This window comes from Micromonospora sp. NPDC049529 (assembly GCF_055586685.1).
In genome coordinates this window covers 1-49,699 of record NZ_JBVJHT010000033.1, presented here as the reverse complement: position 1 = coordinate 49,699, position 49,699 = coordinate 1, and the positions used below count along the sequence as shown (strand labels likewise).

Annotated in this window: 46 protein-coding genes; 21 read left to right on the top strand and 25 right to left on the bottom strand. The window is 71.0% G+C overall.

All coding sequences use genetic code 11. The annotated features are described in order from the left end of the window. Window positions 1-134 precede the first annotated feature (134 nt). The 3 genes from ACZ6QQ_RS35755 to ACZ6QQ_RS35745 all read right to left on the bottom strand — a co-directional run bounded on the left by ACZ6QQ_RS35755 (window position 135) and on the right by ACZ6QQ_RS35745 (window position 2,950). Complete coding sequence (locus tag ACZ6QQ_RS35755; RefSeq protein WP_465882386.1) at window positions 135-725, bottom strand: GNAT family N-acetyltransferase; 591 nt, start codon at window positions 723-725, stop codon at window positions 135-137. Continuing rightward, entirely contained in the window at window positions 722-2,251 is a 1,530-nt protein-coding gene (locus ACZ6QQ_RS35750) for an APC family permease (protein WP_465882384.1), read from the bottom strand. Before ACZ6QQ_RS35750 ends, ACZ6QQ_RS35755 begins: the two co-directional genes overlap by 4 nt. A gap of 72 nt (window positions 2,252-2,323) precedes the next feature. Continuing rightward, window positions 2,324-2,950: a GOLPH3/VPS74 family protein gene (locus ACZ6QQ_RS35745; RefSeq protein ID WP_465882383.1), complete on the bottom strand. Its 627-nt coding sequence runs from the start codon at window positions 2,948-2,950 to the stop codon at window positions 2,324-2,326. Window positions 2,951-3,120: 170 nt separating this feature from the next. Here ACZ6QQ_RS35745 and ACZ6QQ_RS35740 point away from each other — a divergent pair, with 170 nt between their 5' ends. The 3 genes from ACZ6QQ_RS35740 (at window position 3,121) to hrpB (ending at window position 6,923) form a co-directional block, all read left to right on the top strand. Further along, window positions 3,121-3,963, top strand: coding sequence for a helix-turn-helix domain-containing protein (locus ACZ6QQ_RS35740; RefSeq protein WP_465882388.1), 843 nt, complete (start codon window positions 3,121-3,123; stop codon window positions 3,961-3,963). Between the two features lie 39 nt (window positions 3,964-4,002). Beyond that, a complete protein-coding gene (locus tag ACZ6QQ_RS35735; protein WP_465882382.1) occupies window positions 4,003-4,212 on the top strand; it encodes a DUF397 domain-containing protein in 210 nt (69 codons plus the stop codon). Between the two features lie 89 nt (window positions 4,213-4,301). Continuing rightward, window positions 4,302-6,923 (top strand): ATP-dependent helicase HrpB, encoded by a 2,622-nt coding sequence (hrpB, locus tag ACZ6QQ_RS35730; protein ID WP_465882381.1) that lies wholly within the window; start codon window positions 4,302-4,304, stop codon window positions 6,921-6,923. Window positions 6,924-6,951: 28 nt separating this feature from the next. Here the strand turns inward: hrpB and ACZ6QQ_RS35725 are convergent, their stop codons facing one another. Next, the gene (locus ACZ6QQ_RS35725; protein WP_465882379.1) at window positions 6,952-7,686 is read right to left on the bottom strand and encodes a PP2C family protein-serine/threonine phosphatase; all 735 of its coding nucleotides are present in this window, start codon (window positions 7,684-7,686) and stop codon (window positions 6,952-6,954) included. A gap of 96 nt (window positions 7,687-7,782) precedes the next feature. Beyond that, complete coding sequence (locus tag ACZ6QQ_RS35720) at window positions 7,783-8,775, bottom strand: transporter substrate-binding domain-containing protein (RefSeq protein WP_465882378.1); 993 nt, start codon at window positions 8,773-8,775, stop codon at window positions 7,783-7,785. A 373-nt stretch (window positions 8,776-9,148) separates the two neighbouring features. Between ACZ6QQ_RS35720 and ACZ6QQ_RS35715 the strand changes: the two genes are divergently transcribed. The 3 genes from ACZ6QQ_RS35715 to ACZ6QQ_RS35705 all read left to right on the top strand — a co-directional run bounded on the left by ACZ6QQ_RS35715 (window position 9,149) and on the right by ACZ6QQ_RS35705 (window position 13,641). After that, window positions 9,149-12,208: a glycoside hydrolase family 9 protein gene (locus ACZ6QQ_RS35715; RefSeq protein WP_465882377.1), complete on the top strand. Its 3,060-nt coding sequence runs from the start codon at window positions 9,149-9,151 to the stop codon at window positions 12,206-12,208. Window positions 12,209-12,355: 147 nt separating this feature from the next. Then, window positions 12,356-13,294, top strand: a complete 939-nt coding sequence (locus tag ACZ6QQ_RS35710) for a zinc metalloprotease (protein ID WP_465882375.1) — start codon at window positions 12,356-12,358, stop codon at window positions 13,292-13,294. After that, window positions 13,291-13,641 carry a hypothetical protein gene (locus ACZ6QQ_RS35705; RefSeq protein WP_465882374.1) on the top strand — a complete coding sequence of 117 codons (351 nt, stop codon included), beginning with the start codon at window positions 13,291-13,293 and terminating at the stop codon, window positions 13,639-13,641. Before ACZ6QQ_RS35710 ends, ACZ6QQ_RS35705 begins: the two co-directional genes overlap by 4 nt. A 4-nt stretch (window positions 13,642-13,645) precedes the next feature. On the opposite strand, the gene ACZ6QQ_RS35700 is transcribed toward ACZ6QQ_RS35705, so the two are convergent. From ACZ6QQ_RS35700 to ACZ6QQ_RS35685, 4 genes are read right to left on the bottom strand one after another with little or no spacing between them, the layout of a single operon-like run. Further along, on the bottom strand, window positions 13,646-13,903 hold the full coding sequence (locus ACZ6QQ_RS35700) for a UBP-type zinc finger domain-containing protein (protein ID WP_465882373.1): 258 nt from the start codon (window positions 13,901-13,903) through the stop codon (window positions 13,646-13,648). Next, entirely contained in the window at window positions 13,900-15,471 is a 1,572-nt protein-coding gene (locus ACZ6QQ_RS35695) for a Na+/H+ antiporter (RefSeq protein ID WP_465882371.1), read from the bottom strand. Before ACZ6QQ_RS35695 ends, ACZ6QQ_RS35700 begins: the two co-directional genes overlap by 4 nt. Before the next feature lie 19 nt (window positions 15,472-15,490). Further along, window positions 15,491-16,903 carry an NADP-dependent succinic semialdehyde dehydrogenase gene (locus ACZ6QQ_RS35690; protein ID WP_465882369.1) on the bottom strand — a complete coding sequence of 471 codons (1,413 nt, stop codon included), beginning with the start codon at window positions 16,901-16,903 and terminating at the stop codon, window positions 15,491-15,493. 13 nt (window positions 16,904-16,916) lie between these two features. Beyond that, a complete protein-coding gene (locus ACZ6QQ_RS35685) occupies window positions 16,917-17,186 on the bottom strand; it encodes a DUF6343 family protein (protein ID WP_465882367.1) in 270 nt (89 codons plus the stop codon). Window positions 17,187-17,287: 101 nt separating this feature from the next. Between ACZ6QQ_RS35685 and ACZ6QQ_RS35680 the strand changes: the two genes are divergently transcribed. Both ACZ6QQ_RS35680 and ACZ6QQ_RS35675 read left to right on the top strand, forming a co-directional pair. Further along, complete coding sequence (locus tag ACZ6QQ_RS35680) at window positions 17,288-17,710, top strand: PPOX class F420-dependent oxidoreductase (protein ID WP_465882365.1); 423 nt, start codon at window positions 17,288-17,290, stop codon at window positions 17,708-17,710. An 82-nt stretch (window positions 17,711-17,792) separates the two neighbouring features. Further along, entirely contained in the window at window positions 17,793-18,662 is an 870-nt protein-coding gene (locus ACZ6QQ_RS35675; protein WP_465882364.1) for a GDSL-type esterase/lipase family protein, read from the top strand. 13 nt (window positions 18,663-18,675) lie between these two features. Here the strand turns inward: ACZ6QQ_RS35675 and ACZ6QQ_RS35670 are convergent, their stop codons facing one another. Both ACZ6QQ_RS35670 and ACZ6QQ_RS35665 read right to left on the bottom strand, forming a co-directional pair. Next, window positions 18,676-19,431, bottom strand: coding sequence for an EcsC family protein (locus ACZ6QQ_RS35670; RefSeq protein ID WP_465882362.1), 756 nt, complete (start codon window positions 19,429-19,431; stop codon window positions 18,676-18,678). Between the two features lie 82 nt (window positions 19,432-19,513). Further along, on the bottom strand, window positions 19,514-19,663 hold the full coding sequence (locus tag ACZ6QQ_RS35665) for a hypothetical protein (RefSeq protein WP_465882361.1): 150 nt from the start codon (window positions 19,661-19,663) through the stop codon (window positions 19,514-19,516). Window positions 19,664-19,866: 203 nt separating this feature from the next. Here ACZ6QQ_RS35665 and ACZ6QQ_RS35660 point away from each other — a divergent pair, with 203 nt between their 5' ends. After that, a complete protein-coding gene (locus ACZ6QQ_RS35660; protein WP_465882360.1) occupies window positions 19,867-20,847 on the top strand; it encodes a delta endotoxin C-terminal domain-containing protein in 981 nt (326 codons plus the stop codon). Here the strand turns inward: ACZ6QQ_RS35660 and ACZ6QQ_RS35655 are convergent. Next, complete coding sequence (locus tag ACZ6QQ_RS35655; RefSeq protein ID WP_465882359.1) at window positions 20,828-21,856, bottom strand: peptidase M23; 1,029 nt, start codon at window positions 21,854-21,856, stop codon at window positions 20,828-20,830. The genes ACZ6QQ_RS35660 and ACZ6QQ_RS35655 overlap by 20 nt on opposite strands. Before the next feature lie 506 nt (window positions 21,857-22,362). Here ACZ6QQ_RS35655 and ACZ6QQ_RS35650 point away from each other — a divergent pair. From ACZ6QQ_RS35650 to ACZ6QQ_RS35640, 3 genes are all read left to right on the top strand, one after another. Continuing rightward, on the top strand, window positions 22,363-23,289 hold the full coding sequence (locus ACZ6QQ_RS35650) for a proteasome assembly chaperone family protein (RefSeq protein WP_465882357.1): 927 nt from the start codon (window positions 22,363-22,365) through the stop codon (window positions 23,287-23,289). A gap of 112 nt (window positions 23,290-23,401) precedes the next feature. Continuing rightward, on the top strand, window positions 23,402-24,184 hold the full coding sequence (locus tag ACZ6QQ_RS35645) for an exodeoxyribonuclease III (RefSeq protein ID WP_465882356.1): 783 nt from the start codon (window positions 23,402-23,404) through the stop codon (window positions 24,182-24,184). A gap of 9 nt (window positions 24,185-24,193) precedes the next feature. After that, the gene (locus tag ACZ6QQ_RS35640) at window positions 24,194-24,523 is read left to right on the top strand and encodes an antibiotic biosynthesis monooxygenase family protein (RefSeq protein ID WP_465882355.1); all 330 of its coding nucleotides are present in this window, start codon (window positions 24,194-24,196) and stop codon (window positions 24,521-24,523) included. Between the two features lie 68 nt (window positions 24,524-24,591). Here the strand turns inward: ACZ6QQ_RS35640 and ACZ6QQ_RS35635 are convergent, their stop codons facing one another. The 3 genes from ACZ6QQ_RS35635 to ACZ6QQ_RS35625 form a co-directional block, all read right to left on the bottom strand. Further along, a complete protein-coding gene (locus ACZ6QQ_RS35635) occupies window positions 24,592-25,434 on the bottom strand; it encodes an alpha/beta fold hydrolase (protein WP_465882353.1) in 843 nt (280 codons plus the stop codon). 65 nt (window positions 25,435-25,499) lie between these two features. Continuing rightward, on the bottom strand, window positions 25,500-25,691 hold the full coding sequence (locus ACZ6QQ_RS35630) for a DUF397 domain-containing protein (protein WP_465882352.1): 192 nt from the start codon (window positions 25,689-25,691) through the stop codon (window positions 25,500-25,502). Then, entirely contained in the window at window positions 25,682-26,416 is a 735-nt protein-coding gene (locus ACZ6QQ_RS35625; RefSeq protein ID WP_465882350.1) for a helix-turn-helix domain-containing protein, read from the bottom strand. The genes ACZ6QQ_RS35630 and ACZ6QQ_RS35625 overlap by 10 nt, the downstream gene beginning before the upstream one ends. A 462-nt stretch (window positions 26,417-26,878) precedes the next feature. Here ACZ6QQ_RS35625 and ACZ6QQ_RS35620 point away from each other — a divergent pair, with 462 nt between their 5' ends. Continuing rightward, a complete protein-coding gene (locus ACZ6QQ_RS35620) occupies window positions 26,879-27,175 on the top strand; it encodes a hypothetical protein (protein WP_465882349.1) in 297 nt (98 codons plus the stop codon). 342 nt (window positions 27,176-27,517) lie between these two features. Next, complete coding sequence (locus ACZ6QQ_RS35615) at window positions 27,518-28,108, top strand: DinB family protein (RefSeq protein ID WP_465882347.1); 591 nt, start codon at window positions 27,518-27,520, stop codon at window positions 28,106-28,108. A 33-nt stretch (window positions 28,109-28,141) separates the two neighbouring features. Here ACZ6QQ_RS35615 and ACZ6QQ_RS35610 read toward each other — a convergent pair whose 3' ends face one another. Together ACZ6QQ_RS35610 and ACZ6QQ_RS35605 are read right to left on the bottom strand one after the other, a co-directional pair. After that, on the bottom strand, window positions 28,142-29,029 hold the full coding sequence (locus ACZ6QQ_RS35610; RefSeq protein ID WP_465882346.1) for a class F sortase: 888 nt from the start codon (window positions 29,027-29,029) through the stop codon (window positions 28,142-28,144). An 11-nt stretch (window positions 29,030-29,040) separates the two neighbouring features. Beyond that, window positions 29,041-29,571 (bottom strand): hypothetical protein, encoded by a 531-nt coding sequence (locus ACZ6QQ_RS35605; RefSeq protein ID WP_465882345.1) that lies wholly within the window; start codon window positions 29,569-29,571, stop codon window positions 29,041-29,043. A gap of 129 nt (window positions 29,572-29,700) precedes the next feature. Here ACZ6QQ_RS35605 and trmB point away from each other — a divergent pair, with 129 nt between their 5' ends. The 3 genes from trmB (at window position 29,701) to ACZ6QQ_RS35590 (ending at window position 33,818) form a co-directional block, all read left to right on the top strand. Continuing rightward, the gene (gene trmB / locus ACZ6QQ_RS35600) at window positions 29,701-30,420 is read left to right on the top strand and encodes a tRNA (guanosine(46)-N7)-methyltransferase TrmB (protein ID WP_465882344.1); all 720 of its coding nucleotides are present in this window, start codon (window positions 29,701-29,703) and stop codon (window positions 30,418-30,420) included. Window positions 30,421-30,487: 67 nt separating this feature from the next. After that, on the top strand, window positions 30,488-32,989 hold the full coding sequence (locus tag ACZ6QQ_RS35595) for a DEAD/DEAH box helicase (protein WP_465882343.1): 2,502 nt from the start codon (window positions 30,488-30,490) through the stop codon (window positions 32,987-32,989). Window positions 32,990-33,125: 136 nt separating this feature from the next. Beyond that, window positions 33,126-33,818 (top strand): hypothetical protein, encoded by a 693-nt coding sequence (locus ACZ6QQ_RS35590; RefSeq protein WP_465882341.1) that lies wholly within the window; start codon window positions 33,126-33,128, stop codon window positions 33,816-33,818. A gap of 82 nt (window positions 33,819-33,900) precedes the next feature. On the opposite strand, the gene ACZ6QQ_RS35585 is transcribed toward ACZ6QQ_RS35590, so the two are convergent. From ACZ6QQ_RS35585 to ACZ6QQ_RS35565, 5 genes are all read right to left on the bottom strand, one after another. Next, window positions 33,901-34,722 (bottom strand): endonuclease domain-containing protein, encoded by an 822-nt coding sequence (locus ACZ6QQ_RS35585; protein ID WP_465882339.1) that lies wholly within the window; start codon window positions 34,720-34,722, stop codon window positions 33,901-33,903. A gap of 256 nt (window positions 34,723-34,978) precedes the next feature. Further along, window positions 34,979-35,926, bottom strand: coding sequence for an ABC transporter substrate-binding protein (locus ACZ6QQ_RS35580; protein WP_465882338.1), 948 nt, complete (start codon window positions 35,924-35,926; stop codon window positions 34,979-34,981). A gap of 85 nt (window positions 35,927-36,011) precedes the next feature. Then, complete coding sequence (locus ACZ6QQ_RS35575) at window positions 36,012-36,824, bottom strand: ABC transporter ATP-binding protein (protein ID WP_465882336.1); 813 nt, start codon at window positions 36,822-36,824, stop codon at window positions 36,012-36,014. Further along, the gene (locus tag ACZ6QQ_RS35570; RefSeq protein WP_465882335.1) at window positions 36,824-37,912 is read right to left on the bottom strand and encodes a FecCD family ABC transporter permease; all 1,089 of its coding nucleotides are present in this window, start codon (window positions 37,910-37,912) and stop codon (window positions 36,824-36,826) included. The genes ACZ6QQ_RS35575 and ACZ6QQ_RS35570 overlap by 1 nt, the downstream gene beginning before the upstream one ends. Next, on the bottom strand, window positions 37,909-38,955 hold the full coding sequence (locus tag ACZ6QQ_RS35565) for a FecCD family ABC transporter permease (RefSeq protein WP_465882333.1): 1,047 nt from the start codon (window positions 38,953-38,955) through the stop codon (window positions 37,909-37,911). The genes ACZ6QQ_RS35570 and ACZ6QQ_RS35565 overlap by 4 nt, the downstream gene beginning before the upstream one ends. A gap of 116 nt (window positions 38,956-39,071) precedes the next feature. Here ACZ6QQ_RS35565 and ACZ6QQ_RS35560 point away from each other — a divergent pair, with 116 nt between their 5' ends. The 4 genes from ACZ6QQ_RS35560 to ACZ6QQ_RS35545 all read left to right on the top strand — a co-directional run bounded on the left by ACZ6QQ_RS35560 (window position 39,072) and on the right by ACZ6QQ_RS35545 (window position 44,895). Further along, entirely contained in the window at window positions 39,072-39,431 is a 360-nt protein-coding gene (locus ACZ6QQ_RS35560) for a YciI family protein (protein ID WP_465882332.1), read from the top strand. Between the two features lie 16 nt (window positions 39,432-39,447). After that, window positions 39,448-40,020 carry a histidine phosphatase family protein gene (locus tag ACZ6QQ_RS35555; protein ID WP_465882330.1) on the top strand — a complete coding sequence of 191 codons (573 nt, stop codon included), beginning with the start codon at window positions 39,448-39,450 and terminating at the stop codon, window positions 40,018-40,020. Window positions 40,021-40,063: 43 nt separating this feature from the next. Next, a complete protein-coding gene (hrpA, locus tag ACZ6QQ_RS35550) occupies window positions 40,064-44,203 on the top strand; it encodes an ATP-dependent RNA helicase HrpA (protein ID WP_465882328.1) in 4,140 nt (1,379 codons plus the stop codon). Between the two features lie 95 nt (window positions 44,204-44,298). Beyond that, window positions 44,299-44,895, top strand: a complete 597-nt coding sequence (locus ACZ6QQ_RS35545) for a hypothetical protein (RefSeq protein ID WP_465882326.1) — start codon at window positions 44,299-44,301, stop codon at window positions 44,893-44,895. Here the strand turns inward: ACZ6QQ_RS35545 and ACZ6QQ_RS35540 are convergent. From ACZ6QQ_RS35540 to ACZ6QQ_RS35530, 3 genes are all read right to left on the bottom strand, one after another. Beyond that, the gene (locus tag ACZ6QQ_RS35540; protein WP_465882324.1) at window positions 44,882-45,172 is read right to left on the bottom strand and encodes a DUF1540 domain-containing protein; all 291 of its coding nucleotides are present in this window, start codon (window positions 45,170-45,172) and stop codon (window positions 44,882-44,884) included. The two genes, ACZ6QQ_RS35545 and ACZ6QQ_RS35540, sit on opposite strands and share 14 nt — an antisense overlap. A gap of 118 nt (window positions 45,173-45,290) precedes the next feature. Then, window positions 45,291-49,319, bottom strand: a complete 4,029-nt coding sequence (locus ACZ6QQ_RS35535; protein WP_465882322.1) for an NACHT domain-containing protein — start codon at window positions 49,317-49,319, stop codon at window positions 45,291-45,293. A gap of 85 nt (window positions 49,320-49,404) precedes the next feature. Further along, window positions 49,405-49,699, bottom strand: a 295-nt coding sequence (locus ACZ6QQ_RS35530; RefSeq protein WP_465882321.1) for a substrate-binding domain-containing protein, incomplete at its 5' end; no start/stop codon positions are given.

Sequence of the window (49,699 nt, the reverse complement as noted above, 5' to 3'; positions counted from 1 at the left end):
CTCAGCGAGACGTACTAACCAGAACTTGGGGGAGGTACCGGCGATACGCCGGAACGTCAGGGGCCGGGCCACATGTGGCCCGGCCCCTGACGCGTCACCGATCGGTCAATCCGCCGATGTGACCGTTCGGGCGTTCACCCTCCCGCCGGCCGCCACATCGGCCAGAACGGGGTGCCGTCGGGCAACCGGAACGGGTCCGCGGCCCGGTAGCCGTGCCGGGCGTAGAGATCCCGGCTCGCGGCGCTGCTCGCGTCGAGGTACGCCGGCAGCCCCCGCTCGTCCAGCCGGGCGTGCCGGTGCCGCAGCAGTGCCGAGCCGATCCCGGTGCGCTGCCGGTCCGGTGCGACGGCGAGGAAGGCCAGGTGGTGGTGGGGCTCGTGCGGGTGGTTCGCTTCGAACAGGTCGTCGAGCAGCCGAAACCGGTCGGCGAACTCGCCACAGGCGGCGGCGACCCGGTTGTCGTAGTCGACCGGCGGGGGTAGCGGCTCACCGACCGCCGGCAGCCAGACCGCGACCGCGCTGCGGTCATCGGGCGTCTCCACCAGCCCCCACTCGATCGCGTGCTCGACGAAGATGTGGAAGTTGTCGGTCAGGATCTTCTGACGGATCGCCGAATCCGGCACCAGCCAGGCGGTCGCGGCCAACGGGACGAACGCCTCGGCGATCAGTTCGGTCAGCGCGCGGGCCTCGGCCGGTTCGGCCCGCTCGATCTTCGGCCCGGTCACGGCCGGGCCGCCGAGCCGACCGGCTGCCGGGCGGTGCCGCCGGACGGGACCGACCCGCCGGTGGCGCTCTCCGCGCCGAGGCCGATGGTGGCGTACACCTCCGGGCGGCGGGACCGCAGCACCAGCGCCCAGACCACGCCCAGCAGCGCGGCGACCGGGTAGACCGCCGGCAGCGCCCAGCGCAGCGACGAGTCGGGCGCCACGCCGAGCAGGATGGCGAAGTTGTCCAGCGCGATGAAGACGACGACCGCCAGCGCCACGGTGGCCAGGCCCGGGGCGACGATCCGGTGCCAACCGCTCTCCCCGGACGGGTGGCGGGCGAAGAAGGCGATGACCGCGATCGAGGTGGCCGTGATCAGGAGCAGGACACCGAAGCCGCCGCCGGTGCCGCCCCAGTAGAAGAGCTGCACCAGCGGGTCCCAGCCGGCGATCGCGTAGAGGACGATGACCACGAACCCGAGCACGCTCTGCGCGATCGACGCGGCCCGGGGTGCGCCCGTACGCGGGGCGGTGCGGCCGAAGAGCGCCGGCAGAACCCGTTCCCGGCCGAGCGCGAAGGTGTACCGGGCGGTGGTGTTGTGGAACGAGATCATCGCGGCCAGCAGCGAGGTCAGGAAGAGCACCTGCCCGATGCTGACGAAGGTGCCGCCCAGGTTGCCGTCGGCGAGCACGAAGATCAGCCCGACCCCCTCGGCACGGGAGGACTCCACGATGTTGCCCGGCCCGGCCGCGACCGTCATCGCCCAGGCGCTGAGGGCGTACAGGCCGGCGATGATCGCGACGGAGACGTACGTGGCGATCGGGACGGTCCGCTTCGGGTCCTTGCTCTCCTCGCTGAACACGACGGCCGACTCGAAACCGGTGAACCCGGTGGCCGCCAGCACCAGGATCGCCCCGACGCCGGGCACGAACAGGTTCGACGGGTCGAGGGTCTCGAAGCTGAGCGAACCGCCGGCCGGGCTGAGCACGTTGGCCAGGTCGAAGGCGACGATGATGGCGATCTCGCTGAGCAGGAGTACGGCCAGCACCAAGCCGTTGACGTCCACCCGCAGCACACCGAGCCCGGCCACCACCGCCCAGGCGATCAGGGCGATCACCCACCACCTCGGGTCCTCGATCCCGAACAGCTGCTCCAGTACGGGCGCCGCCGCCGCGCCGACCGCGCCGTAGAGCCCCACCTGCAACGCGTTGTACGCGATCAGGGCCACCCAGGCCGCGCCCACCCCGGCCGGCCGACCCAGCCCACGGGCGACGTACGCGTAGAACGCCCCGGCGTTGGCGGTGTGCCGTGCCATCGCGACGTAACCGACGGAGAAGATCGCCAGCACCGCACCGATCAGCAGGAAGGCGAACGGGATGCCGGTCACGCCGGTCACCGCGAACCCGGTGGTGACCACGCCGGCCACCACCGTCAGCGGGGCAGCCGCCGACAGTACGAAGAAGACCACCGACGGGATGCCGAGCCGGCCGCTGGCGAGCGCCGAGCTGACGTTGCTCGGTCGGGAGGGGGTTGAGGGAGGGGCCATCGAATCTGCTCCGGGGGTGAGGAGGGAGGCAGTGGCCGGACCGGGATTGCCCGGGCGGTCGGGTTCGACCGGTCAGAGACGACCGGACATGACGGCGGCCCCCACAGCCGCCTCGGTGTGCCGGGCCAGTTCGCCCAGGGGTGGCGGCAGGCCGTCGATCAGCTGGTTGAGCCGGTGCTGCACCGTGGGTTCGGTTCCCCACAGCACCTCGCGCAGCAGGTTGGTCGCGGCGAGCAGGGCGAGCAGCAGTACGTCCGCCACCGGCAGCGGTTCGCTCCGGCTCAGCGACGCCCGTAGTCGGGTCACCGGCCAGGCGGCGGCGTTCATGTCGGCGGGTTGGTAGATGATCGTGGTACGCAGCAGTCGCCGGCTCTCCACCCGCCGTACGGTGCCGGCGCGGGCCAACCGCTCGCCGACCGACTCGGCCGCGCTGTTGCTCAGGAACCCCAGCCAGGTACGCACCAACCGGTGCTCCGGCTCGCCGACGAGCTGGTCGAGCACGGTGTGTGCCAGGGCGTCGTCCGGTGGTCGCCGGTCGAGGATGGTGAGCTCGCCCGAGGCGATGACGATCCGCCGGGCGAGCATGAGTTCTCCGAGCAGTCCGGCGGCGAGCCCCAGTCCGGTGGCGGACGGGTGCAGCCGGGGTTTGCCCTTGGCGTCGTCATGGGCGATAAGGAAGAACTCGTCCGCGAGAAGCACGACTCTCCCCTTCGTCCGCCGGGTGTGGACTGTCCACACAGGAATGACATGTTGTTGATCGACGCCGGAGAAAAGGATGCACCGGCGGGTGGATGCAATGCAACTCCCGGATTCAAGTCGTTTCAAGACCGTCGTCGGGCGTACCGGGCGGTCATGGGAAACTCGGCGCCGTGACAGCCAGCCCAACCGTCCGCCGCCGCCGCATCGCCCGTGAACTCCGCCAGTTGCGCGAGCGGGGCGGGATGACACTCGACCAGGCCGCCCGCCAACTGGACATGTCCAAGAGCAACCTGTCCCGGATCGAGAACGCGCAGATCGGTATCAAGCCCCGGGACGTCCGTGCCGCACTGGCGCTCTACCAGGTGACCGGGGCGGACGCCGAAGCACTGATCGAGATTGCCCGAGGGGCGCAGGAGCGCGGCTGGTGGCAGAACTACAGCGACGTACTGCCCGACTGGTTCGAATTTTATGTCGGCCTGGAGGCCGAGGCCGCCGCTCTGCGGACGTACGAAGCCGAATCGGTACCGGGTCTCTTACAGACGGAGGAATACGCGCGGGCGATCTACCTACTGACCGCGGGCGACAGCGGTGTCGAGCGGAAGGTCGCCGCCCGGCTGCAACGCCAGGCAGTCCTGCACCGGGAGCCGTCGGTGCAGCTGTCGGTCGTCCTCAACGAGGCGGTCCTCCTCCGGGCGGTCGGCGGGGCGACCGTGATGGCCCGTCAGCTGGAGCACATGATCCAGGTAGCGAAGTTACCCAACGTTACAATTCAGGTACTTCCCTTCACAGCTGGCGGCCACCCGGCGATGACCACGCCGTACGTCATCCTCAGCTTCGCCGAGGCCGCCGACGCGTCTGTGGTTTACCTGGAAAACCTCACGATGGGACTGGCTCTGGAAGAAGCCGATCACGTGCTCGGGTATACCCTGCTGCACGAGAAGCTGTGCCGGATGGCGCTGACTCCGGCGGAGTCGATGACCCGAATTCGGGAGGCTTCTCTTAACTATCTGTGATCACTCCGGTGGCTCATCGGCGGAAGACAAGAGGTACCCATGACGGGGATCGACCTGACTCGGGCGAGCTGGCGTACGAGCCGCCGCAGCAGTGGCAACGGCAACTGCGTCGAGGTGGCCTTCCTCGACGGCGCGGTGGCGATCCGGGACAGCAAGGACCGGCCGGGTCCCGTACTGCTGTTCGGGCCGGCCGGGTGGGCGGCCTTCGTCGACGGTGCCGGCGACGGCTCGTTCGGCACCATCGACTGACCGGTCCACCTCGCCCGACCGACCGGTCCGGACCGCCGACAACGCCGGCGAGCCGACGTCGGTAACCGCGCCGGTGCGAGACTGGCCCGGTGCTACCCGAGACGATCACCGAAGACCTGCCCGTCCGCCACGTCCTGCCGGAGCTGCTGACCGCGCTCCGGACCGGCGGCGCGGCGGTGCTGGTCGCGCCGCCCGGCACCGGCAAGACCACGCTGGTGCCGCTGGCGCTGACCGACGAGGTGCAGGGCCGGATCATCGTCGCCCAGCCGCGCCGGATCGCCGCCCGAGCGGCCGCCCGCCGGATGTCCGCGCTCCTCGGCGAGCAGGTCGGCGGCACGGTCGGCTACGCCGTACGGGGTGAGCGGCGAGTCGGCGCGGCCACCCGGATCGAGGTGGTCACCACCGGGCTGCTGGTGCAACGCCTGCAACACGACCCCGAACTGGCCGGTGTCGGCGCGGTGCTGCTCGACGAGGCACACGAACGGCACCTCGACTCCGATCTCGCGCTCGCCTTCTCGGTCGAGGTACGCGCCGCGCTCCGCCCCGAGCTGCGGCTGCTGGCGATGTCGGCGACCCTCGAAGCGGAGCGGCTGGCCGGCGTACTCGGCAGCGGCGGTTCGTCGGACGCGCCGACCGCCCCGGTGCCGGTGATCGAGACCCCGGCCGCACTGCACCCGGTCGAGGTGGTGTGGGCACCGCCGCTGCGCCCGGTGGACCCGCCGCACGGTCTGCGGGTGGACCCGCGTCTGCTCGACCACGTGGCGGCCACGGTCCGCCGGGCCCTGCACGAGGCCGACGGCGACCTGCTGGTCTTCCTGCCCGGTGCGGGCGAGATCTCCGGGGTCACCAACCGGCTCTCCGGCGTACGCGGCGAGGTCGACGTGGTGCCGCTGCACGGCCGGCAGTCGGGGCGGGACCAGGACGCCGCGTTGCGCCCCGGCACCCGGCGCCGGGTGGTGCTGGCCACCACCGTGGCCGAGACCAGCCTGACCGTGCCCGGCGTACGGGTGGTCGTCGACGCAGGGCTGAGCCGGGTGGCCCGTACCGACCTGGCGAGAGGGCTCGGTGCCCTGGTCACCGTGGCGGTGTCCCGGTCGGCGGCCACCCAGCGGGCCGGGCGGGCCGGTCGCGAGGGTCCCGGACGGGTGTACCGGTGCTGGTCGGAGGCGATCCACGACCGGCTGCCGGCGCAACCGGAACCGGAGATCGCCACCGCCGACCTGACCGCGTTCGCGCTGCAACTGGCGTGCTGGGGCCGGCCCGACGGGACCGGTCTGGCCCTGCCCGACCCACCGCCGGGCGCGGCCATGCAGGTCGCCCGGACCACGCTCGAAGCACTGGGCGCCGTCGGGCACGAGGGACGGGTGACCGCGCGCGGGCGGTCGATCGCGGCGGTCGGTGCCCACCCGCGCCTGGCCCGCGCGCTGCTCGACGGCACCGACACGCTCGGCGCCCAGCGGGCCGCCGAGGTGGTGGCGCTGCTCTCCGAGGACTCGGTCGCCGGCCGGGACGACGATCTCGCGGTGGTGTGGCGACGACTGCGCGACGGCGCCGACCAGGCCGCCACCGCCCGCTGGCGGGCCGAGGTCAGCCGGCTGCGCGGCGCCGCCGACTCCCGACCGGACGCCGGGGCCAGCCGGACGGACGCGGCCGACTCCCGACCGGACGCCGGGGCCGGCCGGGCGGGCGCGACCAACTCCCGACCGGATGGAGAACGGGGTGGGCGTCGACTCCCCGACGACCTGGCCGCCGGGTTGCTGGTCGGGCTCGCGTACCCGGAACGGCTGGCGCGGGCCCGCAAGTCGGGCGGGATGACGTACCTGATGGCCGGCGGAACCGCCGCGGACCTGGCGGCCGGCTCGGGCCTGACCGGCTCGGCCTGGCTGGCGATCGCGGTCGCGGACCGCGCGCCGGGTCGGCGGGGTGCGCAGATCCGGCTGGCGGCGGTGATCGACGAGGCGACCGCCCGCGAGGCCGGTGGGCCGCTGCTCGTCGAGGAGCGGGAGGTGGTCTGGGCCGGCAACGACGTCCAGGCCCGGGACGTACGCCGGCTCGGCGCGCTGGTGCTCTCCGAGCGCCCGCTCAAACCGGACCAGACGGAGCTGACCGCCGCCCTGCTGGAGGGCGTACGCAAGGTCGGGCTCGCCCTGCTCGACTGGACGCCGGAGGCGGAGTCGACCCGACTGCGGCTCGCCTTCTGCCGGCAGGCCTTCGGTGAGTCGTGGCCGGCGGTGGACGACGAGTCGCTGCTGGCCGCGATGCCGCAGTGGCTGGCCCCGGAGTTGGCCGGGGCGCGTCGGCGGGCCGACCTGCGCCGGATCAACGTCTCCTCGGCGTTGCGTCGGCTGGTTCCCCACTCGCAGGCGGCCCGGCTGGACGAGCTGGCTCCCGAGCGGTTGACCGTGCCGAGCGGTTCACGGATCAGGGTGGACTACACCGACCCGACCTCGCCCGTACTGGCGGTCAAGTTGCAGGAGACGTTCGGCTGGGCGGACGTGCCCCGGCTCGCCGACGGCCGGGTGCCGGTACGGCTGAGCATGCTCTCCCCGGCCGGTCGCCCGGTCGCCGTCACCAGCGATCTGGCGTCGTTCTGGCAGACCGGCTATCCGCGTGTACGCAGCGAGCTGCGCGGCCGCTACCCCCGTCACCCGTGGCCGGACGACCCGAGCCGGGCCAAGCCGAGCGGACGGGTCAAGCCGCCCAAGCAGTGACGGTGGTGGTGCCCACGGCGGTCGGTGCTCACTCGTCCGGGTCGTCGGCGACGTCGGCGATCACGACGGTGATGTTGTCCGGCCCACCGGCCCGCAGCGCGAGATCGACCAGCCGGTGGGCGCAGGCGTCCCGGTCCGGGTACGAACGCAGCGCCTCGGCGAGCGAGTCGGAGCGGACCACGTTGGACAGCCCGTCGGAGCAGAGCAGCCACCGGTCCCCCGCCCTCGGCGCCTGCGTCGAGTACGCCGGGTTGGCCGGCTCGCCCTGCAACGCCTGGGTGACCACCGCCCGGCGCGGGTGGCTGCGCGCCTGCTCGGCGTCGATGACGCCCTGGTCGACCAGCAACTGCACGAAGGTGTCGTCCCTGGTGACCTGGCTGAACTCGTCCTCACGCAGCAGGTACGCGCGCGAGTCGCCGATGTGGGCCAGGGCGAGGCTGGTGCCGGTGGCGGAGAAGAGCAGGGCGGTGAGCGTGGTGCCCATGCCCTGCCGGGTCGGTTCCGCCTCGACCGCCGCGCGGATCCGGACACTGGCCTCGCCGAGCGCCGCCTGGAGCGCCGCCACCAGGTCGTCGTCGCCGGTCGGCCGGTCCAGCGGGGCGATCGTCTCGACGGCGATCCGGCTGGCCAGGTCACCGGCGGCCATGCCGCCCATTCCGTCGGCGACGGCGACGAGCCAGGCGCCGGTGTGCACGGAGTCCTGGTTGCCACTCCGGATCAGGCCACGATCGGTCACCGCGGCGGCGCGCAGCTTGAGGGTCATGGCAGGCAGCCTGCCAGGAGTGGGGCCACAATGTCTCTAGTAGATCACTGGAGCCGGCCTACAAAGACCGTGAATTAACTTTCAGTAGTCACAGCGTCACTCGAACCATACCGACGTGCTCCCCGCCGCCCAGGGCCACCGCCGTACCTTCACCTCTTCCACGTCCGGTTGCTGCCCGACGGCGACCGGCTGGGGCAGGTTCACCAACTGCTCCGGGCGCAGGTGCCGGTCGAACGCGTCCTCCCAGCGGCGGTCGCGCGGGTCGGTCAGCGACTCGTACAGGGTGAGGTTGACCAGGTCCCGCAGCGCCTCGTTGGCGCCGGTGTTGACGCCGTACATCTCCGACGGGTCGAGGCCGATGTCGTGGTGCGACAGCTGCCCCGGGTGCCGGGCCACGAAACCGGCCAGGATCGCCGCGTCGGTGGTGACCGCCTCCACCTGGTTGGCGAGCAGCGCCTCCACGCACTCGCTGATCCGCTTCTTGCTGACCAGTTCGACGCCGGCCTTCACCGCCGGTGACTCGGAGGTGGCGGTGGAGAGGCTGCACACCTTGCGCCCACGCAGGTCGGTCAGGGTGTCGACGGGTCCGTCGTAGTCCCAGCGGGTGATGACCGACTGTTCGGTCGTCAGGTAGGGCGCGGAGAAGGTGACCCCGTTGAGCCGCTCCCGCTCCTCGGTGATGCTGTACGAGGCGATCACGAGGTCGACGACGACGAACTGGCCGTCGGCCGAGAGCGCCTGCATCTTGGCCCGGTCCTCGCTCTCGATGGCGAGGAACCGTACGGCGTCCGGCTGGAACCCGAGGTCGGCCGCGATCATCCGGGCGATGTCAATGTCGAAGCCGGTGAAGGTGCCGGTCTTCTGGTCGAACTGGGCGATGCCGGGCTGGTCGTCCTTGACGCCGATGAGCAGTTCGCGTTTGCCGACGATCCCGGCCTCGCGGAGCAGATCCCGCTGCGCCGGCGGGCCGGTGAGCACCACCGTCGTGACGACGGCCACCACCGCCACCACCAGGCTCAGGAGCACCGCGACCAGCCGCACACCCCGGCTCACCGACGCGCGCCGCGCCTGCCCGTCCTCCTGGGTCACCCGTTTCCCCCGATCGCCCCGTGGGCCCGAACCATCCATCTTTGCCTCTCCGCCCCGATCCCGACAGTCGACGGGTCGCCTGCGGGCTGTCGGCTAACCGATCCCGCCCGCCATGGTCGAGCCGGCAGGCAAGCCCAGACCGGCCGGTGGCAAGTTCGAAGCGGCGGCACCCATTCAGGATCGACGATTGACAGTCCAGAAACGGCCTGGCAACATCGCTGATATTGGGAGCGCTCCCATTGCTGTCTCTCGATGCCATCGCCGCGGGACCGGCCGGTCTCGTTCACCGCCGCCGGGCCAGTCCGCCCGGCACCGGCGGGATCGACCGGATCGGCGTCACCGCGGGCACCTGCCCCCACCGGAAGGAAGCTCCGTGACCCGACCCCGACGCCACCGGCGGGCTGTCGCGCTCCTCGCCGCGACCGCCCTCGCCGTCACCGGCACCGGCCTCACCCCCGGCGCGGCCCACGCCGCCCCCACCGAACACATCGTCAACGGCACCTTCGACAGCGGCACCGCCCCCTGGTGGGCGACCGACAACCTCACCCTGGCCGTCGTCGACGGCCGGCTCTGCGCGCAGGTGCCGGGCGGCCTGGCCAACCCCTGGGACGCCAGCCTCGGCCACAACACCATCCCGCTGGTCGACGGCGCCGACTACGCGCTCTCGCTGCACGCCTCGGCCAACGCACCCGTCACCGTCAAGGCGAACGTGCAGCTCAACGAGGCGCCGTACAGCACGGTGCTGGCCCGGGACCTGGCGCTCACCCCGGCCGGGCAGACCTTCGCGTACGACTTCACCGGCACCCTGGACTCCGCCAACGGCACCCTCACCTTCCAACTCGGCGGCAACGCCCAGCCGTACACGTTCTGCCTCGACGACGTGTCGCTGAGCAGCGAGGCGGGCACCGAGCCGCCGGACGACCCGGCCGGACCGGAGCAGATCACCAACGGGACCTTCGACAACGGCAGCGACGGCTGGTACTCGTACGGGACCACCACCGGGGTCCAGGACGGACAGCTCTGCTCGGTGGTGCCCGGTGGGCTGGCCAACCCGTGGGACGCCGGTGTGGGGCAGAACGACGTGCCGCTGCTCGCCGGATCGGAGTACACGCTCGCCTTCGACGCCTCGGCGACACCCGGTGCCACGGTCCGCGCGGTGGTACAGCTGGGCGCGGAACCGTACACCTCGTTCTTCGGCGCGGACCTGCCGCTGACCGCGACCCCGCAGCGGATCACCCGGACCTTCACCGCCACGATGGACACCGAGCTGGCCCAGGTCGCGTTCCAGGTCGGCGGCAACGCCGCCGGCTACACCCTCTGCCTGGACAACGTCTCGCTGCGCGGTGGCGAGGAGGAGCCGCCGTACGTGCCGGACACCGGCCCCCGGGTACGGGTCAACCAGGTCGGCTACCTGCCCGGCGGCCCGAAGAACGCCACCGTGGTCAGCACCGCCACCGACCCCCTGCCGTGGCAGCTCAAGTCCGCCGCCGGAACCGTCGTCACCCAGGGCCTGGCCACCCCGCGCGGCGTGGACGCCGCCTCCGGCCAACAGGTGCAGACGATCGACTTCTCCGCCTACCGGACCGCCGGCACCGGCTACACCCTCACCGCCGACGGCGAGACCAGCCACCCGTTCGACATCTCCGGTGACATCTACCAGCAGCTGCGCTCCGACTCGCTCCAGTTCTTCTACATCCAGCGCAGTGGCATCGCGATCGACGGCGACCTGGTCGGCGACGAGTACGCCCGCCCCGCCGGCCACCTCGGCGTGGCCCCGAACCGGGGCGACACCGACGTCCCGTGCCAGCCCGGTGTCTGCGACTACCGCCTCGACGCGCGCGGCGGCTGGTACGACGCCGGCGACCACGGCAAGTACGTCGTCAACGGCGGCATCGCCACCTACCAGCTGCTGAACGCGTTCGAGCGGACCAAGACCGCGCCGACCGGCGGTGCCGGTGCCGGCCTCGGCGACAGCACGCTGCGGGTGCCCGAGCGCGGCAACGGGGTGCCGGACATCCTCGACGAGGCGCGCTGGGAGCTGGAGTTCCTGCTCCGGATGCAGGTGCCGGCCGGCAAGCCGAAGGCGGGGATGGCCCACCACAAGATGCACGACCAGAACTGGACCGGGCTGCCGCTGGCCCCGGAGGACGACCCGCAGTTGCGCGAACTGCACCCGCCGTCGACCGCCGCGACGCTCAACCTGGCCGCGACCGCGGCCCAGTGCGCCCGGCTCTACGCCACCTACGACGCGCCGTTCGCCGCCCGCTGCGCCACCGCCGCCCGGACCGCGTACGCGGCGGCCAAGGCCAACCCCGCCGTGTACGCCAGCCCGACCGACGGCAACGGCGGCGGCACCTACAGCGACAACGACGTCAGCGACGAGTTCTACTGGGCGGCGGCCGAGCTGTACCTGAGCACCGGCACCGCGTCCTACCTGGCCGACCTGACCGCGTCACCGCACCACACCGGCAACGTCTTCGACGCCAACGGCTTCGGCTGGGGCAGCACCGCCGCACTCGGCCGGCTCGACCTCGCCACGGTGCCGAGCGGGCTGGCACCGCAGGAACGTGACCGGATCCGCGCCTCGGTGCTCACCGCCGCCGACGGCTACCTGACCACCCTGGCCGGTCAGCCGTACGGGCTGCCGATGCCGGGCGGCGCGGGCAGCTACTTCTGGGGCGCCAACGGCAACATCATCAACAACGCGGTGGTGCTCGCCACGGCGTACGACCTGACCCGGGACGTGCGGTACCGGGACGGGGCGGTGCAGGGGATGGACTACATCTTCGGCCGCAACGCGCTGAACCAGTCGTACGTGACCGGCTGGGGTGAGCAGGCGTCCCGCAACCAGCACAGCCGGATCTTCGGCAACCAGTACGATCCGGCCCTGCCGAACCCGCCGGCCGGTTCGATCGCCGGTGGCGCCAACGCCAGCCTGGACGACCCGTTCGCGGAGAACCTGCTGGCCGGCTGCGCCCCGATGTTCTGCTACGTCGACGACATAGCCTCGTACGCGACCAACGAGGTGGCGATCAACTGGAACTCGGCGTTGGCCTGGATCGCGTCGTTCCTCGCCGACCAGGGCGCCGCCGCCGCACCGCCGGCAGCCAACTGCCGGGTCGGCTACGTCAACTACGGCACCTGGCAGGGCGGTGGCGGCTTCACCGCGCAGGTGACCATCACCAACACCGGCAGCACCCCGGTCGACGGTTGGACGGCGAGCTTCGCGTTCACCGGTGACCAGCGGCTGCGCGAGGCGTGGATGACCCGGGCCACCCAGTCCGGCGCCACGGTGACGGCGCGCAACGAGACCTACAACGCCCGCATCTCCCCCGGCGGTACGGCCACCTTCGGCCTGAACGTCACCACCCCCACCGGCGGCGCCAACCCACCCCCCGGCCTGTTCACCCTCAACGGCGTCGCCTGCACCTAACCCACCCACCGCCCCCACCACCCCGAGATCATCTGACCCGCCTGATGTAGAGAAAGAGTGGGTATCGGGCGCGGTATATCCCCTCTTTCAGTGAAAGTGCGGGGATCTTGGGGTGGTGGGGGTGCGCGGTGGGCGCACACTCGGGGAATGGCGGTGGGTACAGGCGGGACCGTGGTACGCAACCGGTGCGGGACGATGCCGGTGCACCGGCGGTTGCTGGACACGCGCGAGGGTTATGCGACCGCCGCCGCCGAGATCGAAAACTACACGTTCCACCAGTGCCGACGGGGCCGCTCCCGCCTCGACCAGGTGGTACGCGTCCCGGTGGTGGTGCACGTGGTCTGGCGCGACGAGGCGCAGAACATCGGCGACGAGCAGGTACGCAGCCAGCTCGACGTACTCAACGCCGACTTCCGGGGGCGCAATCCGGACGTGAGCGGCGTACCCGAGGTGTGGCGGCCGGTGGTGGCGGACGCGCGGGTGGAGTTCTTCCTCGCCGAGACCGACCCGGCCGGCGCCCCGACGACGGGCATCACCCGTACCCGGACCGGGGTGACCGCGTTCGCGCCCGAGGACGACGCGGTGAAGTCGGTGGCGACCGGTGGGGCGGACGCCTGGCCGGCGGAGCGTTACCTGAACATGTGGGTCTGCCAACTCGCCGGTGGGGTGCTCGGCTACGCCCAGTTTCCCGGCGGGCCGGCGCAGACCGACGGAGTGGTGCTGCTGCACTCCGCGTTCGGCACGACCGGGACGGCGGTGGCGCCGTTCGACGGCGGCAGGACCTGCACGCACGAGGTCGGGCACTGGCTCAACCTGCGGCACATCTGGGGCGACGACGGGGACGGCTGCGGTGGCGACGACTTCGTCCCGGACACGCCCAACCAGGCCGGGCCGAACTACGGGCGGCCCACCTTTCCGACGGTGACCTGCGACAACGGGCCGGACGGGGACATGTTCATGAACTTCATGGACTACACCGACGATGGTGCGATGGTCATGTTCACCGCCGGTCAGGTCGCCCGGATGGCCGCCGCCCTGGCCGGACCGCGTGCGACGCTGGCCGCCGGTGCCACACTGACGACATGACCGAGCAACCGCCGGACGCGCTGTTCCGCCGCTGGGTGCACGTCCGCGAGGAGGACGACGCGGGCGTACGGGTCTACCGTCCCGCCGACCGCCCGCTCCCGCCGGCCCGGGGCCGGGAGGGGATCGAGTTCCGGCCGGACGGCACGTTCATCGACTACCTGCCGGGGCCGGCCGACGCACCGAACCGCACCCCGGGGCAGTGGCGTACGGACGCCGACGACCTGCTGCGGCTGACCGGTCCCGCCGGCCGGGGCAGTACGGTCTTCCGCCTGGTGGCGGTCGACGACGACACGCTGCGGCTGCGCCCGCTCGGCGAGCAACCGCAGCCACCGCGGCCGACGGCCTGAGCGGTCAGCCGACCTGTTCGTCGGCGTAGCACCAGCGCCACGACTCGCCGGGCTGGAAGGACTGGATCGTCGGGTGGCCGGTGGAGTGGAAGTGGGCGGTGGCGTGCCGGCGCGGCGACGAGTCGCAGCAGCTCACCCGGCCGCAGGTCAGGCAGAGGCGCAGGTGCACCCAGTCGGACCAGCCGTTCTCCAGGCAGTCCTGGCACCCGTCGGTGCTCTGCGGCTCCGGCTGGGCCGCCTCGGCCAGATGTGCGCAGCTCATGCCTCACCCTTCCGTCGCAGCAGCGACTCTTCCAGATCCAGATCGCGGTACGCCCGTACGAGCACCTCTTCGGTGATCCGTCCCTCGTCGCGGGCGGCTCGGAACACGTCACGTTCGGCGTCGATCATCTCCTGCCGGAGCCGACCGTACGCCTGCGACGGGGTTTCCCGTTCACTGCCCCCCAGCCGCTCCCAGGCGCTGTTGCTGCGCTGCTCGACCAGGCCGCGCAGGCGTTCGACCACCGCCGGAGGGGCTTCCTGCGCCACCTCCTCCAGCCGTTCCCTGGCCGCCCTGCCCGCCTGCTGCTGCACGGCGGCCTCGGCGAGCGCGTCCTTGGCCGGGTCGTCGGCCGGGATCCGCAGCATCCGGGCGACCATCGGCAGGGTGGCGCCCTGGATCCCCAGGGTCACCACGATCACCACGAACGCGAGCCAGATGAACAGGTCCCGGGGGTAGGGCAGGTCGTCGGTGGGCAGCGGCAGGGCGAGCGCCGCGCCGAGGGTGACCACCCCGCGCATGCCGGCCCAGGACAGGACGGCCGAGACCCGGGCCGGCAGCGCGGTCCCGTTGCGGCGTACCTGGGGCACCAGCCGGACCAGGAGACTGGCCGGGAAGATCCAGAGGAACCGGGTGACGAAGACCGTGCCGAGCACCGCGACGGTGACCAGCACCATCGTGCCGATCTCGGTGTCGAGCCGGCTGAGCAGGTCCCGCAGTTGCAGCCCGACGAGGAGGAAGACCAGCCCTTCGAGCAGGAAGGTGACCAGCCGCCAGAAGGCCATCGTCTGGAGCCGGGAGGCGGCCGAGAGCAGCACCGGCAGCTTGTGTCCGAGGGCGAGTCCGACCACCACCACGGCGACCACCCCGGAGGCGTGGATCTCCTCGGCGGCGAACACCACGATGAACGGGGTGAGCAGCGACAGGGTGTTGTCCAGCAGCGGATCCTTGATCCGCTTGTGCAGGTAGCCGATCACGACGACGCCGATCAGCCCGACCAGCAGCCCACCACCGGCGGTGACCAGCACCTGCCCGGCGACTCCCCAGGTGTCGAGCCCGCTGCCGATCGCCGCCAGGGTGGCCACCCGCAGCAGCACCAGCGCGGTCGCGTCGTTGATCAGGCTCTCGCCCTCCAGGATGGTCACCACCCGTCGGGGCAGGCCGATCCGGCGCGCGACCGCGGTGGCCGCGACCGCGTCCGGCGGCGCCACGACCGCGCCGAGAGCCAGGCAGATCGCCAGCGGTACGTCCGGCAGCACGGCGTGCACCACGAAGCCGACCAGGAACGCGGTGAACAGCACCAGCCCGATGGCGAGCAGCAGGATCGGCCGCAGGTTGTGCCGGAACGCCGGCACCGAGGTCTGGATCGCGGCGACGTACAGCAGCGGCGGCAGGATGCCGACCAGCACCAGTTCGGGGTCCAGGCGGACGAGCGGGAAGCCGGGGACGAACGACAGCGCCACCCCGACCACGAGCAGCACGATCGGCGCGAGCAGGCCGAAGCGGCGGGCCAGGGCGGCGCCCAGGGTCGCGATCGCCAGGAACAGAACGACCTCGAAGAGTGCCTCCATGCGGCACAGCCTAGGGGCGTTACTCGCTGTGCGAACCGGCGCCACCGCCGGCCGTGCCGTCGCCCACCCACACGGTCTTGGTGTTGCAGAACTCCCGGATGCCGTACGCGGACAGTTCACGGCCGTAGCCGGAGTTCTTCACCCCGCCGAACGGCAACTCGGGGTAGGAGGTGGTCATGCCGTTGATGAAGACGCTGCCGGCGTCGAGGTCTCGGGCGAAGCGCTCCTGCTCGTCCGGGTCGGTGGTCCACGCGTTCGAGCCCAGCCCGAACTTGGTGCCGTTGGCGAGTTCGATCGCCTCCTCGTACGACTGCGCCCGGAACAGGCCGGCGACCGGGCCGAAGACCTCCTCGGTCCACATCCGCATCGACGGGGTCAGGTCGGTGACCACGGTCGGCGGGTAGTACCAGCCGTCGCCGTCCGGGCGCTGCCCACCGCAGAGCACCCGCGCGCCGAGCCGTACGGCGTCGTCGACCTGCTCCTCGACGTCGATGCGCCCCTGCTCGGTGGCGAGCGGACCGACGTCGGTGGTGGGATCCATCGGGTCGCCGACCTGCAACGCGTCCATCCGGGCGGCGAACGCCTCGGCGAAGGCGTCGAAGACGTCGGTGTGCACGATGAACCGTTTGGCGGCGATGCACGACTGGCCGTTGTTCTGGCAGCGGGCGGTGGTGGCGACCTCGGCGGCGCGTTGGATGTCGGCCGACGGCATCACCACGAACGGGTCGCTGCCGCCCAGTTCCAGCACCGTCTTCTTGATCTCCTGGCCGGCGATCCGGGCCACCGACCGGCCGGCCCGTTCGCTGCCGGTGAGCGTGGCGGCCCTGACCCGGGGATCGACCAGCACCTGCTCGACCGCCTCGTAGCCGACGATCAGGGCCTGGAAGGCGCCGACCGGGAAGCCGGCCCGGCGGAAGAGTTCGTCGAGGTAGAGCGCGGTCTGCGGGACGTTCGACGCGTGTTTGAGCAGGCCGACGTTGCCGGCCATCAGGGCCGGTGCGGCGAACCGCATCACCTGCCAGAGCGGGAAGTTCCACGGCATCACGGCGAGCACCGGGCCGAGTGGCTGGTAGCGGGTGAAGGCGCGGGTGGCGCCGACCGCCTCGGCGTCGGCCGGTTCGTCGGCGAGCATCTTCTCGGCGTTGGCGGCGTAGAAGCGGCAGGCCGACGCGCACTTGGCCACCTCGGCGCGGGCCGAGGCGAAGGTCTTGCCCATCTCGACGGTCATCAGCCGGGCCAGTTCGTCGCACTCCCGCAACAGCAGGTCGGCGGCCGCGTTCATCCACCGGCCGCGCTCGGCGAAGGTGGTGGCGAGCAGCGTACGGAACGCGTCGTCGGCCCGCCCGATCGCCGCGTCGACCTCCTCGGTCGAGATCGAGTCGTACGTCTTGAGCAGTTGTCCGGTGGCCGGGTTGATGGTGGCGATCGACATGTCGTACCCCTTGTTACTCGAAGAGCGAGTGGCGCGTGCCCGGCGGTTCCTCCCGGCGTCGCTGGGCCCGTCGACGCAGGATGACCACCAGGTCGACGATGGCCACGGCGGCGAGCACGAAGAGGATCACCGCCGGCACCCAGTGGCCGGTCAGCACCACGAGCACACCCAGTCCCGCCGAGACCACCAGCCCGAACGAGGCCAGCACCAGGCGCAGATTGAGCGCGCTGTACGGATGCCCGACCGTCCCCCTCGCTCCGGTGGGCTGCGATTTTCCCGCCATCTGGTCGAACTACCCGGCCGGGTCGCCGGTTAACCTGTTCGGGTGTTCCGGGCGCCTCGGTTCCGGTTGTAGCCGCTGCCGCAGCGGGGTAGAACGAGATCATGACGATTGATCCCACGGTTCCCACCAGCCACGCGGACCTGCTCGACCGGCCGCTGTTCACCCACCTGTCCACGGTCCGCCCGGACGGTTCCCCGCAGAGCAGTGTGATGTGGTTCGTCTGGGACGGCGCTCGGATCCGGATGACCCACACCAGGGGGCGGCAGAAGTTCCGTAACCTGTCGCACGATCCACGGGTGTCGCTCTCCGTCGCCGACCCGGAGGACGGCTACCGGTCGCTGGAGGTGCGCGGCGTGGTGGAGTCGGTCGACTCCGACGACGAGCAGGCGTCGTTCTACCAGTCCCTCCAGCGCCGGTACGGCGCCGAGGGCGAGATCAGCGACATCCCGAACCGGGTCGTCGTCACGATCCGACCGACCCGGTTCGTGGCGGTGACCGGCGGCGCGGTGCAACCGCAGAGCTGACAGAACAGGGTGTTCCGACCATAGCCGGGGTCAGCGTAGAGTTACCGCACCCGTGCTTTCCGCTGAAGAACCGGGGAAAACAGTGTCTCGTCGCTGGACCACCACGGCCGCCGTCGCCCTGCTCGCCCTCGCCGCGCTGGCCTGCGAGAGCGGTGGCGGCGGGATCGGGCAACCCAGTCCCGCACCGCCGGCCTCCCCCTCCGCCCGCCCCGACCTGCCGGCGTCGATGGCCGCGCTCGGCGACTCGATCAGCACCGGCTTCGGCACCTGCCTGGTGTTGAGCAACTGCCAGCGCAACTCCTGGTCGTCCGGGGACGGCCTGCGCGTCGACAGCCACTACCGGCGCCTGCTGGAGGCCAACCCGGCGATCCGTGGCAACGGGCACAACCAGGCGGCGGCCGGCGCGCGGGCACGACAGCTCGCCGAGCAGGCGACGGCGGCGGTGAACGCCGGGGCGGACTACGTGACCGTGCTGATCGGGGCCAACGACGCCTGCCGGAGCCGGATCGAGGACATGACCGAGGTGACCCAGTTCCGGGCGGAGGTGGACCGGGCGCTGGCCGTACTCAAACAGGGGCGGCCGAAGGCTCGGGTGCTGGTGGTCAGCATCCCCGACCTGTACCGGCTCTGGGAGATCGGCCACCCCGAGACCCAGGTGGTCCGGGTCTGGAACCGGGGCATCTGCCCGGCCCTGTTGGCGAACCCGACGTCGACCGCCGCCGCCGACGCGAGTCGCCGTTCGGTGTTCCGGGCCCGGATCGACGCGTACAACAAGCAACTCGTCGCCGCCTGCCGGGCGTACGGATCCCGCTGCCGGCACGACGGCGGTGCGGTGCACCAGGTGAAGTTCAGCCTGGAGATGCTGAACCGGTTGGACTACTTCCACCCGGACGTGGACGGCCAGAACAAGCTCGCCGAGGTCACCTGGGGAGCCTCCGGCCTCGCCGGTTGATCGCCCCGTTCGATCAGGGCTCGCGTTGGGCGGGTGCGGTGATCGCGGCGCGCTGGCCGTAGAGCTCGACCGCCCGCTTGGCCAGGTCGGTGGTGGCCGACGAGTTGGCCCAGGTGCCGAGGATGATCGCCGCGCCGGGGATCACCTTCGCGAAGACCCGCTTCGCCGCCCGGATTCCGGCCATCTTGGCCAGCCGTACGCTCAGCCGCAGCACCGCCTGGCGCAGCGGGGTGTTGCCGCGCCCGAACAGCGCCCCGGCGCGTTCCCGCCCGGCGGCCACCCCCAGGGCCAGCCGAGCGGTCTCGGCGACCTTGTGCACCTTCTGCAGCACCAGCAGGTCGGTGGCGCGTTCCGGGTGCTCCGGGTCGAGGCCGTACGCGGCCGCGATGTGCAGCACCATCCGGGCCTGGGTCCAGGCGAGCACCCCGATGTCGAGCACCGCGCCGGGCAGTCCGGCGGCCCCGGAGACCGCACCGGACAGTCGCGCCCGAGCGACGAACCGCCTCGTCGCGAGCTGGGCCAACCCGTCGCGGTCGAGCTCCGGACGGCTGGCCCGGGTGGAGTCGGCCCAGGCCCGCGCCTCCGGCCCGAGCCGGCGGACCGCCTCCAGGGCCAGGTGCTCCGGCGCGTACTGCGGGTCCTCGCGCATCCGCTCCCAGAGTCCGGCCGGTGGCGCGGCGGTGGCTTCCCCGGCGTCGGCCGGGTCAGCTCCGGGAAGGTCCGGGGACGGGTCGGGACGGGGGGCGAGGGCGGGTTCAGAGTCGGTCACGGGACACTCCGAGGGATCGCTGCGCGGGCATCGGACGGGCGGGAGGGGGCAGGTCCGGTAGGGGTGGCGCCCACCGGCGCGGTCAGCGGCGACGACCGTTGAATCGGGCCATGAGCTGGCGCAACCGCTGTTGGTTGCTCGGCTTGGCCAGCTCGCGCCGACCCCGGTCGACCATCTGCCGTCCGCGCGGTGACTGAAGGAAGGTCTTGAGCCGCTGTACCAGTGGTGACATCTCGTACCCCTCTCGTTGTCCCTCAGTTGTACCCACCCCGGTCGAGCGCCACACCGAACCGGACGGGGAATCAGTCCAAAGTGGGCGCGAAGATCACCGCCGGGGCATCGACCGTTCGCTGCCGTACGGGCGCTCGGCCACCGGACCGGCTGCGGTAGCGTCGTCGGGCGTTGGACGGGTCCGGGACGCATACGGAGGAAAACTTGGCCGGAACAGGCGACGAGGATCCGGTACCGCTGCGGATCGGCGGGTGGCTGCCGCCGACCGGGCGCCGACCGGTCCGGCCCGAGGACGCGGCCGCGACGGCACTGCTCCCGGTGATCCCGGGTACCGACCCCGAACCGTCGGGTCCGGTCCCGCCGGCGCGGGAGGGCTCCCGACGACGGGGTGGGCGACGCGGCCCGACCCGTGGTGGGCGTTGGCGGGTCACGGCGCTCGTCGCGGTCGCCACCGTGGCGGCGGCGGTCGGCGTACCCGTGCTGCTCGACCGGGGTCTGTCCGGCTCCGGGCCGGACCGGCAGGTGCAGCCGGCCCCGCCGGCCGTCACCCGAGCCGGGGACCCGCGGTCGCCGTCGGCCACGGCGCCGGTCAGCGGCACTCCCGACAGCGGCAGCCGGTCAGCGGCCGCGAGCCGCAGCGCGGCCCGGACACCGATCGCCACCCCGACCGGCGCCCCGGCGGTCGCCACACCCACGGTCGGCGGCGCGGTGCCGGCGGCACCACCAGCGACAGCGCCGGAGCCGAACCAGCCGGCCCTGCTTCCGCCGCCGGTGCCGCCGCCGACCGCGTTCACCGTGTCGGTCGAGGCCGAGGGGCCGGCGGCGGAACGCCGGGGCCGGACCGGCGTCCGGTCCCGCAGCGGCGCCTCCGGCGGATCGGTGGTCACCGACATCGGTGACGGGTCCGCCAACACGGTCCGGTTCTCGCAGCTCACGGCGCCGACCGCCGGCCGTTACACACTCACCCTGTACTACGCCAGCAGCCAGCGCCGGTCCGGCACGGTCACCGTGAACGGTCAGCAGACCGAGGTGTCGTTCGCGGACACCGGTTCCGACGACGATCCGGTCGCGGCGGTCTCGGTCACCGTGTCACTGCGGGCCGGCACCAACTCGGTCGAGTTCGGCAACCGGCGCAGCCGTACGGCCGACCTGGACCGGATGGTGGTCACCGGTTCGGCGGGATGATCGCGTCGACCACCTCGGTCGCCGCGCCCTCGTGCTGGGCGTAGTAGCCGGGGAACGCCGACACCTGTACGGCCTGCGCCGCCTCGGTCAACGGCAACTGCTGCCAGCCGGGGATCCGCCGCAGCGCGTTGAAGAACTGGGCGGTGGCGTACGCCGGGTCCATCAACTTGTCGACCGGGCCCCAGCCGCTGCTGGTCCGCTGCTGGAACAGGCCGACCGAGTCGTGGTCCCAGCCGGTGCCCTGGTGCGAGTGGTTCAGTGACTCGGGCAGGGCGTCGTTGGCGAGGTTGAGCAGGTTGCTCTCCTGCATCGCGGTCGCCACCCCGATGATCAGCGCCCGGCGGGGCATGCCCATGTCGTGGCCGGTCCGGACGATCGCCTTGGCGTTGTCCATCTGCACCCCGGTCAGGCCGGCGACCGGGCCGGGGTCGACCGGCGGCGGGGCGGGCCGGTCGGGAGCCGCCGGGCTCGGGGTGGGTTGCGCCGCTGCCGGTACGTCCGGGTCGGGGCTGGGCGCCGCCCGCTTTTCCGACCGGGAGGCGGGTTCGGCCTGCGCCCGCTCGACGAGCGCGTCGCGCACGGCGGCGGACCCGCTCTCGGCGGGTGTGTTCCCGGTCACGATCCGGCCCTGGGTGAAGGCGAGCAGGCCGAGGGCGCAGAGCAGACCAACGGCGACCGTACGCGGCACCGGGCGGGTCTGCCGTAGCGAGCCCCAGAGCCGGGGCAACGTACGCGAGTCGAGGGCCCGCAGCCGGGTCCACAGGTCGAGGGTCCGGACGGCCGCCGCCCGGCGGAGTCCGTCGATTCCGGTGGCGGTCACGCTCCGCAGTCCGCCGATCCGGGTGCCGGTCGCGCTCCGCAGCCCGGTCGCCAGCCGGCCGAGCCGACCGTGGGTGTCGGTGTCTTCGCCGGACGGGCCGGCAACCGGCTCGACGGAGGCCGCCTCGTCCGAACGGTCAGTGGTGCCTACGGCGTCTTCCTTGGGGTCAAGTCTGTCGTCGTCACGCATCCGACGAGGCTAGGCACGGAAAACCGCGACTACGCAGGGTGATGCGGTGGCCCTCGCCACACTTGTCGGCCGGTCAACCGGGCAGCGACCGACAGGCGGGGATCCGAGCCACCATCTCCGGCAAGATAGTCATACCTCCGAAAGCCCGATCGACGGACCATCCAGGCATTTACCTTCGAATCGCCAGGCGAGATCAGCGATCACCACCCACCTCCACCATTAAGTTGACCGATACTGGGACGTTCGGTGTTTTCGGTCTCCACCGTTCAGACAAGTCGCCTGGCCAGAGGTGTTGTGGCCGGCGCGCGGGGGTGGGCGTACGGTCGGGTTCTCCGGGCTGTCGGATGCAAACCGACGCCATCGGCCCCTGCCCGAAGCGCCGTTCGCGAGTCATGCTCAAGGGGGGCGACAGAGTCGCCGGACGGAATGGACCAAGATGGCGGAAGCGTTGCGTACACCGAGGTGTCGTCTGTCGTAGGCGCATCCCGTTGAGGAGGTCCTTACCGGTGCTCGATCCGCACGAGCTCTACCAGCTCACCGACGACCTGCCCGAGCTGGGTCAGCCGGTGTTGATCCAGGCGCTGACCGGCTTCACCGACGCCGGCAACGCGACCCGGCTCGCCCGCGAGCAGCTCCTGTCGACGCTGGAAGGTCGGCCGATCGCCACCTTCGACATCGACCAGCTGCTCGACTACCGCTCCCGCCGACCCACCATGATCTTCGTCGAGGACCACTGGGAGTCGTACGAAGATCCCAAACTCGAACTGCACCTGCTGCACGACGACGCCGGAACGCCGCTGCTGCTGCTGACCGGCCCCGAACCGGACATGCAGTGGGAACGGTTCACCGCCGCCGTGATCGCGCTCTCCACCCGGCTCGGCGTACGGCTGACCGTCGGGCTGAACTCCATCCCGATGGCGGTCCCGCACACCCGGCCCACCGGGGTCACCGCGCACGGCACCCGACCCGAGTTGATCGCCGGCCACGAGCCGTGGTTGCAGCGGGTGCAGGTGCCGGGCAGCGCCGGACACCTGCTGGAGTTCCGGCTCGGTCAGCAGGGACGCGACGCGGTCGGTTTCGCGGTGCACGTGCCGCACTACGTGGCCCAGACCGAGTACCCGGCCGCCGCCGAACTGCTACTCAGCTCCATCTCCCGGTCCACCGGGCTGCTCCTGCCGACCGAGGGCCTGCGCACCGCAGCCGAGCTGGTCCGGACCGACATCGACCGGCAGGTCGCCCAGACCGACGAGGCCGGCGCGCTGGTGCACGCCCTGGAGGAGCAGTACGACGCGTTCACCCGCGGTCGCGGCGGCGCCAACCTGCTCTCCGCGCAGACCGGGCCGCTGCCCACCGCCGACGAACTCGGCGCGGAACTGGAACGGTTCCTCGCCGAACAGCAGGGCCCCCGCCCGGGGGACACCCCCGGCACCTGACGGTCACGCGCGGCCGGCGGCGACTCCGCCACCGGCCGCGCGCCGTCGGGCCCACCGGCCGTACGGCGCGGCAAGGCCGGCGACCCGGCCCGGCGTACGGCAGGCTGTGCACATGCGTCTGGCAACCTGGAACGTCAACTCGGTCAAGGCCCGGCTCCCCCGGTTGCTGAGCTGGCTCGCCGACACCCAACCGGACGTCGTCTGCCTCCAGGAGACAAAATGCCCGGACGGCGCCTTCCCGGTCACCGAGGTCGGCGAACTCGGCTACACGACCGCCAGCCACAGCGACGGCCGCTGGAACGGGGTGGCGATCCTCTCCCGGATCGGGCTCGACGACGTGGTGGTCGGCTTCCCCGGTGAGCCCGGCTTTCCCGAACCCGAGGCCCGCGCCCTCGCGGCGACCTGCGGCGGCGTACGGGTCTGGTCGGTCTACGTGCCGAACGGGCGCACCCCGGACTCACCGCACTACGCGTACAAGCTGGCCTGGTTGGCGGCGCTGCGCGAGGCGCTCGCCGCCGAACTGCGACCGGACCGGCCGCTGACCGTCTGCGGGGACTACAACGTCGCCCCGACCGACGACGACGTGTGGGACCCGGCGTTGTTCGTCGGATCGACCCACGTCACCCCGGCCGAGCGGCAGGCCCTCGCCGACCTGCGCGAACTCGGGCTGCGCGACGTGGTGCCGACGCCGATGAAGGGCCCGCACCCGTACACCTACTGGGACTACCGGGCCGGGATGTTCCACCAGAACAAGGGCATGCGGATCGACCTCGTGTACGCCACCGACACCTTCGCCGACACGGTCTCCTCGGCGTACGTGGACCGGGAGGCCCGCAAGGGCACCGGCCCCTCCGACCACGCGCCGATCGTGGTCGACACCGGGTCGAAGCCCTAGGCTGGTGCCATGGCAGTCGTGAAGATCAACGCGATCGAGGTTCCGGCCGGCGCGGGCGAGGAACTGGAGCGGCGCTTCGCCGCCCGCAAGGGGGCGGTGGACCAGCAGCCCGGCTTCCTCGGCTTCGAGTTGCTCCGCCCGGTGGGCGGCGAGACCCGCTACTTCGTCTACACGAAGTGGGAGAGCGAAGAGGCGTACCAGGCGTGGGCCGCCGGCCCCGCTCGCGAGGCGCACGGCCAGGGCGGCGCCCCCGCCGGGGAGCGCCCGAAGCCGGTCTCCACCGGCGCCAACCTGCTGGAGTTCGAGGTCGTACAGCTCTCCGGGCCGACGGCCGGGTAACGGCCCGACCGATCGGAAGTTGCCCGGTTCGACCCGGCTACGGCCCAGAGCACCCCGACAGCCATTCGTCACCTGATCAGTGACGAGAGCAGGGCCGCTGCCTCGGCTGGGCGGACCAGGACAGCGGCGTGGCTGACGTCGAGCGATCGGACGTCGAACCGGTTGTCGGGGGTCAGCGCGTCGGCCTCGGCGATGAACCGGTCCTGGAGCGCGATCGGGATCGACCGGTCGGCGGTGAGCCGGACGTACGTACGCGGGATCCGGCCCCAGGTCTCGGCGGCGGCCCGCTCCTCGCCGACGTCCAGGCTCTCGTCCGGCTCCAGGGTGTTCAGGAATCCGTGGAACTCGTCGTCGGTGCCGTCCGCGAGGATCGCCTCCCGCAGCGTTGCCAGCAGTTCGGGGTCGGCGGTACGCCAGTTGAAGCGCAACGCACCGAGTTCCATCGGATTCGCGGCGATCAGGCCGCCGACGCCGGCCAACGCGGACGAGGCGTTCTCGACCGAGGTCTGGTACCCGGCCGGAGTGTCGTCGACGCAGCACCACGCCGAGATGTAGACCAGCCGGTCCACCAGGTCCGGCGCGGCATTGCCGACCCCGGTCAGGGTAAACCCACCCCGGCTGTGACCGACCAGGATCACCGGCCCGTGCTGGCGTACCCGCTTCACCACGTCCAGGACGTGGGCCACGTTGTCCGCGTGCCCGATGCCGGCCATCGCGCTCGGCGCGGTCGCCAGTCCGGCGAGATCCTGCGGCGCCTGGTACGCCGCCGGGAACGTCGCGCCGAACCCGTGTCCTGGCAGGTCGACGGCGAGCGAACGATGCCCGTGCAGGGCCAGCTCCCGCTGCATGGGTGCCCAGGTGAACGAGTTACTGGCGGCGCCGTGAACGAAAACGAAGGTCGGAGCGGTCATGCGGGAATGATGTCACCGTCGCGTTGGGTCCCGACGGTCGATGTGGACGGTCCGGGCGGCAGAACCTAGCCGTGCCTGGCGAAGCCGACGAAGGCCCGCCACGCCTCGGAGCCGAAGGTCAGGGTGCCGCCGTCGCGGTCCTTCGTGTCACGGACCAACACACGACCGGGAAGGTTGTCGGCCACCTCCACACAGTTGCCACCCTGACCGTTGCTGCGGGAGGACTTCCGCCAACGCGGCGCGTCGATCAGCTCCATGATTCCGCTGCCTCCATGATCAGTTCGAGGGACGGACGTCCGGGTAGAGCGTACTCGCGGATCGACTCCCAGACCTCTTCGAGGGCGTTGACCCGGTCCAGGTCCTCGACCACCCGGCCGTCCAGCGGGTCATCCAGGAACGCGACGGTCCGGCCGCTGACGGTGGCAAGCGCCAGCGGCCCGTTGAGGCCCGGATAGGCGCCCGCCGACGCCGGGACCACGACCACGCTGACGGTCGGCAGGGAGCACGCCTGCACGAGCGCGTGCAGTTGGTCGGCCATGACCTTCGGCCCGCCCACGGACCGGCGCAGCACCGCCTCGTCGAGCACCGCGAACAGCCGGCACGGCTGCTCGTCCCGGTGCAGGACGGCGGCCCGCGCGATCCGGGTCGCCACCGTGGCATCCAGGTCCGGCACGCGCGTCCCGGCATCCCGAAGGATGGCCCGCGCGTACGCCTCGGTCTGGAGCAGACCCGGAATCACCGTCAGCTCGAAGCTTCGGACCATCGTGGCGTACTCCTCGTAGTCCAGCCACGGCCTGATCCACACCGAGTCGCCGGCCATCGCCCGCGCCTCGGCGGCCGTTTCCTGGAACAGCTCCCCAGAGTCGAACACGATATCGAGCTGCCGCGCCGTGTCGGACTGCGGAACGAGTCGATTCGTCTCGAACTTGGCAATGAGCGACGTCGACACGTGCAGGCGATCGGCAAGCTGGTCCTGGGTCATCGCGGACCTGGACCGAGCGAACTTGAGGATTCTTCCCAATCCTCCGAGATGATTTGACATTCCCCGTCCTTCTCTTGTCATCGGTGGGTGCGTCTGGGTCGTTGCGGACTGTTCATATTCCGATGCTGCGGGTCTTCAGTCCAGGGTAGAACTCAGGCACTTTCACTCGAATCCGATCCGACAGTACGAACGACGGGCGGGAGTCGCGCGGGCCCGTCTCCACCTCCCCATCGGACAGCCCGCTTGCACGGATAGGAGAAACGATGTTCGACCACCGCCGATGGCTTGGCTGCCTGTGGCCCTGGACCCTTGGAAGCGCCGGGGCACGGGCGACCGCCCCACCCGCCGAGCCGCCTGGGTCGTCCCGCCCGCCCCGGGCGGACCACCCGATGGCGAACCTGGGGCCGCTGCTCACCCTCGGGCAACGCACGGGATACCGAGTGCCCCGCAACGGCGGCCGTCATGACCGATAAGCCCCTGGTGAAGGTCGGCGACGTGTTCACCGTCGACCCGACCGCCTACATGCTCGGACACGGCCCGTACGACTGGGGCCACGGCCGCCCACTGACCCTGCGGGTCACCCACCTACCGATGCACGTCAACCTCGGCCGCACCGATTGGATCGCACTGGTCGGCGTCGAACTCGGACCCGACGGCACCGAGGGAACACGATGGGTCGGCGTCATCCGCACAAAGGCCCTGCCCGGCTACCGCCGACCGCCGTGCGCATTCGGATGCGACCCATGCCCGACCATCTGAGCGGGCCGCCGCCACAGCCGGAAGTGGTCGTTCCGCACACCGATACCGCAACTCTGGATCTGCCGCATCGACGCCTACCCGTGGCCGTGCGCCGACGCCCGGCTGAACCTCCTCGCCGGCTTCCACGGCCGGACACTCGCCCTGAACCTGCATCTCGCCCCCATGTTCGTCGAAGCCCTCAACGACCTCTCCGCGATCGACGCCGACCCGGACGGCCCACCCGACCCCCGCGCGATCTTCGACCGATTCATGGGCTGGGTCCCGATACGCAGACGCCGATGAGCGACCCTCACGACGGCGCCCAGAACGAATGGCTCGGGTGGATGAGGAAGACTGGTGGGCATGGCTGACCTGGGCGACCCGAAGGCTGCGCTGCACCACTACCTCCGGGCGACTCGCGACGACCTGATCTGGAAGCTCGACGGACTGAGCGAACGCGAGGCCAGACTGCCCCGCACCGCGACCGGGAACAACCTGCTGGGAGTCCTCAAGCACTGCCTCAATGTCGAAGCCGGCTACTTCGGGCCCACCTTCGGTCGCGAGTTCCCGACACCCGAGGAACTGGTCTCCACGCAGGTATTCGAGGATGACCCGCAGGCAGACTGGTACGCGCGAGAAGACGAGACCAAAGACGGGCTGATCGACCTGTATCGCCGTGTCCGGGTGTTCGCGGATCAGACGATCGAACAGCTACCGCTCGACGCCCCCGGTCGGGTGCCGTGGTGGCGGCCGGGTGGACAGGCCGTGACGTTGCAAAGGATCATCGTCCACGTGACCTGCGACCTCGCCCGCCACGCGGGTCACGCCGACATCATGCGCGAACAGCACGACCGGGCGATCGGCTTGCAGCAGGGGAACACCAACGTCCCCGACGACTACGACTGGCCGGCGTACGTCGACAAGCTGACAAAGCTCGCCGACCAGTTCGGTTAGCCGCCGAATTCCGCCGACGCGGGCGGTCGAGGGTCAGGCGTCGCGGGAGTCGACCAGGGAGGCGAAGGCGACGATGTTGTCGGCGTACCCGATGCTGCCGCCGACCCACTCGCCGCCGCAGGTGATCAGGCGCAGCGCCGGGCGCTCGTACGAGCCGTAGAGCCGGTCGTCCGGGAGCTTGGCCTTGTCGAAGTGCTCGACCGAGTTGACCTCGAAGATCGCCACCGACCGGTCCTCCCGGGTCACCTCGATCCGGGCGCCGGGACGCAGCTTGGACAGGTCGTGGAAGACCGACGGGCCGTCGCGGGTGTCCGCGTGACCGACGATGATCGACGGCCCGAACTGCCCCGGTGTGGGTCCTCGGTCGTACCAGCCGGTCTCGTTGTGCTTGTCCAGCGCCGGTACGGCGATCGAACCGTCGTCGGCGAGCCCGACCCGGTGCACCGGGGCGCGTACGTCGATCGAGTCGATCTCGACCTTGATCGGCGGACTCGGCTCCAGCACCGGGAAGTCCAGCGGCGGCGGTTTGTCCGAGCGGCTCAACAGCGTGGCCCAGAGGCTGCCACCGGACTGCCCGAGCCCGGCACCGGTGGCGAAGACCCCCACCAGCACGAGGACCACCGCCAGCGGCCCCACCCAGCGGCGGCGGGCCGGTCGCTCCGAGCGCCCGGCCCGGGGTCGGGGCGCCGGCGGGTACCGGGTCCGATCCGAGCCACCCCAGAGGTTCGCCCACCTCCACGACCGGACGGGCGGGGCAACCGTACGGGCGGGGGCGGGGGCGGGACGGCGAGCGGTGGTCGGACGGGTGTGGTCCGACGTCCACCAGGACTGGTCCGCCGGGCGGGACGGGGTCGTCCGGGACTGGGCCGCGCCCGCGCGGGACGGGTTGGTCGGGCGGCCGGCGGAGGACGGGCGGGCCATCGGCGTACCGGTCAGGAGGTGTGCCGGCCGCGGACCGGTCCCGTCGGCACCGACCCGGACCGGCGACGCAGCGCGACCAGGCCGAGTACGGCACCGATCAGGGTGACCGCGAGCCCGCCGCCGAGCAGCAGCGTACCGGCGTCCGGGCCGGCGGAACCGCCGAAACCGGTCGCCGGGCCACGCTTGGGTCGACCGGCCGCCACCACGTTCAGCATGGTCGAGGCGTTCCGCCCGTCCGGACAGTTGAGCCTGACCCGGAACGTGCCGGCGTCCGTGCCCTCCGGTACCAGGGCCGCCGCGGTCAGCAGGCCGTCCTGCGGCTGGGCGGTGACGGTGCCGAAGCCCGCCGACTCGACCGTGGCCGGCATGGTGTTGTCACTGCAACTGGCCCGGATGCCGACCAGGTAGCCGGCCTCGACGGTGCTCGGACTGAGCTGGACGTAGATGTCGCCGGCCAGGGCCGGGGACGGAACGAGCAGGACACCGGAGAGGGCGAGAGTGGCGGCGAGCAGCGCGCCAGCGCGTCGATGTGAAGTCGCCATGACACCTCCCGGCACCGTCGGGCAGCACCTGGCGGGCATCACCTGGCCTGCCGTACGGAAAAAATTCTCTCATTGCGTGACGACGAGCACACGCGTTCGATCTCGCTGATCGCGTAGGCTCACGTTCCTGTGACCTCCACCGACCACCCCCCGACCGACACCGCCGTGCCCGCACGGCAGGTCGCCGGGATCCGCACCTTCCATCCCCGCCGGGGTCGACTCAGCGGGCGGCATCTCGACGCGCTGGACCGGCTCTGGTCCGACTACGGACTGATGGTGCCCGACCCACCCGAGGTGCAGGTGGATCTGTCCACCCTGTTCGGTCGCCGGGCCCCGGTGGTGCTGGAGATCGGCTCCGGAATGGGCGACGCCACCGTGACGATGGCCGCCGCCGACTCTGGCCGAGACTATCTCGCAGTCGAGGTGCACACGCCGGGAATCGCGAACCTGCTGGCGGTCACCGAACGTCGCGCGCTGACCAACGTACGGGTCGCGCGGGGCGACGCGATCGAGCTGCTGCACTGCCTGCCCGAGGCGAGCCTGGACGCGGTGCACGTCTTCTTCCCCGACCCGTGGCCGAAGGCGCGGCACCACAAGCGCCGGCTGATCCAGCCCGCCCACGTCGCGCTGCTGCGCTCCCGGCTCGTTGCCGGCGGAACCCTGCACTGCGCCACCGACTGGCCCGAGTACGCCCAGCAGATGCGCCAGACGCTCACCGACGATCCTGCCCTGGTCAACGCGTACGCCGGGTATGCGCCCCGGCCGGAGCACCGCCCGGTGACCAAGTTCGAACGGCGGGCCCTGGCCGCCGGCCGCCCGATCCACGACCTGATCTTCCACCGCCGCTGAGCCCCGGGGGAGGTGGACGGGAGGCGGATTGGCGTTGGCGGGATGATCCAGGCACGATTGACCGGCCATGACGCTCACCGATCAGCTGCCGGGCAGCCCCGACCCAGACCTGCTCTTCGACGCCTTCGCCAACTGGGCCAAGGATCAGGGGCTCACCCTCTACCCCCACCAGGAAGAGGCGCTGATCGAGATCGTCTCGGGCGCCAACGTCATCCTGAGCACCCCGACCGGCTCCGGTAAGAGCCTGGTGGCGACCGGTGCCCACTTCGCCGCCCTCGCCGGTGACCGGGTCAGCTTCTACACCGCCCCGATCAAGGCGCTGGTGTCGGAGAAGTTCTTCGCCCTCTGCGACATCTTCGGCGCGGAGAACGTCGGCATGCTCACCGGCGACGCCAGCGTCAACGAGGACGCGCCGATCATCTGCTGCACCGCCGAGATCCTGGCGAACATCGCCCTGCGCGACGGCGACCAGGCCGACGTCGGCCTCGTGATCATGGACGAGTTCCACTTCTACGCCGAGCCGGACCGGGGCTGGGCCTGGCAGGTGCCGCTGATCGAGCTGCCCCAGGCGCAGTTCGTGCTGATGTCGGCCACGCTGGGCGATGTCAGCCGGTTCACCGATGACCTGACCCGGCGTACCGGGCGGGACACCGCCGTGGTCAAGAACGCCGAACGGCCGGTGCCGCTGCTCTTCTCGTACGTGACCACGCCGATGCACGAGACGCTCGAAGAGCTGCTCACCACCCACCAGGCGCCGGTCTACGTCGTGCACTTCACCCAGGCGGCGGCCCTGGAGCGGGCCCAGGCGCTGATGAGCATCAACATCTCCACCCGGGCCGAGAAGGACGCCATCGCCGAGGCGATCGGCAACTTCCGCTTCACCGCCGGCTTCGGCCGTACGCTGTCCCGGCTGGTCCGGCACGGCATCGGCGTCCACCACGCGGGCATGCTGCCGAAGTACCGCCGGCTGGTGGAGACCCTGGCCCAGGCCGGACTACTCAAGGTCATCTGCGGTACGGACACCCTCGGCGTCGGCATCAACGTGCCGATCCGGACCGTGCTGTTCACCGCCCTGTCGAAGTACGACGGCGTCCGGACCCGGCTGCTCAAGGCGCGCGAGTTCCACCAGATCGCCGGACGGGCCGGACGGGCCGGGTTCGACACCATGGGCCGGGTGGTGGTGCAGGCCCCCGAGCACGTGATCGAGAACGAGAAGGCGCTTGCCAAGGCCGGCGACGACCCGAAGAAGCGGCGCAAGGTGGTCCGCAAGAAGCCGCCGGAGGGCTCGATCGGCTGGGGCCAGCCGACGTACGAGCGGTTGATCGAGGCCGAGCCGGAAACCCTCACCTCCAGTTTCCACGTCAGCCACTCGATGCTGCTCAACGTGATCAGCCGGCCCGGTGACGCGTTCGCCGCCATGCGGCACCTGCTCACCGACAACCACGAGGACAAGTCCGCCCAGCGCAAGCACATCCACCGGGCGATCGCGATCTACCGGGCGCTGCTCGCCGGTGGCGTGGTCGAACAGCTCGACGAGCCGGACGCGTCCGGGCGGCGGGTCCGGCTCACCGTCGACCTCCAGTTCGACTTCGCGCTCAACCAGCCGCTGTCGCCGTTCGCGCTGGCCGCGATCGAGCTGCTGGACACGGAGTCGCCGACGTACCCGCTCGACGCCCTGTCGGTGATCGAGGCGACCCTGGACGACCCGCGCCAGATCCTCTCCGCGCAGCAGTTCAAGGCGCGCGGTGAGGCGGTTCAGCAGATGAAGGCCGACGGCATCGAGTACGAGGCCCGGATGGAGCTGCTCAACGAGGTCACCCACCCGAAGCCGCTGGCCGAGTTGCTCGACGCCGCGTACGAGATGTACCGGCAGGGCCACCCGTGGGTCGCCGACCACGAACTTGCCCCGAAGTCCGTGGTCCGGGACATGTACGAGCGCGCGATGACCTTCGTCGAGTACGTCGCCTTCTACGGGCTGTCCCGCTCCGAGGGGCTGGTGCTGCGCTACCTGGCCGACGCGTACAAGGCGGTCAAGCAGACCGTGCCCGAGGACGCCAAGACCGAGGAGCTGATCGACCTCATCGAGTGGCTGGGCGAGCTGGTCCGCCAGGTCGACTCCAGCCTGATCGACGAGTGGGAGCGGCTGCGCAACCCGACCGAGGAGGGCGTCGAGCAGGTGGTCGACCTGCGCCCGCCGGCCGTCACCGGCAACCTGCGCGCGTTCCGGGTGCTGGTCCGCAACGCCATGTTCCGCCGGGTCGAGCTGGCCGCCCTGCGCCGCTACGACGTACTGGGCGAACTCGACGCCGAGTACGGCTGGAGCGGCGACGACTGGGCCGACGCGCTGGAGCCCTACTTCGAGGCGTACGACGAGATCGGCACCGGTCCGGCGGCGCGCGGTCCGGCGTTGCTCCTGATCGACCAGCAGCGGGACAAGTGGACGGTACGGCAGATCTTCGACGACCCGGACGGTGACCACGACTGGGGTATCAGCGCGGAGATCGACCTGGCCGCCTCCGACGAGGCCGGCGCGGCGGTCGTCCGGGTCACCGAGGTCGGCCAGCTCTAGCTCTCGGCACCCCCTGCACCGGCCGTACCGGACAGCATTATTTCGCTGTCCGGTACGGCCGTTTTCGGCTGGGCGGAGCGGTCCCGATCAATTAGAATGGGTGTACTAATCCGGCCCCTGACCTGGGAGGACAGCCGTGACTGCGCCCGCCTCCAGTGCGCCAACCGCAACCACCGCGCCCGCCGCCGCCACCCAGCCCGCCGCCCCTGTCCTGCCCTACGCGACCCTGCTCGCCTTCTCCCGTTACGTCGACCGCACCGGCCCCGCCAAGGCGACCTTCGTCGGCGGGCTGCGCAAGCAACGGGCCAGCCGCTCCGGCTTCAACCCGCACGGTCAGTTCGTCAAGGCGCTCAAGGCCGACCTGGCGTTCCACACCGGCGGCACCCACCTGAACCAGGTTCCGGACCTGGTCAAGCCCCGCTGGCGCCCGCTCTACCAGGCGCTGGTTCCGGGCGCGCTGACGTACCTCACCTCGCTCGGCGACCCGCGCTCGATCGAGCTGGCCCAGACCCACGACGCGCTCGGCCTGCTCGGCGGGCTCCCCGTCAAGATCAACCCACATCTCGGGCTGCGGTTCGCCGACGGCCACGCCGAGGCGGTCCGGCTGCACTTCGACGAGACACCGCCGAGCGACGAACTGGTGCTGGCCAGCCTGCACCTGATGGCCCGGCACATGGACCAGGTGCTCCCGCACGCCGAGCCGGTGCTGGTCGACCTGCGCCGGGGCGTCACCCACCGCCGCAACCCGTCCACCCGCGCCGACCAGGTCGAACGCTGGCTGGCCGGCGAGGCCGCCGCCTTCAGCGCCATCTGGTCCACCGCCGCCTGACCCACCCCCACAATCCTCACTCGTGTAGAGAAAGAGTGGCTATCCCGCCCCGGATAGCCACTCTTTCTCTACATCTGCCGACTCATCCACCGGGGCGGCGGGCGGCGAGTGCGGTACGGATTTCGGTGACGATGGAATCGAAGTCGTCGCGCAGGCGCTTGGCGGTCACGTGGATGACGAGCCAGCCTTCGCGTACGAGTTGGTTGAGGCGTTGCCGGTCCCGGTGGAACTGGGCCGGGTCGTCGTGCCACAGGCCGTCGTACTCCACGGCCACCTTGCGATCCAGCCAGGCGAGATCAACACGGGCGAGGAACTGTCCGGCCCGGGCGATCACGTACTGGGTGATCGGGACGGGCAGTCCGGCCAGCACCAACCGGACCCGCAGCCGGCTCTCCTGTGGCGACTCGGCACCACCGTCCACAAGAGTCGCCGCCCGGCCCAGCTTGCGCCACCCTCGGTCGCCGGCATGCGCCAGCGCATAGTCGCGCAGCCGCTCGACGGTGACCGCCCCGGCCGCGACCAGCGAATCGAGGACGACAACCGCCTCGACCGTCTCCGCCCAGCAGGCGACATCCCAGCAGGTCCGCTCGATGCCGGTGACGGCGATCCCGTCTATCCGGTGGGCTTCCCGCTCGTCCCAGGACGCGACGTGGATGCGCATTCCCTGCATCGGCCCGAACCGCGACTCGGGCCGGACGAGCACCTCGACCGGAGCACCGGTGGCCGGGGAAACCCCGCCGTAGAGCACCGCCGCGGAGCGGCCGGCGAGCAGGCAACCGGGCGGGAAGAGCCAGTACGCGGCCGCCCGACACCGCGTACGGTGCGAGATCTCGATCCTGGAATCGGCGTACACATTGTGCAGCAGCTGACGCCACGCACCACTACGCAACTCGTTCTTCGTCAACAGTCCCTGATGAACAGCATCCCGCGCATAAAACACCCGTCCCACAAGCTCCGGAGGACGCCGAGGCATTCGACCCATGCCCCCCATCCTCCCCACCCACCCCCCTCCCCAACACCCCCTGTGGATAACCCCTCCCCGCGGCCCACTCCTGTAGAGAAAGAGTGGCTATCCGGGGCGGGATAACCACTCTTTCTCTACAAGAGTGCGGATCTTGAGCGGGGGGGGGTGCGCGCGTAGCGCGGGGGGGGAGGGGGAGTTAGGCGGTGGGGGAGAGGTACTTTTCTAGGTCGTCGAGGATTTTGCCGGCGGCGGTGACGCCGATGCCGGTCATCCAGGTTTCGTCGGAGACGGTGTACGCCTTACCGGCCTTCACGGCGGAGAGGTTGCGCCACAGGTTGCCGCCGGTCACCTCGGTCTGCCGTACGACGGCCTTCTCGCCGAACGCGCAGACGAATATGACGTCACCGTCGACCTCGCTGATCCGCTCCGGGCTGACCGCGTCGAACCGCTTGTCCTCCTTGTTCGCCAGCAACTGTCGCTCGGTACGGCCCAGGCCGACGTCACGCAGGACGATGCCGGAGAAGGAGTCCGGTCCGTACACCCGGATCTCGGTGGCCCGGAACCGGACGATGGAGATCTTCTTCGCGGCCGGATCGCCGATCTTGGTGCCGACCTCCTTGGCCCGCTTCTCGTAGCCGGCCAGCAGGTCCTTGGCCTCCTGCTCCTTGCCGAGTGCCTGACCGTCGAGGAGGAAGTTCGCCTTCCAGGTGATGCCGACCTTGTCGGTGAAGACGGTCGGGGCGATCGCGCTCAGCTCGTCGTAGAACTTCTCCTGGCGGAACTTGCTGCCCATGATCAGGTCCGGCTTGAGCGCGGTGATCGCCTCGAGGTCGGGCTCGGTGGTCAGGCCGACGAGCTTGATCGAGGCAACCTTGTCACCGAGGTAGGTGGGCAGCCCGTCCGACTCGCTGGCGAGGGTGGTGCCGACCGGCACGATGCCGAGCGACAACGCACTGTCGATCTTGTCGCTGTCGAGGACCACCACCCGCTGGGGGTGGACCGGGACCTCGGTGGTGCCCATCGCGTGCACAACCGGGTGCGTCTGCGCCTCGGTCGCGCCGGCCACCGGGTCGCTCTTGGCGCATCCGGTGAGGCCGACACCGAGGGCGACGACCGCGGCGAGGGTGGCGGCGGGACGGCGCATGGTGTTCCTTTCGGTTCAACTTCGACGGGTACGGCGGGTCGCCGCAACCGCTTCACGATCGGGTACGGCGGTCGGCCGTACCCGATCAGGCGAGTACGGCGGTTGCCGTACTCGCCGGGGACGGGGTGGTGAGGGCGGGGATCACCAGTGGCGCACCGCTCACCGGGCAGGGCACGACCACACAGTCGAGCCCGAAGACGTCCCGGACCAGGTCGGCAGTGAGGATCTCCCGGGGCGGTCCGGCGGCGACGACCGCACCGGCGCGCATGGCGACGAGGTGGTCGGCGTACCGGGCCGCCTGGTTGAGGTCGTGCAGGACGGCGACGACGGTCCGGCCGCGCTCGACCCGCAGGCGGTGCAGCAGATCCAGGATCTCCACCTGGTGGGCCAGGTCGAGGAAGGTGGTCGGTTCGTCGAGCAGGAGCGCGTCGGTCTGCTGGGCCAGGGTCATCGCGATCCAGACCCGCTGGCGCTGACCACCGGAGAGGGTGTCCACCGGGCGGTCGGCCAGCGAGTCGACGGCGGCCAGGGTCATCGCCTCGCGTACGGCCTCGGCGTCCTGTGCCGACCACTGCCGCCACCAGCTCTGGTGCGGTTGCCGGCCCCGGCCGACCAGGTCGGCGACGGTCACCCCCTCGGGGACCAGCGGGCTCTGCGGCAGCACGCCGAGCCGCCGGGCCACCTCGCGGGTGGGCAGTTCCCGGATGGCCGTACCGTCGAGCAGGACGGTGCCGGCGCGCGGGGTGAGCAGCCGGGCCATGGTGCGCAGCAGGGTGGACTTGCCGCAGGCGTTCGGTCCGACGATGACGGTGAAGGCGTCGGCCGGCAGGGCGAGGTCGAGCCGGTCGAGCACGGTCCGCTCGTCGTAGCCGGCGACGAGGTCACGGGTGGACAGCATCACGAATTCCTCCGGCGTCCGCGTACGAGCAGGAACAGCAGGTACGGCCCACCGATGGCCGCGGTGAGTACGCCGGCGGGCAGTTGCGTCGGTGCGAACAGGCGCCGCCCAGCGAGGTCGGCGAGCACCACCAGCAGGGCCCCGACCAGCGCGGCGCAGACCAGCGGGGGTCGTTCGGTGCGGGTCAGCCGGCGGGCCACCTGGGGGGCGACGAGGGCGACGAAGTCGACCGCGCCGACCTGGGCGGTCACCATCGCGGCGACGACGACGCCGACTCCGGCAAGACCGACCCGCCGGGCGGTCGGGCGCAGCCCGAGTCCCCGTACGGTGTCGTCGTCGAGTGCGCTGGTGTGCAGTGCCCAGCCGGCCCAGAGCAGCACCGGCAGCAACAGGACGAGGGTGACCGCGATCCAGGTCGCCTCGGTCCAGCCCTTGCCGGCGAGGGTGCCGACCAGCCAGATCTGGGCCCGTTGCCCGTCGATCGGGTCGGCGGAGATCATGACGACCTCGGTGAGGGCGCGCAACGCCATCGCGACGGCGACGCCGGCCAGGACGAAGCGCTGGGCGGCGAGTCCGTGCCGGGCGCCGAGAGCGAAGACCGCCGCGGCGGCGACCAGACCACCGGCGAGCGCGCTCGGGGCGAGGATCGCGGCGGAGGCGCCGGTGGTCAGTGCGATGGTGGCGACCAGGCCGGCGCCCTGGGTGATGCCGATGACGTCGGGGCTGGCGAGCGGGTTGCGGGCGACGCTCTGGATCAGGGTGCCGGCGATGCCGAAGGCCGCGCCGACGGCCACCGCGAGCACCACCCGGGGCAGCCGGAGCCGGTTCACGACCACGTCGTACGGGGTGCCGGTGCCGTTCGGGTCGCCGAGGTTGCCGAGCGAGTGCAGGACGTCGACCGGGGCGACGTACGGGGTGCCGAGGGAGAGGCTGAGCACCATGGCCCCGGCGAGCAGGAGGACGAGCACCGTGGCGACCAGGATCGAGCGGCGCCGGACGAGCAGGTGGATCCGGCCGAGGCGCAGCAGGGACCGGCCGGGCAGCAGGCCCGCGTCGCGTACGGGCGGGGCGGTGGTGGGGGCGGTCACGCGGTCACCACCCGGGCCCGGCGGACCAGCAGGGCGAGCAGCGGGGCGCCGATCAGGGCGGTGACGATGCCGGCGGGCACCTCTCCGGGCGGGGCGATCAGCCGGCCGACGATGTCGGCGCCGAGCAGCAGTGCGGGGCCGAGCAGCACCGAGACGGCGAGGGTCCAGCGCTGGTCGGTGCCGACCAGCGCGCGGGCCAGGTGGGGCACGGCGAGTCCGACGAAGGCGATCGGGCCGGCGGCGGCGACCCCGGCACCGGTGAGCAGCACCGCCGCCGCCCCGCCGCCGATCCGGATCAGGCCGACCCGGTTACCGAGGCCCCGGGCGACGTCCTCGCCGAGGGCGAGCGCGTCGAGTCCCCGGGTGACCATCGCGGCGAGCAGCAGGCCGACGAGGACGAACGGGACGACCTGGGCGGTGACGTCGAGGTCGCGGCCGCCGAGCCCGCCGACGACCCAGAACCGGTACTCCTCGAAGGTACGGGCGTCGATCGTGAGCAGGCCGATGGTGATGGCGCCGAGGCTGGCGTCGAGGGCGGCTCCGACCAGGGCGAGGGTGACCGGGCTGGCGCCGTCGCGGGTCCGGTTGGCGACGCCGAAGACGAGCAGTCCGGCGAGGAGCGCCCCGACGATGCCGAACCAGACGTACCCGTTGAGGGTGCCGACGCCGAACACGGCGATGGCGGTGACCACGCCGAGCGAGGCGCCGGCGCTGATGCCGAGGATGCGTGGTTCGGCGAGCGGGTTGCGGGTGAGTGCCTGGAGGAGCAGCCCGGCGACGGCGAGCGCCACGCCGACGGTGAGCCCGAGCACCGTACGGGGAACGCGCAGGTCGTTGACGATGCTGCTGGCCTCTCCCCCGTCCGGGGCGACCAGTGCGTGCCAGACCTGCGCCGGTGCGAGTGGCTTGCTGCCGAGTGCCAGGCTGGCCAGCACCAGCAGGGCGAGCAGGACCAGCGCGCCGAGGACGACGGCGGTCCGGGGCAGCCCGGACCGGCGGGACGGCGTCACCGCCACCCGTGGTCGTTGCGCGATCTCCTGCACCAGCTCTCACCTCCCCTGCTTAGGATCGCCTTACCTTAGGATCCGATCGGTTCCCGGCCTAGTAAGAGATGACCGATCTCACCGCCGGCCGCCCCGCGCGCCCTAGCCTGGAGGGCATGCACTTCGAGCACCACACCCTGGTCCTGGTACGCCGTCCGACCGCTCCACCGGAGCTGCCGGTGGCGGCCCTGACCCGCCTCTGGGCGGCCCACCGGGCCCACCAGGAGGGTCTGGTGGAGCAGGGGCACGTGCTCGCCGCCGGTCCGCTGCTGGGGCCGGACGGCTCCGACGGCGGTGAACTGTGCGTGTTCGTGGGCGAACCGGAGTTGGCCGGGCGGCTCTACGACAACGACCCGGCCGTACGCGCCGGGCAGCTCTCGGTCGAGGTGCTGATCTGGGGCACGCCGCCGGGCAACGTCCGGTTCGGGAACGTGCCGCTGTCGCCGTCACTGCTCGATCCCGGCGCGCCGGGCTGAACGGGGGCTCGGTGGCATGGGGGTCGACATCGTCTACGAGACGCACGCGGTCACCACCGACGACGAGGCGGGGCGGGCCAGCGGGTGGCTGCCCGGTGAGCTGTCCGCGTACGGGCGGCGGTGTGCCCGGGAACTCGGCGAGCGCCGCCGGGGCGACGGGCTCGGCGCGATCTTCTGCTCCGACCTGACCCGTGCGGTGGAGACCGTGCAGGTGGCGTTCGCCGGCTACCGGATCCCGGTGCACCGGGACACCCGGCTGCGCGAGTGTGATTTCGGCGACCTCAACGGCGCCCCGCTGGCCGAGGTGATGGCCCGCCAGGCCGAGCACCTCGACCAGCCGTTTCCCAACGGGCAGAGCCTGCGGCAGGTGGTCGACCAGGCGGACCGCTTCCTGCGCGACCTCTCCGCCGCCTGGGACGGGCACCGGGTGCTGGTCGTGGCCCATCCGAGCACCCGGTGGGCACTGGAACACCTGATCAACGGCCGGTCGCTGACCGAGCCGGTGGCGGCGACGGCGGACCGGGCGCAGGGCTTCACGTACGCGCTGCCGGCGGGCTGGCCGGGGCACCGTACCGGCGACGGGGGATAACCGCGGGCGCTCGTCTGCGACGCTGCCTATCCTTGGCGACGACATGCAGACACCATCCGCCCGCGCGCTGCCCGAACCGATCCGAGAGGTGCAGGCCCGCCTGCCCGAACTGATCTTCCGCGACCAGCGCCGGCTCCAGCGCCGGATAGACGGCGTACGCCGGATCCGGGACCCGCTCAAGCTGGAGCTGGCCGGTGCGGAACTCGCCGCCGAGCTGGCCGGGGCGCAGGAGCGGCTGGCCCGGCGTCGGGCCGCCGTACCGGTGATCACGTATCCGGCCGAGCTGCCGGTGAGCGAGAAGCGCGAGGACATCGCGGCGGCGATCCGGGACCACCAGGTGGTGATCGTCGCGGGCGAGACCGGCTCCGGCAAGACCACCCAGATTCCGAAGATCTGCCTGGAGCTGGGGCGGGGCGTCCAGGGGCTGATCGGGCACACCCAGCCGCGCCGGCTGGCCGCCCGTACGGTGGCCGACCGGATCGCCGAGGAACTCGGCACCGAGCTGGGCGGGGCGGTCGGTTACAAGGTGCGGTTCACCGACCAGGTGAGCGACCGGAGCCTGATCAAGCTGATGACCGACGGCATCCTGCTGGCCGAGTTGCAGCAGGACCGGATGCTGCACCAGTACGACACGCTGATCATCGACGAGGCGCACGAGCGCAGCCTCAACATCGACTTCATCCTCGGTTACCTGCGGCAACTACTCCCCCGCCGGCCCGACCTGAAGGTGGTCATCACCTCGGCGACGATCGACCCGCACCGCTTCGCCCGCCACTTCGGCGGTCTCGGCACCGGGGCGGTACCCGGCGGGGACGGCGACAGCGGGCCGCCGGTGGTGGAGGTGTCGGGGCGGACGTACCCGGTCGAGGTGCGGTACCGGCCGCTGGTCGAGGTCACCGACGAGGAGTCCGAGGACGGCGACAACGTACGCGACCAGGTCCAGGCGATCGGTGACGCGGTCGAGGAGCTGGCCGCCGAGGGGCCGGGCGACATCCTGGTCTTCCTCAGCGGCGAGCGGGAGATCCGGGACACCGCCGACGCGCTCGGCCGGCTCGTCCAGGGCAAACCCCGGCTGCGCGGCACCGAGATCCTGCCGCTCTACGCCCGGCTCTCCACCGCCGAGCAGCACCGGGTGTTCCAGTCGCACGCCAACCGGCGGGTGGTGCTGGCCACCAACGTCGCCGAGACCTCGCTGACCGTCCCCGGCATCAAGTACGTGATCGACCCCGGTACGGCCAGGATCTCCCGCTACAGCCACCGGCTCAAGGTGCAGCGGCTGCCGATCGAGGCGGTGTCGCAGGCGTCGGCGAACCAGCGCAAGGGCCGCTGCGGTCGTACCTCGGACGGGATCTGCATCCGGCTCTACGACGAGTCGGACTTCCTCAACCGGCCCGAGTTCACCGAGCCGGAGATCCTGCGGACCAACCTCGCCTCGGTCATCCTCCAGATGACGGCGATCGGGCTCGGTGACATCGCCGCGTTCCCGTTCATCGACCCGCCGGACCGGCGCAACATCGCCGACGGGGTCAACCTGCTGCACGAGCTGGGTGCGCTGGACCCGAACCAGACCGACCTGAACCGCCGGCTCACCCCGCTCGGCCGCAAGCTGGCGCAGTTGCCGGTCGACCCGAGGTTGGCCAGGATGGTGCTGGAGGGCGAGACCAACGGCTGCGCCGAGGACGTGATGGTGATCGCCGCCGCCCTGTCCATCCAGGACCCGCGCGAGCGCCCGGTCGAGAAGCAGGCGCAGGCCGACCAGTCGCACGCCCGCTTCGCCGACCCGGAGTCGGACTTCATCACCCTGCTCAACCTCTGGCGCTACCTGCGCGAACAGCAGCGCGAGCTGTCCTCCAGCGCGTTCCGCCGGATGTGCCGGGCCGAATTCCTCAACTACCTGCGGGTACGTGAGTGGCAGGACATCTTCGGCCAGCTCCGCCAGGTGACCCGTACGCTCGACGGCGGCAACCCGCGCGGGCAGCGACCGGGCCGCGACCGCCGGGACCGGGGCGGCGCCGAGCCGGCCCGCCGCGAACCGGAACCGACCCGGCCCGCCGAGCCGGTGCCGGACGGGGACACCGCCGAGGTCACCGTCGATCCCCGGCGGATCCACCAGTCGCTGCTGGCGGGTCTGCTCTCCCACGTCGGGGTGAAGGACATCCAGACCGCGAAGGGTTCGGCGGCGCCGACCGGCGGCGGGCGCGGCAGCGAGTACCTCGGTGCGCGGGGCGCGAAGTTCGCGATCTTCCCCGGTTCCGCGCTGGCCCGCCGTCCCCCGCTCTGGGTGATGGCCGCCGAACTCGTGGAGACCTCCCGGCTCTGGGGTCGGGTGGCGGCGAAGGTCGAGCCGGAGTGGGTCGAGGCGCTGGCCCAGCACCTGGTGAAACGGACCTACAGCGAACCGCACTGGGAGAAGAAGCAGGCCGCCGTGGTGGCCCAGGAGAAGGTCACCCTGTACGGCATCCCGCTGGTCACCAACCGGAAGGTGAACTTCGGTCGGATCGACCCGGAGCTGTCCCGGGAGTTGTTCATCCGGCACGCCCTGGTCGAGGGCGACTGGCAGACCCCGCACACGTTCTTCCACGCCAACCGGGAACTGCTCGGGGAGGTCGAGGAGTTGGAGAACCGGGTCCGGCGGCGGGACATCCTCGTCGACGACGAGACCCTGTTCGACTTCTACCAGCAGCGCATCCCGGCCGAGGTGGTCTCCGGTCGGCACTTCGACAGCTGGTGGAAGCGGGCCCGCCGGGAACAGCCGGACCTGCTCACCTTCGACCGCGACATGCTGATCAACGACGGTCGCGGCGGTGTCGCGGCAACCGACTACCCGGACGAGTGGCACTCGGGCGGGCTGGCGCTGCCGTTGACGTACCGCTTCGAGCCGGGCACCACCGCCGACGGGGTCACCGTCGACATCCCGCTGCCGATGCTCAACCAGGTGCCGGCGGAGACCTTCGACTGGCAGGTGCCGGGGCTGCGGGAAGAGGTGGTCATCGCGCTGATCCGGTCGCTGCCGAAGGCCGTACGCCGCAATTTCGTCCCGGTGCCCGACTATGCGCGGGCCGTGCTCGCCGCGATCAAACCCGGACCGGAGCCGCTGGTCGACGCGCTCACCCGCGAGCTGCGCCGGCTGACCGGGGTGACCGTGCCCCGCGAGTCGTGGGACCTGGAGAAGCTGCCGGCGCACCTGCGGGTCAACTTCCGCGTCCTCGACGACGAGAACAAGGCGGTCGCCCAGGGCCGGGACCTGCCCGCGCTGCAACGCCAACTCAAGACCGAGGTACGCCAGACCGTCGCCGCCGCCGCACCCGAACTGGAACGGCGCGGGCTGCGGGAGTGGAGCATCGGCACCCTGCCCCGAACGATCGAGCAGGTCCGGGCCGGTTACCGGGTGACCGCCTATCCGGCGCTGGTGGACGAGGGCGAAACCGTCGGCGTACGGGTCTTCGACTCCGAGGCCGAGGCGCAGCAGGCGATGTGGGCGGGGACCCGCCGGCTGTTGCGGCTCACCGTCGCCTCCCCGGTGAAGTTCCTCCAGGGTCGGCTGAGCAACGAGGCGAAGCTGGCGCTGAGCCGCAACCCGCACCGCAACGTCCTCGACCTGCTCGACGACGCCGCCGGGGCGGCGATCGACAAACTGGTGGTGGACGCGGGCGGGCCGGCGTGGGACGCCGAGGGCTTCGCCGCGCTGCGCGACAAGGTCCGCGCCGACCTGGTCGACACCGTCGTCGAGGTCGTCGGCCGGGTGCAGCGGGCGCTGAGTGCGGCGTACGCGGTCGAGCAGCGCCTCGGTCGGACCACGAGCCTGACCCTGGTGGCGGCACTGGCCGACATCCGGGCCCAGCTCTCCGGCCTGGTGCACCGGGGCTTCGTCACCGAGACCGGCTACGCCCGCCTGGCCGACCTGCCCCGCTACCTGACCGCTATCGAACGGCGGCTCGACCGGCTGCCGCAGGACCCCGTACGCGACCGCAACCAGCTCGCCCGGATCACCCAGGTCCAGCAGGAGTACGACCAGATGCTGGCCAACCTGCCACCGGGGCGCCGCAACGACGACGCCGTACGGCAGATCCGCTGGCTGATCGAGGAGTTGCGGGTGAACGTGTTCGCCCAGGCGCTCGGCACCCCGTACCCGGTGTCGGAGCAGCGGATCTACCGGGCGATGGACCTGGCCGAGGGCCGCTGACGACTGATCGGGATCCGGTCACGATCGGACATCGAGATCTGGTCGCGATCGGACGGAGACGTCGGCGCCGCACCCTGGTTGTCAGGGGGTGGCCGATGGCACTGCTCCGGGCGGTACTCGACCCGTTGCTGTTCGGGCTGGTGGGGCTGATGTTCGCGCTGCCGTTCGCGGTGGTCGCGGTCGAGAACGAGGACCGCGACGTCCGGCTCACCGAGCAGTGGTCCGGCGCCGGCCTCACCACCGGCGCCAAGGGCCTGTACCGCGTGGTGTTCGTCGATTCCGACAACACGGTGTACGACGTGCGCGGTCAGGAGATCGTCACGGTCCCGGTGCACATGTCCGACCCGGACGAGTCCCGGATGGTGCCCGCGCAGCCCGCCTTCGTGGTGGCCGCGTTCGGGATTCTGGTCGGCGTGCTGGCCGGGCTGCTGCGCCGGACCGCCACCCGGATGCTGGTGACGGCTGTCGCGGCGCTCGGCTCGGCGGGCACGCTGTCGGTCGGGCTGTGGCTGCTGCTGCGCCGGATGGAGCGGGAGTACGGCAGCTATCCGCCCCAGCTGAGCTACGAGGCCGGCGCCGGGTTCTGGTTCGCGGCCGGTCTGCTGGTTCTGGTCGGCCTCGGCAACCTGGCCGCGCTCCACCGGCTCCGTACGGGCAACCGGCGGCGGCTGCCGTGGCTCAGGCCATCGTGAAGGTCTGGCAGTCGGCGGCGTCGAGTCCCGGTGCCACGGTGATCGCCGAGGCGTGACACTCAAGCCCCTCGTTGTGCCGGCACTCGGTCCGCTTGCACGCGCCGACCTGCGCGCTCGCCTCGTCGGTGCCGCCCTTGTCCGCACTGTCGATGAACGTGTCGCACTGGGAGTTGCCGAGGCCGATCGTGATGGCGAAGGCGTGGCATCCGTCGTGGTTGTAGCCGCAGTCCGTGACCGAACAGTCCTGTACGCGCGGCATTTCCAACATCTGGGTCATGGGTTTTCCTCTCCCTTTTCCCCACACGTTAGAGCGGCCCCCTGGCCGAGGCGGCCGGTTCGGCGAATCAACCGACCAGCGTATGTCGCACTCCCCAGCCGATAAGGATTGCCTTTCCTTATGAATGGGATCGCGGTTCCGGCGGCGGTGCCGTGCTCTTCCCACTGACGAGCTGAGCCTCCAGCCAGGCGAGGTCGTCCGCCGTACCGACGGTGAGGACGTACCGGTCCAAGTCCCCGCCTGCCCCTCCAAGCAGTCGTCGCATCCAGGTCAGAGCCTCACCGTCAGTGCCTGCGTCACGCCGGCTGAGTGCCCGCCTGGTTACGAGCGAGTCGGGCAGCGCGTGCTCGACGAAGACGATCAGGTGTGCTGCCTTGTCCCAGCGTCGGGCCGCTCGAAGGAGGATCGCCAGGTTCCTTCGGGCCAGCGCGTCATCGGTGGCGAGCAGTAGCCGATCTCCCACATCGCGCCAGTCACCCTGTCGGTCCCAGATCTCCTCGCGGAGGGTCATCGCCGTAACGAGCGCCCGGCTACTGTTTGAACCGCCCGACACCAGGTGGACGCTGAGGTCACGTAGGAGCAGGGCGGATCGCGGTAGCGCGGTAGTCTCCGCCCCCACGACCTCAAGCAGTTCGATCCAGGACAGGGCCGAAATCTGTCCGAGACCTCCGGCGGACATCAGCTGAGCCGCAAGCGCCTCGTCGGCATCGCTGATCCGGTTGGATTCCGGAAACTCAACACAGGCGCGAGCGTATTGGATCGCTGTCTCAAGGTCGGGAGCCGGTCCCGCCCACACCGCGCGGAGCATTCTGAAAACACTCTCGTATCCCCGTCTAGGCGCCTGTAAGCGCGCGACACGCAGCAGGGGTGCGGCCAGCGGCGTCTGTAGCAGGTTGGGCATCGACGCCGTCACTTCACTGACCAGATCGTCCAGCCACAGCGGCTGAAACTTACTCTTGACCTCGGTCAGCAAGGCCGCCTCATATGGCGACAGGGCGACAAAGCGCTCAGGATCGTCGAAGCCGCGCAACAGATTCAGGTAGAGCAGTGCCTCCGGCATACCGGACGAGCGGAGCAGTTCAAACAGGTTCCAGAGCGAACCCGGCCACAGCCCGTCGGTGCCGGACCCGACCACCGCGTATACGGTGACGGCCTCCAGCGTCCTCCTGAACCGCCGCCCATACAGGGCGGCCGGGTCCCGACGTGCCGCCTGCGTCAGCCGCTCGACTGACACATCCACGCCCTGTCGTTCGAGCGCGTCGAGTGCGCGCTGCATCCTCTTCGCCGGCAGTCCCTGCACCCGTTCCACCGCGAGACCGGCGAGCCCGGCGGACAGGTCGTCCGACAGTGCCTCGCTCAGGTTCAGCAGTGCCTCGACCGGCGACCGGTTCAGCGGCACGAGTCGGCTGTCCCGGGGCCACACCCGGACAACGTCGTCTGCTCGTTCGGTCCGCAGCGCGGCGGTGACGCCGGCCATCGCGTCGAGCGGGAACCACGAGCGCCACTGCTGGACCAGGCGGTCCCACGGAAGGGCGGTGGCACCACCGGCGCCCGGATTGACGTCGCGGAACTCGTACGCGTCGTCGCCGACGACCGCCGCCAGGACCACCAGGTTCAGCGTGTAGATCGACAGGTGACCCAGCAGCGCGACGGGCTCGTACGGCGTCTTGTCCGCCCCGGCGGTGAACCAGGACGGGGGTGCGGCATGGAGGATGTCCTCCAACTGCCGGTCGACGACCAGCCGAAGGCAGGTGGCGATCTCCGCCCGATCGCGGCCGAGCTGGGCCAGCCGGTGCGGTAGCCACTCACGCAGCATCTCCAGCACCACCGGACGACTGTGCAGCACCGTGTACGAGAGACAGGCGAACCAGTTCTTGTCCGGCAGCGACAACTGATCCTGCAACACGGTTGCCAACCCGGGATTTCTCCGCAGGTCGGAAACCCGCTCGCTGTGGGCGAGGACGTGCCGTAGGAGAAAATCCGCCGCGAGGAACTCGCCGAAGGTGTTGTGCAGGAACTCGAACGCGGCGGCCTCGCCCTGCGAGAAGTCGTCCGGGTCGCCCGACCGGCTCCGCGACTCGTGGATGAAGAAGAAGCTCCCCAACAGGAGATCAGCCTGGGTGAGCGGCACCGCGCCCGCTCGGGTCGGCACAGGTTGCCCGGTGTCGAAGTAGGCGATCTCCGCATTCAGGTCCCTGCGGTTCAGGTGGAGGGCCTGCCGGTTGAACATACCCATGGCGGCCACACCGAGCCGTCCGAGGTCGGCGTCGATCAAAGCCGCACGCTCGCCGGCCGAGAGTGCCTTGAACCGAGGGCCAGCCTCGCCCTTTGTCCGCTCCCGTTCCACGAAGCGGCTGAGCAGACTGTGGTAGAGCATGGTTTGGTCCAGGTTGGCGTCGCCGAGCTGGTTCGCCTGCGAATCGTAGAGCGCGAGCATCAGCAGCAGCAGCGGTTGCCGGGCCAGGTCGACCAGCCTGCCCTCTTCCGGCAGGCCGAAGGGCCGCACCCGGGCTTGCTCGAAGTAACCCGTGTTGACGGTGTTCCAGGTCTTGCTCCACTCCCGGCGCCGCGACTCGTCGAACTCCTCCAGTCGCAGAATCGAGGATCCGATCGGAATGACCGCCTTGTCGATCAGCGTTATCCGGCTCGTCACCACGATCCGGACCGGCCGGCCGACCTGTGCTTCGCGCCGTTGGAAGCGGTGCACCTCGTCGAGATAGTTACTGAACACCCGTCCATTGGCCTGTAGCAGCTCGTCGTAGCCGTCCAAGATGATCACGAGCGGGTTGTCAGCCAGGCTTTCGGCGAACGTGACCCAGTTGACCTCCTCGCCCGAATCGTCGTAGATCTGGCTCTCGATCTGACTCTGGAACTTTGTCTCCGGGTCGATGTCGCGCAACTCGATCCGGACCACGTTGAACGCGGGCGGCGCGAGCCGTGCCGCGATCACCTCGGTGAGCAACGACTTACCGGAGCCCGCCTGACCGAGGACGAGCAAGGGTGCCTCGGTGCTGTACGGCGAGGAGAGGTATCGCACGACGAACCCGGCCAGGTCCTCCTGCGTACTCGCCGCATTCCAGACACGCTCGTCCTCAAGGTTGAGCTGCCGACTGGCGTACCGGACCGTTCGATACGCCTGCGGAACGAACGCCGCGGCCTTGCTGGGGTAGGCCAGTACCGGTCCACCATCTGGATCGTCGTAGTCGTCCCTGATGATCGGCTCTTCGATCCGTGCCGCGTGAACGGCGGCGAGCGCCGCCGTCACCCGTTGCGTGTCGGCGGAGCCGGACGAGGAAGGCTGCGACGAATGCAGCGCGCTGATCGAACTCTCCAGCCGGCGGAGTCCGACGTCGAGCCCGTCGATCGCAGCCCGCGCCGCCCGCACCTGCTCGTTCGTCTCGAATGCCTGGTCCACGATCAGCGACTGGCTCTTGGCATGCTCGTACGTGGAGGCCCAGGTGAAGAAGTCACGGCTGCTGAACATGAGGTCGAGATACTGGGCGTAGTAGTAACGGCCGGCAAGGTCAGCCAGGTCCCCGATCCGCTGATCAATCAGGTTCCGTTGAGAGACGTCATGCGTGTCCCAGTCGTCTAGGCTCTTAAGGGTGGCTGCCAACCGCTCGCTCATTCCCCGATACAGCTTCAGCCGTTCCTCATCCTCGCTGCCGAACGTCGCCGCCGGGTGCGGAAGGGATACCGGCGGGAGACCGACGTATAACTCGGACGATGGCTCTCCGGGTTCGGAGGCGTGCCGGGTCGGCAGTCGGAGAATCTTGGCCTCACCCCCCGCGTCGGACGGCTTCAACGACGCGAGCAACGGGCCCACGAGCTCGTCGTACGCGGAGAAGAACGCCGTGTAGGTGATCAGGAAGTGCCCGGCGGCCAGGGATTCGCTGCGTTCCAGGAAGGTGCCGTTGCGGCTGGCGAGCTTTCCGGCGATCTCCTTGGCCCGCATCACGAGATCGGTCTTCATGTCGAAAAGCGCGAGCAACGGTACGGCGGCCGGTCCCAGCAGCACCGGCGAGAGGATCAGCCCTGCCGAGAGGAGACGGTCGACGGCATGGATCACAGCGCTGTCCGAACCGGCGTCTGCTACGAGTTTGCGTACCTCGACATAAGTGACCTTGGTGCCGAACTGCCGCTGCACGCGTGCTCCCCAAGCGTCGTGTCTACTACCCGGGCGCATGCTTCCACAGTGGTCGGAGCGAAATCAATTGGCGTACGAGAGGCGATCATGAGTTGCTCCGCAGCCGATTCGGAGTCATGTGACGCGCCGGCGGTGGGGCGGTGCTCTGGCGGCGGATGAGTTCGGCCGGGATCTGTTCGGCGTGGTTCGGTTCCGGCGGTTGCAGGGCGAGGGTCATGGCGCGGGCGCCCATGTCGGCGAGGGGGAGGCGGACGGTGGTGAGGGTGGGGGTGACGTCGCGGGCGGTGGGCATGTCGTCGAAGCCGGTGATGCTGATGTGTTGGGGGACTTTGATGCCTCGGGTGCGTAGGAGGGCGAGGGCGCCGATGGCCATGGTGTCG

Coding starts and splice junctions, on each gene's coding strand:
- ACZ6QQ_RS35750 (WP_465882384.1), bottom strand. CDS start 2,251: ATGGCCCCTCCCTCAACCCCCTCCCGACCGAGCAACGTCAGCTCGGCG.
- ACZ6QQ_RS35735 (WP_465882382.1), top strand. CDS start 4,003: ATGACGGGGATCGACCTGACTCGGGCGAGCTGGCGTACGAGCCGCCGC.
- ACZ6QQ_RS35725 (WP_465882379.1), bottom strand. CDS start 7,686: ATGACCCTCAAGCTGCGCGCCGCCGCGGTGACCGATCGTGGCCTGATC.
- ACZ6QQ_RS35710 (WP_465882375.1), top strand. CDS start 12,356: ATGGCGGTGGGTACAGGCGGGACCGTGGTACGCAACCGGTGCGGGACG.
- ACZ6QQ_RS35705 (WP_465882374.1), top strand. CDS start 13,291: ATGACCGAGCAACCGCCGGACGCGCTGTTCCGCCGCTGGGTGCACGTC.
- ACZ6QQ_RS35700 (WP_465882373.1), bottom strand. CDS start 13,903: ATGAGCTGCGCACATCTGGCCGAGGCGGCCCAGCCGGAGCCGCAGAGC.
- ACZ6QQ_RS35695 (WP_465882371.1), bottom strand. CDS start 15,471: ATGGAGGCACTCTTCGAGGTCGTTCTGTTCCTGGCGATCGCGACCCTG.
- ACZ6QQ_RS35690 (WP_465882369.1), bottom strand. CDS start 16,903: ATGTCGATCGCCACCATCAACCCGGCCACCGGACAACTGCTCAAGACG.
- ACZ6QQ_RS35685 (WP_465882367.1), bottom strand. CDS start 17,186: ATGGCGGGAAAATCGCAGCCCACCGGAGCGAGGGGGACGGTCGGGCAT.
- ACZ6QQ_RS35680 (WP_465882365.1), top strand. CDS start 17,288: ATGACGATTGATCCCACGGTTCCCACCAGCCACGCGGACCTGCTCGAC.
- ACZ6QQ_RS35665 (WP_465882361.1), bottom strand. CDS start 19,663: ATGTCACCACTGGTACAGCGGCTCAAGACCTTCCTTCAGTCACCGCGC.
- ACZ6QQ_RS35655 (WP_465882359.1), bottom strand. CDS start 21,856: ATGCGTGACGACGACAGACTTGACCCCAAGGAAGACGCCGTAGGCACC.
- ACZ6QQ_RS35645 (WP_465882356.1), top strand. CDS start 23,402: ATGCGTCTGGCAACCTGGAACGTCAACTCGGTCAAGGCCCGGCTCCCC.
- ACZ6QQ_RS35640 (WP_465882355.1), top strand. CDS start 24,194: ATGGCAGTCGTGAAGATCAACGCGATCGAGGTTCCGGCCGGCGCGGGC.
- ACZ6QQ_RS35635 (WP_465882353.1), bottom strand. CDS start 25,434: ATGACCGCTCCGACCTTCGTTTTCGTTCACGGCGCCGCCAGTAACTCG.
- ACZ6QQ_RS35630 (WP_465882352.1), bottom strand. CDS start 25,691: ATGGAGCTGATCGACGCGCCGCGTTGGCGGAAGTCCTCCCGCAGCAAC.
- ACZ6QQ_RS35625 (WP_465882350.1), bottom strand. CDS start 26,416: ATGACCCAGGACCAGCTTGCCGATCGCCTGCACGTGTCGACGTCGCTC.
- ACZ6QQ_RS35620 (WP_465882349.1), top strand. CDS start 26,879: ATGACCGATAAGCCCCTGGTGAAGGTCGGCGACGTGTTCACCGTCGAC.
- ACZ6QQ_RS35615 (WP_465882347.1), top strand. CDS start 27,518: ATGGCTGACCTGGGCGACCCGAAGGCTGCGCTGCACCACTACCTCCGG.
- ACZ6QQ_RS35610 (WP_465882346.1), bottom strand. CDS start 29,029: ATGGCCCGCCCGTCCTCCGCCGGCCGCCCGACCAACCCGTCCCGCGCG.
- ACZ6QQ_RS35605 (WP_465882345.1), bottom strand. CDS start 29,571: ATGGCGACTTCACATCGACGCGCTGGCGCGCTGCTCGCCGCCACTCTC.
- ACZ6QQ_RS35595 (WP_465882343.1), top strand. CDS start 30,488: ATGACGCTCACCGATCAGCTGCCGGGCAGCCCCGACCCAGACCTGCTC.
- ACZ6QQ_RS35580 (WP_465882338.1), bottom strand. CDS start 35,926: ATGCGCCGTCCCGCCGCCACCCTCGCCGCGGTCGTCGCCCTCGGTGTC.
- ACZ6QQ_RS35575 (WP_465882336.1), bottom strand. CDS start 36,824: ATGCTGTCCACCCGTGACCTCGTCGCCGGCTACGACGAGCGGACCGTG.
- ACZ6QQ_RS35560 (WP_465882332.1), top strand. CDS start 39,072: ATGCACTTCGAGCACCACACCCTGGTCCTGGTACGCCGTCCGACCGCT.
- ACZ6QQ_RS35555 (WP_465882330.1), top strand. CDS start 39,448: ATGGGGGTCGACATCGTCTACGAGACGCACGCGGTCACCACCGACGAC.
- hrpA (WP_465882328.1), top strand. CDS start 40,064: ATGCAGACACCATCCGCCCGCGCGCTGCCCGAACCGATCCGAGAGGTG.
- ACZ6QQ_RS35545 (WP_465882326.1), top strand. CDS start 44,299: ATGGCACTGCTCCGGGCGGTACTCGACCCGTTGCTGTTCGGGCTGGTG.
- ACZ6QQ_RS35540 (WP_465882324.1), bottom strand. CDS start 45,172: ATGACCCAGATGTTGGAAATGCCGCGCGTACAGGACTGTTCGGTCACG.